Genomic DNA, 57671 nt, shown 5'->3' with positions numbered 1-57671 from the left:
CGAGGTGGTGCATCTGGTCGCCMACCGGCTGACCGATCTGTCAGAGGCGCTGGCAAGCGTGGGTGAGCGCAACCACCCCTTTCCTCTGCCGCATGGGCGCGGCGACGAGTTCCACCACGGTATTCCGCCGGACGATCATCGCAACATCAGGAAACGTCCACCGCCTGCTACCCACTATGGAGATGAGTTGGAGAGGATAAAGGTCATTTCCCGCAATTTCCATTAGAGCATTTCCAGTAAAAGTGCGTAGCGGTTTTACGTCCAGAAAATGCGTAAAAACAAAGAGATAGAGCGCGTCAAAAGTTCCTGTTTAAACCGGACGTGCTCTAAGATGCGCTCTATGCCGCATCTTCCAGACCAGAGGTATCCTTCCTGCGGAACTGGCTGGGCGGCGCGCCGATCACGCGTTTGAAGGCGCGGCTGAAGGATGCCTCGGAATCGTAGCCGAGCTTTTCCGCCGCCAACGTGACACGCATACCCTCGCGCAGCCACAGTCGCGCCTGATGCATGCGTATGCGAACGACATAACGGGCTGGGCTTTCACCCACCACACGGGTGAAGCGTTCTGCAAAACTCGAGCGGGATGCACCCATCAGGGAGGCAAGCTCTTCCACGCTCCAGTCTTTCTCGGGGGTAAGGTGGATCGCTGCAAGCACCCGTCCGAGTTCGGGATTGCGCACGGCGGCAAGCCAGCCGCTGGAATCGCCGCAACCATATTCTACCCATGTGCGGATCAGTGTTGCCGTCAAGACATCGGCAAGCCGCGCCAGAATGCCACCGGCACCAACACGGTTCAGTTCCACTTCGCGCGCCATGGCTTCCAGGAGATGCGGAATGGCCGGATCGCTTTTGGCGAGATCGCTGGTCAGCATCACATCCGGCATCAGTTGCAAAAGCGGATGCAGATTATCCATGTTGAAACGCATCGAGGCGGTAAACGCTACCGTGTCGCCGCCGGCACCGGCACATTCCATGTCGAAAATGCCCTGACATACTTCCTTTTTACCGAACCGGTCGAAGAGGGCAGGTGTTACATCCTCGCCGCTGCCCAGCACATGGGCGTGGCCACGGGGAAGAAGCACTGCATCGCCGCACGTAAGCGTCAGCCATTCTCCGGAAGGTTTGCGTAATTTTGCCTGGCCCACGCCAATAAAATGAAACCGCGCCGCCTCCTGCTCGGGAAAGGCCGTCGCCCAGGGCGTTGCCATGCGGCAGCGGCCATATTCCACGCCGTCAAGCCGCAGACCACGCAGCATTTCCGTCAATGCATCATTCATGGCAACTCACAAATTCGGACGTTTGGTTAAGGAATGCGGATTTTTTAGCATGGAAACGCCGAGCTGTCACGCGTAGCTTACGACCATCGATTTGTGAGGCGACGCACCGGGCTCCCACCGGCTTCATCGTTTTGCCATTCCGTTTCAGGGCTCGTTCCCAGAATGCGCATCAGGAGATTTTCATGAATAACCGAACAATCAACGAACTTGAATATGCGCCACACAGACAAGAGCCGGATGCGAAGTGGGCGGCGGTGGTTTCGCTTTCGCTTGGTGTCTTCGGGCTGGTAACGGCGGAATTCCTGCCGGTCAGCCTTCTGACGCCACTGTCGACCGATCTCTCCATCAGCTCCGGCATTGCCGGCCAATCCATCACCGTCACGGCACTGGTCGCAGCGGTTGCCGGTCCCGGCGTCGTCATCGGCACGCGCAGCATTGATCGCCGGTGGACCCTGCTTGGCCTCACGACGTTGCTGATCATTTCCAGCACATTGGCCGCTTTTGCCAACGGTCTTTTCATGCTGTTTACATCGCGCGTTTTGCTCGGCATCGGCCTCGGCGGCTTTTGGGCCATGTCGGCGGCGCTGGCGCTAAGGCTTGTTCCGCTGGATAAGATGCCGCGCGCCATGGCCATCATCCTAACCGGCGTTTCGGTTGCCACCGTTTGCGCAGCCCCTGTCGGAGCGTGGATCGGCGCGACGCTTGGCTGGCGTGCGGCCTTTGCCGTCGCCGGCGTGCTGGGTGTCATCGCACTTGTCGTGCAGTTGCTCACCGTTCCCTCGCTGCCGCCGGCCGGTGCGCCCGGCCTGTCCACCATGTTCCGGCTATTGCAGCGCCCGCAGGTCAGGATCGGCCTTCTGACGACGCTATTCATCGTCGCGGGTCACTTCGCCGGCTTCACCTATGTTCGCCCCTTCCTCGAAGACGTGCCGCAGCTTGGCGTCGAAGCGATCTCGCTCGTTCTTCTGGCTTACGGCGTGGGCGGTTTTTTCGGTAATCTCTTCGGCGGCTTCCTCGCCGAGAAGAACACGGCATGGGCCGTGACATTTGCCGCCACCCTGATTGCCGCATCCGCTTCCGTGCTGGTGATTGCCGGTGCATCTCCCGTTGTCGCTGGCTTTGCCATTGCCTCCTGGGGTTTCGCCTTCGGTGCGCTTCCTGTCAGCGTGCAGAGCTTCATCACCCGCGTCGCCTCAGACGAGGCCGAAAGTGCGGGCGCGTTGCTGCTCACCACCTTCCAGATCGCCATTTCCAGCGGCGCTGTTCTGGGCGGACTGCTGATCGACCTTCAGGGTGCGACGATGGTCTTCGTTTTCGTCAGCATTGCAGCACTCCTCGGCGCATCGCTCATGGCATCGCGCCGTGGCGTGGTGCCGCAGATTGAAGCGTCGCAGGGGTAAGATAGTTGCCGGAAGAAAAAGGGCCCGCATCCGTGCGGGCCCGAATTTTATGATGAAAAAGCAAACCCCGCCTCCGTCATGCCGGCATCAGGCCCGGGGTGACAGAAGGGATGTCGATAGGCCTTTCGCCTTCAAGGCGTCTTGATTGCCTTTCGCGTCCGGTCCTTGCCGACCTCGATTACATGGCGCATGGCTTTCACGGCGGCGTCCGCATCACGGGCGGCGATGGCGTGCACGATCCGCAGATGGTTTGCGGCGATCTCGGCGATGGTTCCGGGCGACGAGGCCGGGGATGAAAGCTGGAATGAGATCGCAAGGGCGGCCTCGATCAGCCCGCTTGCCGAACGCATGAAGGGATTGCCGGACATGTGCGCCACGGCGAGGTGGAATTCGAGATCGACCTTGGCGATGGTTTCTGGCGTATGCTGTGGATTGTCGAATTTGGCGGCAATCACATAAAGGGAAACGATATCGTCATTCGATGCCTGAAGCGCGGCAGCCGCCGCCGCCGCCGGTTCGAGCGCGAGGCGGATTTCCGCCAGATGTGTAACGAATTCCTGGTCTATCCCGGCTTCGCAGCGCCAGCCCAGCACATCCGGGTCAAAGAAGTTCCAGCTCGAACGGTCGAGGACGCGGGTGCCGACCTTTGCCTTGGGTTCGACCAGCCGCTTGGCCGCCAGCGTCTTCATCGTCTCGCGCAATACGGTGCGCGAGACCCCGAAACGGAGAGACAGTTCGGCATCGTTAGGCAGCAAGGATCCTTCCGCAATCCTGCCCGAGACGATGGCGCTGCCGAGTTCGGAGACCACATGCGCGTGGCTGTTCCGGCGTTTTCGCCCGCTTATCGTCGTTTCGAGCAGCCCCAATAAAGCCTCCGTGTTGGTTATGCCGGATGTGGTCCGGCCAGTCTCCTGTTTGAATACCAGATGATTGCGCGCTGCAACACGATGAAGACAAAAAGCAGCACGCCAATAACGATTTTGGTCCACCAGGATGACAGGGTTCCGTCAAAAACGATGTAGGTCTGGATCAACCCCTGGATCAGCAGTCCGACGAAGGTTCCCGCCACCAGCCCCATTCCACCCGTCAGAAGCGTTCCGCCAATGACAACAGCTGCAATAGCGTCCAGCTCCACGCCCACCGTCGCCAAGGAATAACCCGATGAGGTGTAGAGTGTGTAGACGATGCCGGCGAGGCCGGACAGGAACCCGGAAAGTGCGTAGATGCCGATTGTCGTTGTACCGATCGGCACCCCCATCAGTTCGGCCGATTGCGGGTTACCGCCAAGTGCGTAGACATTGGCGCCGAAGCGGGTGCGGCTGGCAATCAGCATGCCGGCGGCAAAGACGAGAAGCATGACAATAGCAAGTGCTGTCAGCCTGCCGCCGCCGGGAAAGCGGAAATAAAATCCCTGTATCGCATCGATGAAGGGATGCGAGATCGGCACGGATTGCGTCGAGATCAGATAGGCCGCGCCACGCGCCAGGAACATACCCGCCAACGTCACCACGAATGGCGGGATCGACAGGAAGCGTATCATCGCCCCCATCAAGCAGCCGAACAGCGTTGAGATCACGAGCACGATGGCGAAGGCCAGCAGCGGGTGAATATTATAGGTGCCGACCATGACAGCCACGAAAACGCTGGTGAAGGCGATGACGGAGCCGATGGACAGATCGATGCCACCCGACAGGATCACGAAAGTCATGCCAACGGCAGCGATGCCGAGAAAGGCATTGTCGGTCAATAGATTGCCGATCACCCGTGTCGACAGGATCACTGGATATTGCAGCACGCACAGAAGATAGGCGATGAGGAAGATCGTCAGTGTGGTGAGGAACGGAAGATTGCGGCTGTGGATCATCGCGCGGTACCTTCCTTGGTCATTCCGTTAGCCGTGGCCGGTTTTGCGTGTGGCTTTGGCGTTTTGACAAAGCCCAGGACCGCCATGATTGCCGGCGATTGCAGCGTCAGTACCACCATGATGATGCCAGCCTTGATGATGAGGTTGAATTCCGGCGGGAAACCGGAGACCAGAATGCCGGTATTGATGGTCTGGATGATGAGCGCGCCGATCAGCGATGCGGTGATGGAGAAGCGGCCGCCATTCAGCGATGTACCACCGATCACCACCGCCAATATGGCGTCCAGTTCCAGCCACAGCCCGGCATTGTTGGCATCCGCGCCGCGAATGTCGGCGGTCACGATCATCCCGGCGATGGCCGCGCAGAGACCGGAAATGGCGTAGACGAAAAACAGCAGGAACCGTGCCCGCACACCGGCAAGTGCCGCCGCGCGGCGATTGATGCCGGTTGCCTCGATCAGAAAACCGAGCGCGCTCTTGCGCACCAGAAGGCCGATTACCAGCGCCGCCGCCATCCAGATGATGACGGGCAGGGGAATGCCTGCGAAGGAGCCGGAGCCGATGGCGGAAAAGCTGTCGTCGTTGAAGGTGAGAATGACGCCTTCGGTGATGAGCTGGGCGATGCCGCGCCCCGCCACCATCAGGATCAGCGTGGCGATGATCGGCTGGATGTCGAGAAGGGCGACCAGCACCCCGTTCCACAGGCCGCAGGCAATGCCGACAGCAAGCGAGATGGCGATGACGGTTGGGATGGAATGGCCGTTGCTGATGAGTGTTGCCGCCACCGCGCCACAAATGGCGATAACAGCACCGATCGACAGATCGATGCCCTTGGTAGCGATCACCAGCGTCATGCCAATGGTCAGGAGCGCCACGGGTGCGGCACGCACGAGAATATCCATCAGACTGCCGTAAAGCCTGCCGTTTTGGAACGAAACATGCAGGAAGCCCGGCGAAACGATTGTAATCGCTGCCAGAATGACGAAGAGGGCGATCAGTTGGGGAGCAAGCCTTTTCAGGCGCCTTGTCACAGCCACCATCATGCCGCCTCCGTTCTGGCCGCATCCGCAATTGCCCGCATGATGTTGTCGGCCGTCACCTCGCCGCCCTTCAATTCGCTGACATGCCGGCGGTCGGACAGCACGACGACCCGGTGGGCAACGGCGGTCAGTTCTTCCAGTTCGGACGAGATGACGACGAGCGACATGCCCTCGGTGCAGAGTTTTTCGATCATTTTGAGGATTTCCGCATGGGCGCCGATATCGATACCACGGGTCGGCTCATCGAGGATCAGAAGCCGGGGATGGGTTGCAAGCCAGCGCGCCAGAATGGCTTTCTGCTGGTTGCCGCCGGACAGGAATTTTATCGGCCGGTCAGGATCGGCCGGGCGGATGTCCAGCGATTTGATGAAGCTTTCGGCTAGTTCCGCCTTCTGCCGGCGCGAAAGCGGCCGCGCCCACCCCTGGCGGGCCTGGAGAGCCAGAGCAATATTGTCGGTCACGGAAAAGTCGCCGATGATACCGTCAGCCTTGCGCTCCTCCGGGCAAAAACCGAACCCGGCCGTGATTGCGGCCTCAGGCGAAGAAAGAGCGATGGTCTTTCCGTCTATCGTGGCCTTGCCGGTATCGGGCTTGTCGATGCCGAACAGCAGGAAAGCCGTTTCCGTTCGTCCCGACCCCAAAAGACCGGCGACGCCGACGATCTCTCCCGGACGAATGCCGAGGTCGAAGGGGGCGATGCTGCCGCGTTTGCCGTACCCCTCGAAACGGATCGGCGGTTCGCCCTCGGCAACCGTGTCGTCAGTGGCCTGATGCTCGTGGGTGATGTGCTGAAGCTCGCGGCCCAGCATCATGGCGATGAGTTCGGACCTCGGCAGGTTGCCGATGTCGCGCGTGCCAACGAGGCGGCCGTTGCGCAAAACCGTCACCCGGTCTGCGATATCGTAGACCTGGTTTAGGAAGTGGGTGATGATGACGATGCCGATGCCGCGGGCGCGCAATTTTCGCAGCACGCCGAACAGCATCTCGACCTCATGGGCATCGAGGCTGGCGGTCGGCTCGTCCAGCACCAGCACCTTGCCCGAAAGATCGACGGCGCGGGCAATGGCGATGATCTGGCGGATAGCCACGGAATAGCTGGAAAGCAGGGCGTTGACGTCGATCGAAAGCCCGTATTGGGACAGCAGCGCCTGCGATTGTCTCTGCATCGAGGCTCTGTCAATGAGCCCGAAGCGATGCGGTTGGCGGCCGAGAAAGAGGTTTTCGGCAACGGTCAGATTTTCGAGAAGGTTTACTTCCTGATAGACGGTGCCGATACCGAGGGCCTGCGCTTCGCCGACATTGGTGGGCGATATCTCGCTACCTTCCAGAAAGATGGAGCCGCTGTCGCGGTGGTAAACGCCGGTCAGTATCTTGATGAGTGTTGATTTCCCCGCGCCGTTTTCGCCGAGAAGCGCGTGAATTTCACCGCGCCCGAGCGAAAAATCGACGCCGTCCAGCGCCGTTATCCCGAGAAAGGATTTACCGATGGCGCGTGCTTCCAGAAGTGGTGCCGTTTCGGACATTGCGCAGGCCCTGCATGAAAGAAGCTGTGACGGAGCGGCACGCATGACATGCCGCTCCTTCCGAAGATAAGGGGTCTATTAGTAACCCAGACCCTTCTTCGCCTCGTAGACCTTCATCGGGTCGTCAGACGCCGTGTAGAGCTTGGATTCGGTCTGAATCCACTTCGCCGGTGCCTTTTTGTCTTTCAGATAGGCTTCGAGAGCGTCGAAGGCAGGACCGGCCATGTCAGGTGTCAGTTCCACCGTCGCATTGGCTTCACCGGCGGCCATGGCCTTGAAGATGTCAGGCACGGCATCGATGGACACGACCTTGATGTCGGATCCCGGCTTCAGGCCGGCTTCCTTGATCGCCTGGATCGCGCCGACGGCCATGTCGTCATTGTGAGCGTACACGGCACAGATATCCTTGCCGCCGCTTTCGGCCTTGATGAAGCTTTCCATCACTTCCTTGCCCTTGGTACGGGTGAAGTCTCCCGTCTGCGAGCGCACGATCTTGATGTTCTTGTGCGAAGCGATGGCTTCTTCGAAGCCCTTCTTACGGTTGATGGCGGGCGAAGAGCCGGTCGTGCCCTGCAATTCGACAACCTTGCAGTCCTTCGCGCCGACATCCTTGACGAGCCAGTCGCCGGCAACCTTGCCTTCGTGAACCTGATCCGAGGTGACCGCGGTCAGGTAAAGATCATCCGGCGCTTCGATCTGGCGATCGAGCAAGATGACAGGGATTTTTTCTTCCTTTGCTTCCTTCAGCACGGCGTCCCAGCCGGTTGCGACGACAGGTGCGATCAGGATCGCATCGACGCCCTGCGCGATGAAGCCGCGAACGGCCTTGATCTGGTTTTCCTGCTTCTGCTGTGCGTCGGCGAATTTCAGCGTAACGCCGCGCTTTTCGGCCTGCTGCTTGGTGACAGTGGTTTCAGCGGCGCGCCATCCGGATTCGGAGCCGATCTGCGAGAAGCCGACGGTCAGCGATTGTGCGGAAACACTGGATGCAAGGCATGCGGAAACGGCGACAGTGATTGCCGCAAGAGCTTTTCTCATCTTATCCTCCCAGAAATGATGTCAGCGTGACGACGTCACTATGAGCATATAGTAATACTCTTGAAAAGGGGTTTTTTAGCGGATCTCCAATTCGCGTCATGCCGATTTTATGGAGGTGCAGCATTAAATTATTAGAAATCAATGGTATATTGCGTGTGTTCTAATTTCTGCGCCGTGCAAAACTCGCCCGCAATATAGTCTGATCCGGCTTGACAGGCCGCGCCGCTATCTAATAGTAATACAAATAAGCAAGTCAGGTCGTGACGGAATGTGGGGCCTCGGGTCAGTTACAATCCGGCAAGGCAGGGAGGGAAGAGGCCATTGCGCAACGTCGGTATGGTCGTAAACACCGAAAAATATTCGGCTAAAGCTGAAGAACGGCTCCAGGTCACTCGTCTGGCGCTCGTCTGTCGGTTATGCGTGCTTCCGAGAAGCTGATTCCATTTTCCTTGCGCACAACATAAGCTTGTCGCATTTCGTAATATTTTACCGTTGGCCACTTCCGGCTGGAGACCGCATCATGACCAAATCCGACAATCTGCCCGCAACCCAAGGCAAGCTTCGTTCGCGCGCGTGGTTCGATAACCCCGCAAACGCTGATATGACCGCGCTTTATCTCGAGCGTTACATGAACTTCGGTCTCAGCCAGGCCGAGCTTCAGTCCGATCGCCCTATCATCGGCATCGCGCAGACCGGCTCGGACCTTTCGCCCTGCAATCGCCACCATCTGGAGCTGGCGCATCGCCTGCGCGAAGGCATTCGTGAAGCGGGCGGCATTGCCATTGAATTTCCGGTGCATCCGATCCAGGAAACCGGCAAGCGCCCGACGGCGGGTCTCGATCGCAACCTCGCCTATCTCGGCCTCGTGGAAGTGCTTTACGGCTATCCGCTCGACGGCGTTGTTCTGACCATCGGCTGCGACAAGACCACGCCTGCCTGTCTTATGGCGGCGGCCACCGTCAACATTCCGGCCATCGCCCTTTCCGTCGGCCCCATGCTGAACGGCTGGTTCCGTGGCGAGCGCACCGGTTCCGGCACCATCGTCTGGAAAGCGCGTGAACTGCTGGCCAAGGGCGAGATCGATTATCAGGGCTTCGTCAAGCTCGTCGCTTCTTCCGCACCTTCCACCGGCTATTGCAACACCATGGGCACGGCGACGACGATGAACTCGCTTGCCGAAGCACTCGGCATGCAGCTGCCCGGCTCGGCCGCTATTCCGGCGCCTTACCGCGACCGTCAGGAAATCTCCTATCTCACCGGCCTTCGCATCGTCGAAATGGTCAAGGAAGACCTTAAGCCTTCCGACATCATGACCAAGGATGCCTTCATCAACGCCATCCGCGTCAACTCGGCCATCGGTGGCTCCACCAACGCGCCGATCCATCTGAACGGCCTTGCACGCCATGTCGGCGTTGAACTTACGGTCGATGACTGGCAGACCTACGGTGAAGACGTGCCGCTGCTCGTCAACCTGCAGCCGGCCGGTGAATATCTCGGCGAGGATTATTACCATGCCGGCGGCGTTCCGGCTGTCGTCAACCAGCTGATGACCCAGGGGCTCATCATGGAAGACGCCATGACCGTGAATGGCAAAACCATCGGCGACAATTGCCGTGGTGCCATCATCGAAGACGAAAAGGTCATCCGTCCCTATGACCAGCCGCTCAAGGAGCGGGCCGGTTTCCGTGTTCTGCGCGGCAACCTGTTCTCCTCTGCCATCATGAAGACGAGCGTGATCTCGGAAGAATTCCGCAAGCGTTATCTCTCCAACCCGAACGACCCGGAAGCCTTCGAAGGCCGTGCCGTGGTGTTCGACGGTCCGGAAGATTACCATCACCGCATCGACGATCCATCGCTGAAGATCGACGCCAACACCGTTCTCTTTATGCGCGGTGCCGGTCCGATCGGTTATCCGGGTGCGGCAGAAGTGGTGAACATGCGTGCGCCTGACTATCTCTTGAAGGAAGGCGTCAACTCGCTGCCCTGCATCGGTGACGGCCGCCAGTCCGGCACGTCTGGCAGCCCGTCCATCCTCAACGCTTCTCCGGAAGCAGCGGCAGGCGGTGGTCTGGCGATCTTGCAGACGGGTGACCGCGTTCGTATCGATGTGGGTCGTGGCAAGGCCGACATCCTTATTTCCGGCGAGGAACTGGCCAAGCGTTACGAAACGCTCTCCGCCGAGGGCGGCTTCAAGTACCCCGATCACCAGACGCCATGGCAGGAAATCCAGCGCGGCATCGTCAGCCAGATGGAAACCGGCGCGGTTCTGGAACCGGCCGTGAAGTATCAGCGCATTGCCCAGACCAAGGGTCTGCCGCGCGACAACCACTAAGGCAGGGCCGTTTACGGCTCTTTGATGGAAAGGGCTTTGCCCTTTCCATCGTCATGCCCGGGCTTTGTCCAGAGCATCTGCAGATATTTGATTTTTCGAGATTTTGTAAATCCTCGGGTTAAGCCCGAGGATGACGTCGCATATGTTTAAAGTGTACGTCACGGATCGACTGTTTCACCGTGTCTGAGGCTACGCTGAACACATTTCGGCTCAAGGTCGCAGGACGGGAAAACGACGTTTCAACCGCCCCGTCAGCCTGCGCTTAAAAACTTAAATCACAGGATAAAGGGACCAGAAGAACAGTTCGTATTCCTGATCACGGTCGTCATCGTTGGACTGGTCGTCCGGTCTGCGTGGCGTCCTGTCCTGCAAATCCTTCTCGACCCGCTCGTTTATGGCGGGCGTTCTTCGGCCGATGCCAAAGAGGTCAAAGGAGAGCATGTTGAACCCTGCTACCATGGCCATTTCCCTTCTTCACGCGAGTTAACAGTGCGTTAAGTTTCGCGCGTTGCCATGATTTCGTCAAGATTGGCCAAGGAATTTGTCTACCATTTTTAACAACAATGGCGTGACTGACGTTCCGCCAGCACCCGATTTCGCGCAACGAACGTTTATCGGCGCTGTTAGAGACCCTTCGAGGAGGTGCCGGAATAGCTCTTTTCGGCCGCGTCCAGCGCGGAATCGGTATCTGCGGCATGGCCGAGGCTTCTCAGGGCGCTTGAAACAGCGGTTATATTGGCTTGCACCGAATCCGGGTTGGCGCGCCGGCCGGTGTGATTAAGCCTTATCAGCCGTTCCGCACCGGGACCGACACCGCCCGAGACATCCGCACCTTGCTCCCTTGACGCAGCCGCCAGAAATGCGCCGGCATCCACCGTGTCCGGCAAGATCGCTGTCGAAACCAGAGCAGACGCGTCAGTCTCCTCCACCCACGTCGGTATACCAAGGGCCCTGATGCCGTTACGAGTGGCTGTCGCCGCTCGTTCGTGGCGTTCATTGGCGGATGCCAGACCCTCTGCCTCTATCCGGTCGAGCGCCGCCTCCAGCGCATAGAATTCCAGCGGCGCAGGTGTTCCAGGGAGCGCGCCGCGGCCGGTATCGAGCCAGAGTTTCTTCTGGTCGAGAAGTGAAAGCATGGAGTTCTCAGGTGCATTTCCATGTGAAAGAAGTTTCCAGGCACTTTCGCTGACGGAGATGGCGGATAAGCCCGCCGGGCCTGCCAGCGCCTTTTGCGGGCCGATGACCGCAATATCTATGCCGAGCTGGTCAACCTCGAAGGCATGGCCGCCGATGGAAGCGACGGCATCGACGACCGTGACGATGCCTCTGTCTTTGGCGAGCGCGGCAATGGCGGGCAGGGGGTTGAGAATGCCGCTTGCGGATTCCGCGTGCACGATAGCGAGAAGATCAAAACCTGGCCCTTCGTCCAACGCTCTCTCGACCTCGTGAAGTGATATCGGCTTTGCCGGAGCGGTGGTCAGGTTGCGAACCGTTGCGCCGCCACGCTCCAGCCAGCCCCCAAACCACGCGCCATAGGGACTAGTGACGATATTGAGCGCTCTCAGACCAGGCCGCGCGAGGCTGGTGGCCGCAGCTTCAAGCGCAAGCACTGCTTCCGCCTGTACCAGAAGCACATCGTTATTCGTGCCCATCAGCGCCGCCAGCCGGTCGGCGAGAGCGGCGTAACGGTCTGCTGGAAAGGCGGGCGGGTCGAGCAGCAATGCGTAATCCGGGGGGGGCATGTCTTATCCTTGCGTGGTGGTGGTCAGGCGCGGCGCAGCCTCGATCAGGGTTCTGGCGGTCGAGGATTGCGGCGTGGAAACGATGTTTGCTGTCCTGCCGATCTCGACGATCCGACCCGCCTCCATGATGGCGACGCGGTGGCAGACGGCGCGGATGACCGCGAGGTCGTGGGAAACGAAAATACAGGCGACGGCCGTCTCTCGCTGTATTTCGACCAGCAGTTCGAGAATTTGCCTGCGTACGGAGACATCGAGCGCTGAAACGGCCTCGTCCAGAATGAGAAGGGATGGTTTGAGCGCGATGGCTCTGGCAATTGCCACGCGCTGCCGCTGGCCGCCGGAAAGCTCGAACACCGAGCGGTCAGTATAGCTGGCGGGCAGCCCGACTCGCTCGAGAAGGCGGCGGATTTCTGCCGGGCGTTCGCGTCGTTCGACGATGCGATGAATACGCAGCGGTTCGCCTATGGCATCCTCGACGCTGGCGCGCGGGTTGAACGCGCCATGCGTATCCTGAAACACCATCTGCATATGCCGCCGCGCCGCGCGCAGTTCGCCGCCATCAAGCGCCAGCCAGTCGCGAGTTTCAAAACGGACCGTGCCTTCGTCGGCCGGGATCAGCCGCATCAGGATGCGTGCCAGTGTCGATTTTCCGCAACCGGAGGGGCCGGCAAGCCCAAGCGTCTCGCCGGGCTGAAGCGAAAAGGATATATCGGACAGTGCTTCCACCGTGCGTGCGCCGGTCCGGTAGGTTTTCGAGAGGTTTTCGACGCTCAGAAGGGCTTCGTTCATGATGCGGCCTCATTGATCAGAGGCGGTGTCGAAAGGTCGAGATAGTCGGAGAGCAGTGCGCGCGTATAGTCGTGCGCAGGCGCGGCTAACACCCGCCTGGTGGTGCCGTGCTCCACCAGCCGTCCGGCATGCAGAACGGCGATCTCGTCGGCGAGGCCGGAAGCAAGACCAATATCATGGGTGATGAAGACCAGCGTTCTTTCTTCTTCACGCACCAGCCCATCCAGCAGTGCGGCAATGGCGGCCTGGCTTACCGTGTCGAGCGCGCTTGTCGCCTCGTCGGCGATCAGGATTGCGGGGTGCGCGGCAATGGCGGCTGCAATCGCCACACGCTGTCTTTGCCCGCCGGAAAGCTGGTGCGGATAGGCGCCGAGGAGACGGGTGGGATGCGGCAAACGCACCCGTTCCAGAAGGTCGCGGGCAAGATCTCGTGCCTGCTTCCATGAAAGGCCCAGATGCCGCACAGCGCCTTCCGCCACCTGTTCACCGATGGTGAGAACCGGGTTCAGCGTCGCACCGGTATCCTGGAAAATATAGCCGATATCGCGACCCGGCTGCGGCCTGTCTGTGAAAAGACCGCTGTCGCGGCTCCAGGAAATATCGCCGGAAACCCGTGCGCTCACAGGCAGAAGCCCGGCAATTGCCTTGGCGAGCGTCGATTTGCCAGAACCGCTTTCGCCGATGATCGCCAACCTTTGTCCCTGCCGGATCGTCAGCGAAATATCCTGCAGCGCCGGTCCGTCGCCGGCCGCATAGCGGACGCTGAGATCGTCGATCCTGCAGAGTGCATTGCCGCTCATGGCGTTTCTTTCCTCGTCGCCATCGCTTTGTTGATTCCCTCCGCGAGAAGATAAACGCCGAGAACCGTGACCAGAAGACCGATGCCGGGGATGACGGAGAGAAACGCCGCCGAGCGCAGGACGTTGCGTCCTTCCGCGATCATCGAACCCCATGTGACGATATTCGGATCGCCAAGGCCGAGGAAGGACAATGCCGCCTCGGTGAGGATGGCGGCGGCGACGATGATGGCGGCGAGCGCCAGAACCGGCGGCAGCGCATTGGGAAGTATTTGCCGAAACGCGATCTCCAGCGGATGCATCCCGATGGCGCGGGCGGACTGCACGTAATCCCGCTCGCGGATACTCAACACCTGCGCCCGCATCAACCGCGCTGGATCCGCCCAGGCGCCAAGTGCAATCGCAAGGATGACGATGGGCATGGATGGACCGATGGTGCTGACGAAGGCGAGCGCCAGAAGGAAATTCGGCACGATCTGGAAGGCGTCGGTAACACGCATCAGCGCCTCATCCACCAGGCCACCGGCAAATCCGGCAATTGTGCCGACGACGGTGCCGATCATGAGGGCGGCAGCGGCAGCGCCGATGCCGACGAGCAGGGATGCCTGCGCACCGTGGGCAAGTCCCGCCAGTACATCGCGGCCCAACCGGTCGGTGCCGAGGGGGGAGGCGGCGTCGGAGAAGGGCGCGATGAGCGGCTCACCGACGATCGACAGCGGGTCACCGGGAAACAGGAGGGGAGCGGCGAGCGCCGTCACAGCTAGCAGTGTCAGGATGATGGCACCTGCCGCACCTTCGAAACTGCGCAGGAGCCGGAGGGTGAAACTCATGTCTGTTGCTCCCCGCTGCCGATGCGCGGATCGAACACGGCATAGAGAATATCAACGACGAGATTGATCAGGATAACGAAAACGGCGCTTGTCAGAATAATGCCCATCAAGAGCGGTGTGTCGCGGCCGCTGACGGCTTCCTGCGCAAGCCGGCCAAAACCGGGAATGGCAAAAACGCTCTCGATCACCACGCTGCCGCCGAGCATGGTTGCCGCTTGCAGGCCAAGCACGGTGACGAGGGGCAGTGCGGCGTTGCGTGCGACATGGCGCAGCACGATCCGCCGTCTCGAAAGCCCCTTGGCCTTGGCGAAGAGCACGAAATCCAGCGGCCAGACCGCCGCCATGGCAGTACGCATGACGCGCAGGAAAAGCGCCAGATAGATCAGCCCGAGACTGGCGACCGGCAGGACAAGATGGCGGGCAATATCGAGCGCCCGTACAAATCCCTGTTTTCCGGATGCGATGGTTTCGATGCCGGATGTTGGCAGCCACCTCAGTTGCACGGCAAAGACGATGGCGAGCACAAGGCCGAGCCAGAAGCCCGGCGTGGCGTAAAGCGCCAGCGACAGGGCCGAGAGTACCCGGTCGGTCAACCCGCCGGGACGGGCGCCCGCCAGGATGCCGAGCGCGGTGCCGATGATGAAAGCAAGTGCGGTGGCACTACCCATCAGGAGCAGCGTGTTCGGCAGCCGTTCGAGGATTAGCCCCAGCACCGGTCGGTCAAACGCAAGCGACCAGCCGAAATCAAGTCGCAGCACCGAGCTGGCGTAAAGCCAGAAGCGGGCTAACACCGAACCGTTCAGACCATATTGCTCGCGCAGGGCGTCCCGCAGTCCGGCGTCGCCGCCGCCGATGGAGACGAGATAGGCGTCAACCGCGTCACCGGATGCGTTTTCAAGCAGCACGAAGGTGAAGACCAGAACGATCAGCAGCACTGGAATGGCGCTGATCACCCTTCGCCGTAGCAATGTCGCCGCGCGCCTCACGGCGCTTCCTCAGGTGCCGACCACCGTATCCGCCCAGTTGGAAACGGCCCAGCGTGGATTGCTCGCGACGTGTTTGACAGTATCGCGCGCAACCGTGATGAAACCCCATTCGGCGACATTGATCAGCGGCAGATCGGCGGCGACCTGCTTCTGGAAATCCTTGTAGAGTACCGTGCGGGCTGCCGTATCCACGGTTTCCGCCGCCTTGTCGATCAGTGCATCGAGCGCCTTGTTCTCATAGCCTCCCTGATTGGAGAAGCCGACGCCGGCTGGAATGCCGGAGCGCACGAGAATGGTGGTGGAGATCGCCGGATCGCCACGGAAGACCGGCGGCGCGATGGCGAGATCGAAGGCATGGTCGGTATAGACGGCCTTCTGGTGCGCGGCGGCATCATTGTTGACCAGCTCAGCATCGATGCCGATTTCCTGTAGCGCCTGGCGAAGATAGGAACCGAATTGCTTGGTTTCATTGAAGTAAGGCGCCGGCAGAAGCTTCAGTGAAAATCGCGTTCCGTTCGCTCCGCGTGCATAACCCGCCTCGTCCAGCAGGGCGTTCGCCTTGGCGACGTCGAAATCGTATGTTTCAACGTCTCCCGTGTAAAACTGGGGTGCATTTTTCGGTACGGGGCCGGTCGATGCTGTGGCGTAACCGAGGAAGACCTTGTCGATGACGAATTTCTTGTCGATGGCGTGGGCGATCGCCTTCCTGACCTTGAGGTCGGTCAGCTCCTTGCGGCGGTGGTTGATCTCCACGACGAGCTGATAGGTGAGGGCTTCGTAACCCTCCGGGATGACCTTGATGCCCGGCTCCTTCGCGATGCGGGCAAGATCGGCAAGCGGCACGGCGGAAAAGGCTGCGAGGTGGATTTCTTCGGCTTCAAGCGCAGAAGCGGCGCCCGCCCGGTCGGGCAGAACGCGATAGATGATCTCATCGAGTTGCGGCTGGTTCTTGCCCCAGTAATTGGGATTGCGGGTCAGGCGGTAATATTCGCCGGGCTTATATTCCGCAAAAACGAAAGGTCCGGTGCCGACTGGTTTCGTATTGGCCGGATTGGTAGCGATATCGCTGCCTTCATAAAGGTGTTTCGGCACGACGCTGGTGACAACCGGCAAAGCGTTGCGGATGAGCTGGAAGGGTGTCGGCTTGGAGAAGCGGAAAATGGCCGTGTGGTCATCAGGCGTATCCACTTTTTCAAGATTGGCAAAGACCAGCCGCCCAAGGTTTTGCAGCGGCTTCCAAACCGAAAGTGCTGAAAAGGCCACATCTGCGGAGGTGAAGGGTTTGCCGTCATGCCAGGTCACGCCTTCGCGCAGCTTGAACGTGGCACTCAAACCGTCCTCCGATCCATGCCATTCCGTCGCAAGCCTTGGTTCCAGCCCGTCCCTGCCATTGAAGGAGGCTTCCGCCAGCGGCTCAACGATCTTGCTCGAGATATAGAACACGCCGTTGGAGGCAACGATGGCCGGATTGAGGTTCTTCGGCTCCGAATCGGCCGCAACGATCAACCGCCCACCGGGCTTTGACTGCTGCGCGGCGGCAATGCCCGCAAGTCCGGTGGTTGCGGCAAGAAGGAGCGAGGTCTTGAGAAGCGAGCGGCGGGACAGGTGGACAGGCGACATGAGGTTCACTCCGGAATGAGGGCGGGCGGGCCTTTCCGCTGGGCCGCGGCCTGCCCGATCTTAAGACTGCAACCGCAGCAGTGTCCACGTTAATTCACGGGCTTTACAGCAATGATTTTACGTTGCGCGACCGCTTGCGGAAACAATATGCTTCAAGGCACCACTCCCCTTTTCTTAAGCCGCGCCCGTTGCCGTAAAACGGCGATGAAAAACTGATTTAACGCAATAAATATAGAGGCTTGGAGTGCCGATTCCTTGCTGGTGCATGTCACGTCTCACCTGTGCCTAAAGCGAAATTCTGCCTGCGTGACCCGGTTTGGAAAGGGGTAATTAACCTTTATTTTCTATTTCAGGGAGACCGAAATATGTACGTTTATGATGAGTGTGCACGCTGCCATGAGCTTCTCCCGATCCAGATTCCAGAATTCGTCCAATAGCGTAGGGGAGGGGAGCGATAAGGCTCGTCATGCCGGCGGCAAGGCCGTTGCCGGTCAGGAGCAGGCCGCGGCAATGAAGGCGGGTGTTGTGCCCCGGCCGAATGCCGATGTCAGTGCTGCCGACGCCATCGAAGGCCGCGCTGAAATGCCGGGCTGGCAGAATGCTTTCGTGCTTGGCCCGAATGTGCGTTTCACCCGCACGCCGGAAAGCGCCTTTAGCCGGCGCATGCCGGTCGAGACGCCGCATCTTGCGGAAGAGGAGGCACCCGCCGACATCCTGTCTGAAACTGCCGAGCCTGAGATGGTCGTGCAGCCGGAGGCTACTGTACAGGAGCCTGCAATTGCGACGGTGGTAAAGTCGCCGGAGCCGCGCATTCAACCGCCACGCATGCCGTTTCTGCCGCAGCCGCCGGATGCGCGGGGCGCAAGGGCGCTGACCTACAAATTGCGACTGGAGCTTGCGCGCAAACAGGCGGAAGAAGCCGCTGCAGCAGCGCTGATGCCGCCTCAGCCGGTTGATGCAGCCGCCGTCTTCGAAGCGCCGGTACCGGGAACCGATTCACCTGTTCAGCCGCTGCCCGCCGCGTCGGTTGCATCTGTCGAACAAGTTGTAACGCCGCAGGCATCCATTCCCGCCTTTGCCGCCCATCTGCCGGATGAGCTTTTCTGGGAAGTGATGACGCTCGATCTGCCGGGTGACGCCGGCGAAGGCCTTCCCGCATCTGCGCGCACCGTTCTCGCAAACCCGTTGCTGACGGCGGCTGCGATTGCCCCGACGCTGGCATCCGCATCTCCGGTCGCACCGGCAATCCGGCTTTCGGCCGTACCGCCCGTCATCAGGATTCCGGGTGGTTCAGCGATCAGGCTTTACCGCGAAATCGGCGTGCATCATCCTGCAATTCCAGCCCCAACTCAGGTCGTTGAACCAGAGGTCGCTCCGCAGCCGGTCGTGGAGACAGTCGCAGTTGCTGAGCCGCAGAGGCCTGTTGAGCAGGTTCAGCTGGCGGAAAGAATCGTTGCCGAGCCGCGTTTCACGCCCCGCGCGCCCATCCAGGCCTCGCAGCCTATGTTCCGGGAAGCGCCGGTCTTTGCAGACGGCGAATATGAATACCCCTCCATCGATCTTCTGCAGCAGGCTCGCGTCCAGCAGACCACGACCATGACGCCGGAGGCGCTCGAGCAAAGCGCCGGCCTACTGGAAAGCGTGCTGGAGGATTTCGGCATCAAGGGTGAGATCATCGATGTGCGCCCCGGCCCAGTTGTGACGCTTTACGAATTCGAGCCCGCCCCCGGCGTGAAGTCCTCGCGCGTTATCGGCCTGTCGGACGATATCGCCCGCTCGATGTCAGCGCTCTCGGCGCGTGTCGCCGTCGTGCCCGGCCGCAATGTCATCGGTATCGAGCTTCCCAATCCGGTGCGCGAGACGGTCTATCTGCGCGAGCTTATCGAAGCGACCGATTACAGCGAGACCCGCCAGAAGCTGGCCCTTTGCCTTGGCAAGACCATTGGCGGCGAACCTGTCATCGCCGAACTGGCGAAGATGCCGCATCTGCTCGTTGCCGGTACCACCGGTTCGGGCAAGTCGGTCGCCATCAACACCATGATCCTGTCGCTGCTCTACCGGTTGAAGCCGGAGGAATGCCGGCTGATCATGGTCGATCCCAAGATGCTCGAGCTTTCGGTTTATGACGGCATTCCGCATCTTCTGACCCCTGTCGTCACCGATCCGAAGAAGGCGGTCATGGCACTGAAATGGGCCGTACGCGAAATGGAAGACCGCTATCGCAAGATGTCGCGTCTCGGTGTGCGCAATATCGACGGTTACAACGCAAGGGCCGCTGCCGCCCGCGCCAAAGGGGAGACGGTGTTCTGCAACGTGCAGACCGGCTTCGACCGCGCAACCGGCGAAGCTGTCTACGAGCAGGAGGAAATGGACCTCACCGCCATGCCCTATATCGTCGTCATCGTCGACGAGATGGCCGACCTGATGATGGTCGCAGGCAAGGAGATCGAAGGCGCGATCCAGCGTCTTGCGCAGATGGCGCGCGCTGCCGGTATCCATCTCATCATGGCCACCCAACGCCCCTCGGTCGATGTCATCACCGGCACGATCAAGGCCAACTTCCCCACCCGCATTTCCTTCCAGGTGACCTCGAAGATCGACAGCCGCACCATCCTTGGCGAACAGGGTGCCGAACATCTGCTCGGCCAGGGCGACATGCTGCACATGATGGGTGGCGGCCGCATCTCCCGTGTCCATGGTCCGTTCGTGTCGGACGAGGAAGTGGAGAAGGTCGTGGCGCATCTGAAGACCCAAGGTCGGCCTGAATATCTCGGTACCGTTACGGAAGACGCCGACGAGGCTGACGACGAGGCGGAAGAGGAAACGGCGGTCTTCGACAAGACATCGATGGGCGACGACGATAGCGACGATCTCTATGAAAAGGCCGTTAAGGTGGTGATGCGCGACAAGAAATGCTCCACCTCCTATATCCAGCGCCGCCTGTCGATCGGATACAATCGTGCCGCCTCCCTGGTCGAGCGTATGGAGCAGGAAGGCATTGTCGGTCCCGCCAACCATGTCGGCAAGCGCGCCATCATCGCCGGTGAGCGCGACACCTACGAGGCGATTGGCGGCGACGACTGATTGATCCATTCGGGGCGCGATATTCGATTGCAAAAACGCGCCCCGTGACTAGCTTGTGCGGCATGGATTCTGGAATCGGGAGGTTCCCCTGATGTCGCACAGCAATGAAAATATCACTGTCCTCGCAAGGCTGGATGAACTGGAGCGGTTTTGCCGTTCCGTTTTCCTGGCTGTCTGCACCGATGATGAAACCGCCGATGCGGCGACCCGCGCCATGATGCATGGCACACGGCTGGGCGTAGACAGCCACGGCGTTCGGCTTCTTGCTCACTACATCGCAGGACTTGAAGGCGGGCGTCTCAATCCGCGGCCGCAGATCAGCCGCGTGTCCGGCTTCGGCGCAGTGGAGACGATCGATGCCGACCATGCCCATGGCGCCCGCGCTACCTATGCGGCCATGGACAGCGCCATGGCGCTTGCTGGGAAATTCGGCATCGGCGCCGTTGCGATCAGGAATTCCTCGCATTTCGGCCCCGCTGGCGCTTACGTGCTGGAGGCGGCGCGGCAGGGGTATATCGGCATTGCCTTTTGCAACTCCGACAGTTTCGTGCGCCTGCATGACGGCGCGATGCGTTTCCACGGCACCAACCCCATTGCAGTCGGCGTGCCGGCAGCCGATGACATGCCCTGGCTTCTGGACATGGCCACCAGCGCCGTGCCCTATAACCGGGTTCTGCTTTACCGCAGCCTGGAACAGCAATTGCCGGAAGGAGTTGCGTCTGATGGCGACGGTATCGACACGCAGAACCCCAATGCCGTTGAAATGCTGGCTCCGCTGGGCGGTGCCTTTGGTTTCAAGGGAGCGGCGCTTGCGGGAATGGTGGAAATCTTTAGCGCCGTTCTCAGCGGCATGAAGCTCAGTTTCGATATCGCCCCAATGTCGGGGCCAGATTTTTCCAAGCCGCGCGGGCTTGGGGCCTTCGTCCTGGCGTTGAAGCCGGAAGCCTTTCTTGAACGCGAAGTGTTCGACGAGGGCATGAAACGCTATCTCGAGGTACTGCGGGGATCGCCAGCGCGGGAGGACTGCAAGGTCATGGCGCCGGGCGATCGGGAATGGGCGGTAGCGGCAAAGCGGGAGAGGGAGGGCGCACCTGTCGATCCCGTCACGCGTGCTGCGTTTTCGGAACTTGCGGCAAAATTCTCGATCATTCCGCCCGCATATCACTAAGACTGGGCCTGCCGGTGACGGCGCTTGCCGCCGCCGTCGCATCGTCAGGCGGGGCGCTGTAGCATTTTGGGCTGCGGGTAGGGGGTAGTCGCCACGTTCAGCCTTTCGGCGACGACCGGGCGTCCGATATAATAACCCTGCGCATAATCGATCTCGAGCTGGCGCACGAGCCTCAGTTGCTCTTCCGTCTCCACGCCTTCGATCAGGATCTTGTGGCCGCGATTGCGGATGAGACGGATCATGTCCTGCAACATCGCCCGGCCGCGGGGTGTCTTGCTGTCATGCAGGAAGGAGCGGTCAATCTTTACGGTATCAAAATCCGTCATCCGCAGCCAGGAAAGGCCCGCAAATCCGGTTCCGAAATCATCCAGCCATATATTGATGCCGAGCGTCTTCAGATCGTTCAGACAGCGTAATACATCCGAATGCATCTCCATATCCAGACCCTCGGTGATCTCGAAGGCCAGCCTGCCGCCGGCAATCCCAGCCTCAACGAGGATCGCTGCGACCGAAGTGGCAAAACCAGGATTCTTCAGCTGCATCGGCGATACGTTGACGCTGACCACCGATACCTTGTCATCGGCCAGTATCTGCCGGCAGGCGGTCTTTATGGTCCAGAGACCGAGCTCCATTATCGTGCCGGTGCGTTCGGCAATCGGGATAAAGGTGCCGGGCGAAACGGAGCCACCGTCGAGCAGGCGAAGCCGCATCAACGCTTCGGCTCCCGCCGTCTCGTTGGTCGATATGTTGAGGATCGGCTGATAGACGAGAGAAACGAGGTTTTCCGCGACAGCGATTTTCAGAAGTGCGGCGATATTTTCGGTTTCGTCGCTGGTCTGCGGATCGTCCGGATCGAACAGCCTCATGCAATTGCGGCCATTGGCCTTGGCAATATAAAGCGCCCGGTCGGCCTCGTTGATGATCTTTTCGAGCTTGCCATCCGGATTGGGACGGGTGAAAGACGCGCCAATGCTGACGGTGACGATGAAGGTTCCGTCCCGACGCTGATCGTGCGAAAGCGACAGGTCTTCGACGGTGTGGCGGATGGTTTCGGCAAGCTCACCCACCTGCTGTCTGGACTTGAACGGAGCGAGTACGATGAACTCCTCACCGCCATAACGGCCGATGGAGGCGCCATGGTCGATGATCGCGTTCTGCAGGGCGTTGCCCACTGTCACGAGGCACTTGTCGCCTTCCTGGTGGCCGTAGCGATCATTGTATTTCTTGAAGAAATCCACGTCGATCAGAAAGACGGCGAAACCTTCCCCCTTCTTGCTCCAATTGTCCCACAACAGGCGCAGATGCTGGTCTATGGCGCGGCGGTTCTGCAGGCCTGTCAAGGAATCGGTATTTGAAAGCCGCAACAGCGCCTGCCCGCGCTCGTCCGCCGCTTTCTGCTGGGCCTTGGCCTCGAGTGCGTTGAGAAAGACGTGGTAGCGTTCCCGGTTCAGGTTCCAGTTCACGTAAGAGGTGAAGACGAAGCAGGAGATATAGAAGGTGCCGAAAGCGAGCTTGTAGAACGCATCTTCGGGAAACTGCGTCGCCGCCAGAAAGTAGGTGACAAGAATGATGCCCGATGACACGAGCGAAAGATGGAAACGGAAGGTGAAAAACAGATTGGCGCCCATCATGAAGATCGCCCCGAAAACCATGTAATAGGACATGTTTTCGAGATTGTCGGTCAAGAGCGAGGGCACAAGCCAGCCAATATAGCCCATGACGAGCGCAGTGGCGCAGGTGAGGTCAAGTGCGGCGGTGCTCGCGCCCATGCGCAACTGAATTTCGAGCGTCAGCAGGGACGTCAGGACGACGATAACTCTTGCGATTATGGTGTAAAAGGCGACGTCGGGCACCAGAATGATGTCGGTAATGGCAAATAGCAGATAGATGAAAACAGCCGTCCACAGGCCCCGCCTGATCGAACCCCGGCGGCTACGCTCACCTTCCTGCTGGTAAAGGGCAAGAAGTTCATCAGAAAACCGGGCGTCCGGCCGCCGATATTCTTGCTGTCCACTCACCTCGCCTAACGTGTGCTTCATGCACTTTCCCATAGTGTTGCGTATACTTTATCAAGTAACTGCTTATTCGACCTTTGCGTGTACTTTCACGCTAAGCGCGATTTCCTGCCGATTTCTCTCCATGCGGGCGGAAACATGAAAAGCAAGAGCGCATCATACGCTCGCAACATTAAGTTTCACTAAATCGCGTATCCGCTTTCTCCTCCGGTCCACGAGTGTGACCAAAAAAATACGCTAATAAACTAATGTATCCCTACACTGCTCAAAAATCGAAAGCGAGTGGCCTTCCGTCTCCCAGAAACGTATATTTAACAATGTGTTAATACTGGAGGCTGAAGTGAGGCAGGTAAAGAAAAGAAATCTGGACGGGGCAAGTCTGATCACTCCTGATACTGTCGCAAAAGAGATTTTTGCACGGAAAACGGAAGCGTTCGATGAGCATTTCGCAGTTGCGAAAGCAGAGATCGCGATCATTCTCGAATTGGCACAACAGCAGTTCGAAAATGGTGTTTCAGCACATGAGATAATACATCGAACGGCAGGCGCACTGCATGGCCTGCGCGAAAAGCTCCACTCAAGCGTGTGGGCTGAACTGATTCCTCTGGTGCAGAATCACTCCGTGTCGGACTATTTTCTGGAAGATCCCTTCACGCGCTGGTCGTTCGAAAAGCCGCGGGGCTATTCGGGCGATGCGCAGCTTCTCGACTTCATCTACGGTCACGACAGCGTTGCCGATAAGGTGAAGAACGCAACGCCGCTTGGCGCGGCTCTCTACGATTATACGAAGGACGCCAGTTCCTCGGTCGCTGTCCGCGAGCGGCGGGATTTGCTGACCCGGTTTGTTGACGAGGCTGCGGCCCGGCATGGAAGCGAAACGGAAATCCTCACCATTGCATCGGGACATCTGCGCGAGGCGGATGCATCCGTGGCCTTGAAAGAGGGCAAGATCCGGCGCTGGGTGGCGCTTGATCAAGATCCCCTGAGTGTCGGTTCCGTTGCCCGCGATTTCAACGGCAGCTGCATCGAGGCGATTGACGGTTCGGTGCGTGACATCGTCCTGCGTTCGCACGAGCTCGGCAAATTCGATCTGGTATATGCCGCCGGTCTTTACGATTACCTGAACGACAAGGTGGCGATCAAGCTCACGCGGCGCTGCATGGAGATGCTGAAGCCCGGCGGAATGTTCCTCTTCGCCAACTTCTCCGAAGACATTGTGGTCGATGGCTACATGGAGACCTTCATGAACTGGGCGCTGCTGTTGCGTTCGAAGGCGGATATGTGGCGGATCGTCAACGCCAGCGCCGATCCCGCAAGTATCGAGGCGCAGGTATTTTTCGGCGAAAACCACAATATCGTCTATGCCACGATGCGCAAAAAGGCCTGAGCCCAACCTCGTTTCGCATGTCCGCGCGAAATAGGCCGCCCGCATTTTACCATGCGGGCGGCAGGGCCTGTGCACGCCAATAATTATTTGATTAAACGTCGCTACAGGCCTAAGAATTCGCGCGAAATGCGTTGCAGAATGGAATGGCTGAAATGAAGAAATATTATTCGGATATGGGCGGTCTGCCGGGGCAGACGGAACTGCTGTCGAGCAAGGCTGTTTTCAAGACTGCCTATGCGGTCATCCCCAAAACCGTCATGTCCGATATCGTGACGAGCGTGCTCCCGCACTGGACAGGGACCCGGGCCTGGATCATCGCCCGACCGATGACCGGTTTTTCCGAGACTTTTGCGCAATATATCGTTGAAGTGCAGCCTGGCGGCGGCAGTGAGCGGCCGGAGCCGGACGCAAGGGCGCAAGCGGCGATCTTTGTCGTTGATGGTGAAATGACCGTGGAGTTTGAGGGCGTGCAGCATGCATTGCGGACCGGCTCCTTCGCCTTCCTGCCCGCCGGCTCGCGCTGGCAGCTGCGCAATTCCGGCACGGCACCGGTCAAGTTCCACTGGGTCCGCAAGGCGTTTCAGGCGGTGGACGGGCTGGAGCCGCCGCCGGCGATCTTCACGCATGAAGATGAACACGCTCTGTCGGCGATGCCCGATACGGACGGCAAATGGGCGACTACCCGGTTTATCGATCCCGACGACGTGCGTTACGACATGCACCTCAACATCGTCAGCCTGGAGCCGGGCGCTACCATTCCTTTCATGGAAACCCATGTCATGGAGCACGGTCTTTACGTGCTGGAAGGAAAGGCGGTTTACCGGCTGAACGAGGATTGGGTGGAAGTGCAGGCGGGTGATTTCATGTGGCTGCGCGCTTTTTGCCCGCAGGCTTGCTATGCAGGCGGGCCGGGCCGTTTCCGCTACCTGCTCTACAAGGATGTGAACCGCCACGTGAAGCTCTGGTAACGGGCGGAATCTTGGCGAAACCGAGATTTATCGCGCAATCCGTTGGCTTGCGCGATAAAGGCTTGCGTTGGATCGAATATCCCTAATAAATCCAGATATGCGGTCAGTCATCGCTGTCTCGCACGATTTAGGCATTCGGCATCCGCCCTTATTTATCCTGAAGAAGACTGCCCGTATGATTGAAACGATCGATACCAATATCTTCAATCTTGCCCCTGTGGCGATGTGGATCGAGGATTTCAGCGAGGTGAAAAGCCAGTTCGATATCTGGCGGGCGCAGGGCGTCGAGGACATCCGGGCGTTTTTGCTGGAAGATCTGTCGCGGGTGGCGGCGTGCTCGCAGAAAATCCGCGTTGTGCAGGTTAATGCCAAGACACTTGAACTGTTCGAAGCGCGGGACAAGGCGCATCTGATCGATAATCTGCACCGGATTTTCCGCGATGACATGCTTGAAAGCCATGTGAACGAGCTTTCCGAGCTTTGGGCTGGAAAAACCGAATTCATCAGCAACGCCGTCAATTACTCGATTGGCGGAAAGCGGCTGGATATCCAGCTGCGCGGTGCGGTCATACCCGGCTACGAACAGACACTCGGGCGGTTGCTGCTGACCACAGAGGATGTGACGGAACGTGAGGAGGCTCGCCGCAAGGAGCTTTTCAACCGCCGTTATGCTGAAGGCATGTTCCAACATTCGCCCGTTTCCCTCTGGGTGGAGGATTTCAGCCGGGTTCGGCGCCTGATCGAGGAGGTCAGGGAACGCGGCATCATCGACTTCCGGGTGTTCATGGATGTGCATCCCGAATTCGTGCGCCAATGTATGAGCGAAATCCGCGTGATCGACGTCAACCGGGCGACACTGGACCTGTTTTGTGCACCGGACCGTCAGGTTCTGTTGCAGCGGCTTGGCGATATTTTCCGGGGTGAAATGGAAAAGCCCTTCCGCGAACAGCTGATGGAGCTGTGGAACGGCAATCTTAACCATCATCGCGAAGTGGTGAACTACGCGCTGGATGGTTCAGAGCGGCACGTGCTGCTGCATTTCTCCGTTTTTCCGGGCCACGAACGCGACTGGTCACTGGTGCAGGTCGCGCTGACTGATATTACGGCGCGGAAAAAGGCGGAAGCCTATCTCGAATATCTCGGCAAGCACGATGTGCTGACCAAGCTGCACAATCGCGCCTTCTATTCGGACGAAATGAACAGGCTGGAACGCAGCACGATCCGGCCCGTTTCGGCCATCGTCATCGATCTCAATGGCCTCAAGGACGCCAATGACAAGCTCGGGCACGACGCAGGCGACGCGCTGTTGCGGCGCCTTGGCGAAGTCCTGAACGGTGTCGTTACTGCGCCAAACCATGCTGCGCGCATTGGCGGTGATGAATTTGCGATCCTTTTGCCCGGCGCAGACAAGCAGATCGCCGCGGCGATGGTGGATACGATTTACGAACTGCTGAAGATCAACAACCAGTTCTACTCCAATGCGCCGCTTAGTCTTTCGCTGGGCGTGGCAACCAGCGAGGCCGGAGAGACAATGGAATCGCTGGTGCGCCGTGCAGACATGCATATGTACGAGCAGAAAAACGCCTATTACGCCGCGATGCGCAACAGGTCTGCCGACAACAGCGATACAACGAAGGCCTCCCCGCAACCGGAAGCCAGCTCCCTGAAGCGCCTTCTCTAGCCACAGGCATCCCGTGTGTGCCTTGCCTCACTGAGGATTTCCAACGCTCTGCGGGACCATGGCCGCCTATTTTTTAGCCTTTAGGCGCCATCGTCCTGGTCAAATTTGAGTGTATTCTAAAAGACCAGCGAAATTTGCTTTACGTACCTCAAAACGGACGTTAGCTTCTTCCCAAGAGCTTTGGGAGGAGTTCGCGCATGATGATTTCAAGTAAAATCGAGGGGCAAGATCCGTTCATTCGCACCGGGTACCGGTGACGACACATGGCTTTTGCTGAGGAATCTCCAGATCAGGTCCTTATACGGACTGTCGGGTTGTCCAAGTCTTTCGGTCCCGTCCAGGTTCTGAAGGATATAGAGATTGCCGTGCGCGCCGGTGAAGTTCACGCCATCATTGGCGAGAACGGGGCTGGCAAATCGACGTTGATGAAACTGCTTGCGGGCAATGAGAAGCCTTCGAGTGGGGAAATCAGGATCGATGGCGAGGCAGTTACGTTGAGCGGACCTGTCGACGCCGAACATCGCGGCATCGTTCTCGTGCATCAGGAAATATTGCTGGCCCCGGATCTGACGGTGGCTCAGAACATCTATCTGGGCCGCGAATTGTGCAAAGGCCCGATGATGGACGACCGCGCCATGCGTGCCGGCGCCCTGAGGGCTATCGCCGATCTCGGCGGTACGATCGATCCCGATGCCGTCGTCGGCAGCCTGTCGATTGCCCAGCGCCAGCTGGTGCAGATAGCCCGCGTTCTGCTCGTGCCGCATCGCGTCGTCATTTTCGACGAGCCGACCGCAAGCCTCACGCCCATTGAAACCGATGCGCTGTTGAACGTTATCAGGGACATAAGGGCAAAGGGCGTGGCCGTGCTCTATATTTCGCACCGCCTGCCGGAGGTGAAGGAGATTGCCGACCGTGTGACCGTTCTGCGCGATGGCAGGTTGGTCGGCTCCCACCCAATATCGGCGCTTGAGCCCGCCGATATGGCGCGGTTGATGGTGGGACGCGATGTCGCCAAGCTCTATCCGGACAGGAACGCCGGCGGCGAGCACGAGCCTGTCTTACAGGTGGAGCATTTCACCGTTCCCGGCTATGCGCAGGATGCCGGTTTCAGCCTGCGAAAGGGCGAAATCCTCGGTTTTGCTGGTCTCGTCGGCGCGGGCAGAACGGAGCTTATGGAGGGCGTGCTTGGCCTGCGTCCAGGGCGGGGGACGATCCGCCATCTCGGAAAGCCTGTGCATTTTGCAAAGGCGGAAGACAGTCTGAAGGCCGGTATCGTTTATCTGAGCGAGGATCGGAAGGGCAAGGGATTGCTGCTGACGAAGGACTTGCGGGTCAATCTCACACTCGCCTCGCTGAGGAAATTCAGCCGCCTGTTCCAGATCGATATCCGTCGAGAGAAGGAAGCGCTCGATGATGCGGTGCGTGATTTCGATATTCGCACGGGAAGTAAGGACTTGCTCGCGGGCCAGCTGTCCGGCGGTAACCAGCAAAAGCTGCTGCTCGCCAAGATGATGCTGCTCGATCCATCGATCGTCATCATCGACGAGCCAACACGCGGCATCGATATCGGCACCAAGGAACAGATCTACCGTTTCATAGCAAAGCTTGCAGACGAGGGCAGGTCGATCATCGTCGTGTCCTCGGAGATGCCGGAACTGATCGGCATCTGCGACCGCGTCCTTGTAATGCGCTCCGGCAGGATCGTCGGCGAGGTGACGGGGGAACGCATGACCGAAAACGATATCGTGGCACTCGCGACTGGCGTGCACACGCAGGAATTCGCCTGAGGGCTGATGTCCCGGCAGATTGGCCTGAAGAAAAGACAATTGAGGGGAAATATGACTGAGGCCGCACTTGATAACGGCAAAACGCCGAAGACCTCGAAAGACTGGGACCTGCGCGCCGTTGCGCCCTTTGTGGCGCTGGCTTTGCTGCTGGTTCTCGGCACCGTCGCCAATCCGAATTTCATCGGTATCGACAATCTGCTGAACGTGGTTACCCGCAGCGCCTTCATCGCCATCATTGCGCTCGGCGCCACATATGTCATCACATCCGGCGGACTTGATCTCTCCGTCGGCGCGATGGTGGCTTTCGTTGCCAGCCTGATGATCCTGTTCATGAACAGTGGCGTTATTGCCAATCCGCTGGTGATGCTACTGGCCGCCATGGCGCTGGCCATCGCCATCGGCGCCGCTTGCGGGCTTGCAAACGGCCTCATCACCACCATCGGCCGCATCGAGCCCTTCATCGCCACGCTTGGCACCATGGGCATTTATCGTGGGCTGACCACCTGGCTGTCGCAGGGTGGCGCGATCACGCTGCGCAACCCGGAAATCCAGACGCTTTATCGCCCGGTCTATTTCGGCAATGTGATCGGTGTGCCGGTGCCGGTCATCGTCATCTTCGTCACTGCCGCCATCGCCGCTTTCGTGCTTTACCGTACTCGTTACGGCAGGCATCTGACGGCGGTGGGTTCCAGCGAGGATGTGGCGCGTTACTCCGGTATCTCGGTCGCTCGAGTCCGCACGATTGCCTATGTGGTTCAGGGGCTTTGCGTCGCCGTTGCCGTCCTGCTTTACGTGCCGCGTCTTGCCTCCACTTCGGCCACTACAGGCATGTTGTGGGAGTTGCAGGCCATCACCGCCGTCGTCGTCGGCGGCACGGCGCTACGGGGTGGTGTGGGCCGCATATGGGGTACGATTTGCGGCGCCTTCATTCTGGAAATCGTTGGCAACATCATGATCCTGTCGAACTTCGTCAGCGAATATCTGATCGGTGCCATTCAGGGCGCGATCATCATCATCGCCATGCTGGTGCAGCGTTCGCTCAGCCGCAGATAGCCGGACGATCGATGAGACATCTGGCCGCGCAATCTGGGGCATGCGCGGTTTAAACAGGAGGAACGCCCCGGTCTTGGGAGGAAGAGACTATGCGTAGAAAATTTATCGGCGTGGCATTTGTCGCGCTGGCTGCCGTTCTTGCGGGTTCTGCCCATGCGCAGGAGAAGAAGGTAACGATCGGGGTATCCATTCCGGCGGCCGACCACGGCTGGACGGCGGGCGTCGTTTACCATGCCGAACGGGTGGCAAAGCTTCTGATGAAGGAGCATCCGGGTCTGAATGTCATCGTCAAGACCTCGCCGGATGCCGCCAACCAGGCAAACGCGCTTCAGGATCTTGCCGTGCAGGGGCTGGACGCACTGGTCGTGCTGCCGTCTGATCCCGATCCGCTCGTCAACGCCATCAAGGAGATCAAGGACAAGGGCACCTTTGTCGCGCTCGTCGACCGCGCGCCGAGCGTCAACGACAATTCGATCCGCGATCTCTACGTTGCGGGTAACAATCCGGCACTCGGACAAGTGGCAGGCGAATACATCAAGAAAACCACGCCTGATGCGGAAGTGGTGGTCATTCGCGGTCTGCCGATCCCGATCGACCAGCAGCGCCAGGATGGTTTCGACAAGGGAATTGCCGGCTCCAGCGTCAAGGTTCTCGACCGCCAGTACGGCAACTGGAACCGCGACGACGCCTTCCGCGTGATGCAGGACTACCTGACCAAATACAAGAAGATCGACGTGGTCTGGTGTCAGGACGACGACATGGCGGTTGGCGTGCTGGAGGCAATCCAGCAGGCGAAACGCACCGATATCAAGTATATCGTTGCTGGCGCCGGTTCCAAGGACATGATCAAGCGCGTAATGGACGGCGACAAGCTAATTCCGGTCGACGTGCTCTATCCGCCGGCGATGGTGGCGACCGCCATGCAGCTTACGGCTGGTCATTTTTACGATCAGGTGCCGGTTGCTGGCGAGTATATTCTCGACGCTACGCTCATCACCAAGGACAATGCCAAGCAGTTCTACTTCCCGGATTCGCCGTTCTGATAAGCCGTTTCCGGCTAAGCAACGCCCGCTGAAAGGCAGGCGTTGCATCCGCACTCCTGCACCCCGGACCAGATTCGGGGTGCAGCGCGATCAGGTCGTTGATCGCGATAGAGTCCTTCATAGCGCGGGCGCGCCGCGGCTCGATGCCGGATTAAATACGGCATGACGAGGGGAAGGTCGGCGGAAACTATACCGCTCCCCCGCTCTTCATCCATTTTTCCTGAACCACGCCGAGAGATAATCCACGAAGCTGCGCACTTTCGCGGGAAGGTAACGGCGGTGGGGGTAGACGGCGTATATGCCGCGGTCTTTGGAAATATAGTCGTCGAACAGGGTCACAAGCTCGCCGGACTGGATGAAGGGTCTTGCAATGAAGTCCGGCACCATGGCGATGCCAAGCCCTGCGCGGGCGGCCCGGAGTGTCGCCTGCGGGCTGTTCACCTCGATCGGTCCACTGATGGTAACGGAGTTCGAGCCGCCATCCGCTTCAAGATAACGCACGGTGTTGTGGAAGCGGGTGTTGGTGTCGATGATGAAGGGCACGCGGGAAAAGTCCTGCGGACCATTGAGCGGGCCGTGTCTGGCGACAAAATCCGCCGTTGCTACTGCATAGACCCGGAAATCGGAGATCTTGCGGGCGATGAGGCCTGAATCTTCCAGACGCGTTATGCGAATCGCAAGGTCGAACCCTTCCTCGATCAGATCGACGAATCGGTCATCGGCGACGATTTCCAGAGACAGTTCCGGATTTTCCTTGGCGAAATCGATGAGGCTCTGGCCAACATCGGCGTCGATGAAGGTGCGCGGAACGGATATTCTGAGCTTGCCCTTCAGATCGGCATTCTTCTCGCGCACCAGATCGGCGAGGTTGTCGATCTCCTTCAAAATGTCGGAGGCGGTGCGGTAATATGTATGGCCGGCCTCCGTCAGCGAGAATTGCCGGGTGGTGCGGTTGAGAAGCAGTGCACCGAGATCATCTTCCAGTTCCCGGACATATTTGGACAAAAGCGCCTTGGAACGCCCAGTCTTGCGGGCAGCGGCGGAAAAACCCTCCGCTTCGACAACGTCGATAAAGGCGCGGATGCGGGTGAGCGTGTCCATGAAAATCCTCCGGTTCGTTCCATATAATTGAACGCTGAGGCGCGACTGTTCAACCCGTAAAATGGTTGCCGAAAAAATCCGCTATATGGTGAAAAAATCCTCTTGATTATGACGGCGAATATTCTTATCTCCCGTGCTGCCCAAAGTCGCACGTGCCCATGTGTGTCCGCCGAGTCCTCGATGTGGTGAGGAGTTCGGTAAGGTACCTGGAACTAACCCCTCCAGTCGCTATTCCGGCCAACCGGGAAATGCGAGGACATATGAAGCAACGACGGTGCGGGCCTTTCTGGTTCTCTGCCGGCTTTCCATCAGCCGGGGTACTGAAGAGGCACACCATCATTGCCTGAAGTGCGGTCGGGTCATTCCCTCCAATCGATGGCAGACAAAGCCGAATGATGCTCTGGCAGGGCGTCATTCATATTTGCGCCTTGAGCGTATGCTATCGATTCTGCGCCTCCACCGGCTGATTCGTATGCATATCTCGAGCGTCCTTTGTCCTCCGGATTTTCCGGAGCCGGTTTTATAGGGAATATATCGATGACGACTGCACGCATTCTCGATTTCATCAAGACCCGACGTCCCGAAGGCCCTTGCCTCGTCGTCGACCTCGACGTCGTGCGCGACAATTTCAACGCGTTCCGGCATTCCCTGCCGAACAGCGCGATCTACTATGCGGTCAAGGCAAACCCGGCTCCCGAAATCCTGAAGCTGCTTGCTTCGCTCGGCTCGAACTTCGATTGCGCCTCCGTGGCTGAAATCCAGATGGCGCTTGATGCAGGTGCAACGTCCGACCGGATCTCGTTCGGCAACACCATCAAGAAGGAACGCGATGTCGCCCGCGCTTACGCGCTCGGCATCGATCTCTTCGCCGTCGACAGCCATGAGGAAGTCGAGAAGGTTGCCCGTGCCGCTCCCGGCGCACGCGTCTTCTGCCGCGTGCTGACGGACGGTGAAGGTGCCGAATGGCCGCTGTCGCGCAAGTTCGGCTGCGTACCGCAGATGGCTGTTGATGTTCTGGTCTACGCACATCAGCTGGGCCTCGAATCCTACGGCGTTTCCTTCCATGTCGGTTCGCAGATGATGAATCTCGACGCATGGGATGCAGCGCTGGGCGATGCCAAGCGCGTTTTCGCTTCGCTGTCCAAGCAGGGTATTCACCTGCAGATGGTCAATATGGGCGGTGGTTTCCCGACCAAGTACCTGCGCGACGTTCCTGCTGCCGAAGAATACGGCCAGGCTATCGACACGGCGCTGCGCAAGCACTTCGGCAACCAGATCCCGAAGACGATCATCGAGCCGGGCCGTGGCATGGTGGGTAACGCTGGCGTCATCAAGGCGGAAGTTGTTCTCGTGTCGCGCAAGTCCGACAACGACAACCATCGCTGGGTGTTCCTCGACATCGGCAAGTTCGGCGGTCTCGCCGAGACGATGGATGAGGCTATCCGCTACCCGATCCGCACCGAGCGCGATCAGGACGAGATGGAGCCTTGCGTTCTGGCCGGTCCGACCTGCGACAGCGCCGACGTGCTGTACGAAAAGAACATGTACCCGTTGCCGGTCTCTCTGACCATCGGCGACGAGGTTCTGATCGAAGGCGCAGGTGCCTATACGACGACCTATTCGGCGGTTGCCTTCAACGGTTTCGAGCCGCTGAAAGCCTACGTCATCTGATCCGAACGCCGCCCGCTGAGTAAGGCGGCGTCTCGAACAAGCTTCCGTTCCGGCTTTGCCGATTGTGCTGTTGCGCAAATCCCTGCTTGCTGCTCCTCTTCCAGCCGAGGAAAGCGTGTCGGCGGGCCGGAACGGCTCCACCATTTTTGATCAAGGGCCGCGTGTGGGCGGTTGTGTGATGGAGGGCCGAGAGATGGCCGCTCTTCTGAATTCGGTACGTGCATTTTTCACCCCGCAGACATTTCATGTCGATCAGGAAAATCCGGGCGATGTCGTTGCCCGTGAAAACCTGCTCGATCGCGCCATGGGCGCTGGCCGCCGCCGCAAGTCTTCCGAAAAGCTGCGCGCCGGCCGCGTCCCAGCGGAAGGTCTGGCGCTCGTTGCCCGTGACGAGGACGGCCATGTCATCGGCACGGTGCGCCTGTGGAATGTCGAAGCTGGCATTTCGCGCGAAGGCCGCGCTGTCGAAGCGCTGTTGCTTGGCCCGCTTGCGGTTGATGCTGCCCATGAAGGCAAGGGCATCGGTTCGGCGCTGATGCGTGCGGCAATCTCCGAGGCAACCAAACGTGGCCATGGTGGCATTCTTCTGGTGGGCGACGCCGCCTATTATGAGCGCTTCGGCTTTTTTGCCGATAAGGCCCAGCACCTGATCATGCCCGGCCCGTTCGAGCGCAGCCGTTTTCTGGCGCTTGAACTCAAAGCCGGCTGGCTGGAAGGTGCGGCTGGTATGCTGGTTGCAAGCGGCCGCAGGCTCTCTGCCTGAGACGATATCCGTATCTAATGCCCCGGCTGAACGGCCGGGGTTGATCCGGCTGAAATTGGATTGCTGCAAAATGTTCTTTTATGCAAAGCTGCGGGTTCGGACGTGATACCGGTTCGGGCGGCGACAAAGTTGCATTTGGCTTTTTTGGACATTGCATCGGATATGTCTGCACCCGCGTGATTTCAAAAGCGGAGATCAGCTATGCAGGCAGCTTTACTCAGAACGAACCGTGACTACCGTCTTCTGTTTTCCGCGAGCGCCGTATCCAATCTTGCCGATGGCATTTCGATGGTGGCGATACCTTGGCTTGCAACCCTGCTGACCAGCGATCCGCTCTTGATCTCTATGATTGCGGTGGCGCAACGGCTGCCCTGGCTGCTGTTCGCGCTTCCCGTCGGTGTCTGGACGGATCGAAGTGACCGGCGCCTGCTTATGGTGCGGGCCGATGTGGTTCGGCTTGCGCTGATGATCTGCGCGGTCGGCATGATCTCCACCACTGCAAACCTGCCGTCACCGGCAGAATCGGGATCGGCGGCTATTTTTTCACTGGCGGTAATCGCTTTCCTTCTCGGTTGCGCTGAGGTCGTGCGGGACAATGCAGCCCAGACGATATTGCCTTCACTTGTCGCACCGAGCGATCTCGAACATGCTAATGGTCAGATGTGGAGCGCCGAAGAGGTCACTGGCCAATTCATCGGCCCGCCACTGGCAGGCTTGCTGATTGCCGCGGGCATTGCCATTCCCTTTGGTCTGGATGCCAGTTTTTACGCGGTTTCGGCGGCATTGGTTTGGCTTATCGTGCTGCCTCCACGCAAACCGTCCAGCATAGCCTCTTTCTGGCCCGCATTGCGAGAGGGGTTTGGCTGGATGCGGCGCAATACGATGATCCTGCGGCTTGCCATCATGCTGGGGGCAGTCAACGCCGTATTCGTTGGAGGAATGACGGTCCTCGTTCTCTATGCGCAGGAGGTGCTCGATCTTTCCGCGACAGCCTATGGCGTGCTGTTGACGTGCGGCGCGGTTGGCGGTGTTCTTGGCGGGCTGGCTTCGCCGTGGTTCGCCCGTAGACTGGGCGCGAGGACAAGCCTCGTTCTGGCGCTATGCACATTTGCGCTGTTCAATCTGGTGCTCGGCCTTTCGAGTTCCGCGCCACTGGTAGCAGTCGGCCTATTTCTCGAGGCTGCGGCGGGTATGTTGTGGAATGTGGTGACCGTGAGCTACAGGCAACGGCTCATTCCGGACGAGTTGCTTGGACGCGTCAATTCCGTCTATCGGTTTTTCGGTTGGGGTGCGATGTCGTTCGGCGCATTTGCCGCTGGCGTTCTGGTCACCATTGCCGAACCGGCCTTCGGCCGCATCGAGGCGCTGCATATGCCCTATCTGATTGGAGCCGCTGTTTGTGCGGTTCTGGCGGTCTACGGTCTTCTCCGGCTGCGTTTCTGAGGTGCCGCGGCGCTGTAGTCGGTCATTGTCCCTGCATGATCTTATAGTGCCTCTTGCATTTGGCATTTTGCGGGTATATACCCGAAAAATGCCAAACGATAGTTGTCACTGCATCCTGCTGCGCAAAGCATCCCGTAAGGTCTCGTCCTACTACGATGAGGCGCTGGCGCCGCTTGGCGTCAATATCGGCCAGTTCAGCCTGTTGCGGAACATCAACCGCATGGCGCCGGTGTCGCTCACCGATCTCGCCGCGCGGGTGGAACTGGACCGCTCTACCGTTGGCCGCAATACCAAGGTGCTGGCCCGGATGGGGCTGGTGGCCATCGGCCATGGCGAGGATCAGCGCGAAGCGATGCTGACCGTGACGGAGCAGGGGCAGGAGATACTGAAAACAGGCGCGCCCCTCTGGGACGGAGTACAGGACGAAATCGAGGCCAGGCTTGGCCCGGAAAAGACCGCTCAATTGCAGGAACTACTCGCAGCCCTGTAATTTTTTTGATGATAAAACGGGTATCTGCCCGCAATATAGGGTATATACCCGTAAAATTTCGGCCGCTGGCCGCTGGAAAGGGATTTTGAACATGCTCTCCACACGCCTTGCCAGCTGGATGGCCAACAGAAACATACATTATGGCTGGCTTGTTGCCGCAACCACCTTTTTGACGATGCTGGCAACCGCCGGCGCGATGGGATCGGCCGGGGTGATGATCCAGCCGCTGCATCAGGAGTTCGGCTGGGATATTGCCGATATTTCATCTGCCATGGCGGTCAGGCTGGTGCTCTTCGGCCTGCTCGGGCCCTTTGCCGCTGCCTTCATGAACCATTTCGGTATTCGCCAGGTCGTGTCGACGGCCCTTGCGCTGATCATGGGCGGCATCGTCGCCTCGTTCTTCATGACTGAGGTGTGGCAGCTGTTGCTGTTATGGGGCGTGGTGATCGGTGTTGGCACCGGCATGACGGCACTGGTGCTGGGCGCGACCGTGGCATCGCGCTGGTTTTCAAAGCGCCGGGGACTGGTGATCGGCCTGATGACGGCCAGTAACGCCACCGGCCAGCTGGTTTTTCTGCCTTTGCTCGCGGCACTGACGGAGGCCTATGGCTGGCGCACCGCGCTGACGCTATCCGTTGCGGTGATTGCGATCGCCATGATTCTCGTGCTGCTCTTGATGCGTGACCATCCCGCCGATGTCGGCCTGCCAGCCTATGGCGAGACGGTGGTGGTAAAACCGCCGAAACAGGACCACAAGTTTCTTGCAACACTGGCATCCCCGATACTGACGTTGAAGAGCGTGTCCGGAAACCCGGTTTTCTGGGTGCTTTTCGGAACGTTCTTCGTCTGTGGACTTTCCACCAACGGCCTTATCCAGACACACTGGATTTCCATTTGCGGTGATTTCGGTATGGCGGCGGTCACGGCGGCCGGCACGCTGGCGGTGATCGGCATTTTCGATTTCTTCGGCACCATTTTTGCCGGCTGGCTCTCTGACCGTTTCGACAATCGCTTCCTGCTCTTCTGGTTTTACGGTCTGCGCGGGCTGTCCCTGATCTATCTCTCCTTCTCGGGCTTCAGCTTCGTGGAGCTTTCGGTCTTCGCCGTGTTTTACGGGCTGGACTGGGTGGCAACCGTGCCGCCAACGGTGAAGCTTGCCGCTGAGAGTTTCGGCCGCGAAAAAGCGGGCCTGGTTTTCGGCTGGGTGTTTGCGGGGCATCAGTTGGGGGCCGCCACCGCTGCCTTTGGCGCAGGTTTCTTCAAGAGCGACTTCGACACATACATGCCCGCACTGCAGATTGCCGGCGTGATGTGCATGATCGCTGCTGTCTCGGTACTGCTTCTCAAAAAGCCTGGTTCCGCGACTTTGGCACCGCAGGCCGCCTGAGATTGCAAAGGAGAAGGCTTGTGAAACAGGCCAACTTCCGACTGCCGGGCCCGCTATTTTGACCGTTGTCATGGCTATCCGTTGCGTATTTGTCACACCAAGCACCGGCTAGCTGCCCTGGCTTATCGTTCGCCTTTCGGTTTGATCCATCTCAATCCGCTCACCTCTCCCTTGGCGATAGTGGCCGTAGCGGCTGCGGCAAGCGAGGATTCGCGAATGCCCGCCGCCATCAGCCGGTTTCCCGGGCTTGCCCGGCTGCGGCGCGCGATAGGAGAGATGGAATGACGAACAGGAAGAAAAAAACCGCCTTGCTTGCCAGTGTGACGGTGAGCGTCGCGGCGATGCTGATGTCGGCCAACGCGATGGCGGCAGATCTGGCCCCGCCGGCACCAGCCCCCACCGCTGAAGAGGCGATTGCGGCGGCGAGCCCATGGATGCTGCGCGTGCGTGGTCTCGGGGTCATTACCCATGACAGCGGCAGCGTTGACGGTGTGCCGGGTGCAGGTCTCTCCTATTCGGATACGGTCATTCCTGAACTCGACATCAGCTATTTCTTCACCCCGAATATCGCTGCCGAACTCATCCTCGGCACCACATACGCCAAGATCAACGGCGAGGGTGTGCTGGCCGGCACGCCGGTGGGCAAGACATGGTTGCTGCCGCCGACGCTGACCCTGCAATATCACTTTACTGATTTCGGCGCCTTCAAGCCCTATATCGGCGCGGGCGTGAACTATTCGATGTTCTACAACCAGTCCGAAAAACCCGGCTTCAGCAATCTTGATGTCAAGAACAAGTTCGGCGCGGCCGTGCAGGTGGGTTTCGACTATATGCTGGACGAACATTGGGGCGTGAACTTCGACGTGAAGAAGATTTTCCTGAAGACCGACTGGACCGCAGAACTTGGCGGCACGCCAATCAGTGGCAAAGCGAAACTCGATCCCTGGTTGATCGGTGCGGGTATCACCTATCGCTTCTGACCCCTTGGCCTCGCGCCGTCGCTGCCTTTGACGGGCGGCGCTTTCTGAGCTATATGGACGGCCACGGGCAGAAGAGCCCCGGCCGTCCGCAGGCGTTTACGCCCTTGGTGAAGCTCTTTTTGGAATAACGGTCATCCCCATGTTTTGCATGTCGTCGATGGCAACGCGGACCCCTTCGGAAAAATACGGCATGCGCATGTTGGAGAACCGTTATGAACGTGTCCAAACCGCTTCCCGCGCTTGAGGGATTGAAAGAGCAGGCAAAACGGCTGCGCGCCGCCCTTGAAGGGCAGGGGCAGGCAATCACCCATTCAAAGGCGCTTGAACTCATCGCCGCGCAATATGGCTTCCGCGACTGGAACACCCTGCATGCCACGGCGGGAAACCGTCCCGCATTCAATCCCTATCTTCTTGGTTCGCGGGTGGAAGGCCTCTATCTAGGCCAGCCCTTCGTGGCCTCCGTTCTGGGCGTGCAAACGCTAGGCGGCGACCCGGAACGCTACCGGCTGACCCTGCATCTCGACGATCCCGTGGATGTGGTGACCTTCGAAAGCTTCTCGGCTTTCAGGCAGCGTATCCACTGCAATATCGATACGTCCGGACGCACGGTGGAGAAAACCTCCAACGGTAGGCCACAGGTTGAGCTGGTCTGGTAGTCCGAGCACCCGCCGAGAGGCGGGTGTCTCCTTGTCCTTCGTAAGACCCTAAATCCGCTTCCCCGCCGCATCGAACAGATGGAAGTCCTTCGTCTGGGCGGCAATCCGCAGGTTCTCGCCGATACCAAGCTGCGAGCGGCCGGGAACGCGGAAGACGATGGTGGTGCCGTCTGTGAAGGAGCCATGCACGTAGCTTTCCGCGCCCACCAGTTCCACGGCGTCCACCCGCACGGTGCCAGTGAAAGCGGCATCGGGAGCTTCTGTTTCCGCGAGCGTGATGTCTTCCGGACGGATGCCCAGTGTTGCGGTGGTTTGCGGCAGCGCGCCTGATCCATTCACCGACCACCCGGATGCACCGTTAGCCGATGGGGTGCCGTAGGGCAGGAGGTTCATGGAGGGCGAACCGATGAAGGTGGCGACGAAGGTGGTGGCCGGTTTTTCGTAAAGCTCGATCGGAGTGCCGATCTGCTCGATGCGGCCGGCATTCAGCACCACGAGGCGGTCGGCCAGCGTCATGGCTTCCATCTGATCATGGGTTACGTAGACGCTGGTGGTGGCGAGAGAACGTTGCAGGCGGCGGATTTCGACGCGCATCTGCACGCGCAGCTTGGCATCGAGGTTGGACAGCGGCTCATCGAACAGGAATGCGGCGGGCTTGCGCACGATGGCACGGCCCATCGCCACGCGCTGGCGCTGGCCACCCGAGAGCTGGCGCGGCCTGCGCTCCAGATATTGTTCGATTTCCAGCGCCTTGGCTGCCTCGGTGATACGCCGGTCGATCTCGTCCTTCGGCGTGTTGCGGTTCTTGAGGCCATAGGCGAGGTTCTGCCGCACTGTCATATGCGGGTAAAGCGCGTAGTTCTGGAACACCATGGCAATATCTCGGTCTGACGGTTCGAGATCGTTGACGACGCGGTCGCCGATGACGATCTCACCGCCCGATATGCTTTCCAGCCCGGCGATCATGCGCAGCAATGTTGATTTTCCGCAGCCGGAGGGGCCGACCAATACGATCATCTCGCCATCGGCTATATCCATCGATACGCCCTTGATGGCGTCGACATTGCCGCCGTAAACCTTGCGGACGTCTTTCAGCGCAATTTTTGCCATTACTTCTCGGTCTCCACCAAACCTTTGACGAACCAGCGCTGCATCAGCACCACAACGATAATCGGAGGGATGATGGCGAGGATCGCCGTCACCATCACATAATTCCAGGGCGTCGAAGCGTCGGTGAAATCCACCATGCGCTTGAGGCCGATGATGATCGTGTTCATCTTGGCGTCGTTGGTCACGAGCAGCGGCCAGAGATACTGGGTCCAGCCATAGATGAACAGGATCACGAAGAGAGCGGCGATATTGGTTTTCGACAGCGGCAGCAGAATATCGCGCATGAAGCGGAACGGCCCTGCATTGTCGATACGAGCCGCCTCGACCATTTCGCCGGGAATGGTCAGGAAAAACTGCCGGAACAGGAACGTCGCCGTCGCGGACGCCATCAGCGGAAGCGTCAGTCCCGCATAGGTATCGATAAGCCCGAGGTCGACGATGACCTTGTATGTGGGCAGGATGCGCACCTCGACCGGCAGCATGAGCGTGATGAAGATCATCCAGAAGAAGCCCATGCGAAATGGAAAACGGAAAAATACGATTGCGAAAGCCGACAGGAAAGAAATGACGATCTTGCCGATGGCAATGGCGAGCGCCACCACGAAGCTGTTGAACAGCAGCCGTTCAAGGCTGACGCCGACCACTCTTTCGACGCCGCCGACCATGGCATCTGTATAGTTTTCACCAAGATGGTCGCCGGGCAGCAGCGACATCGGTGGGCGAATGATGTCATTCGACGTCATGGATGACGCGATGAAGGTGTAGTAGATCGGGAAGGCCACGATGATGATGCCGAGAACCAGCATCAGATGGGCGATCACGCGGGCGACCGGGCGATTTTCAATCATCAGGAAATCCTCAGCCGTAGTGCACGCGCTTCTCGACGAAGCGGAACTGGAAGGCGGTCAACGCAATGACGATCACCATCAGGATGACGGATTGCGCGGCGGAAGAGCCGAGGTTCAGGTTAACGAAGCCATCATTGTAGACCTTGTAGACCAGTGTTTCTGTCGCCTTGGCAGGGCCGCCGCCAGTAACTGCGTGGATGATGCCGAACGTATCGAAGAAGGCATAGACGGTGTTGACGACCAGCAGGAAGAATGTTGTCGGCGCCAGCAGCGGGAAAACGATGGTCCAGAAGCGCCGCGAACCGCGTGCGCCGTCAATGGAGGCCGCCTCCAGCAATGATTTCGGAATTGCCTGCAAGCCTGCGACAAAAAACAGGAAATTGTAGCTGATCTGCTTCCATGCGGCGGCTGCGACCACGAGCAGCATGGCCTGATTGCCGTTGAGCAGCGGGTCCCACATGATGCCGTTGCGGCGCAGGATATAGGAGAAGGTTCCCATGGCCGGATTGAACATGAACAGCCAGAGCATGCCAGCGACGGCGGGTGCCACAGCATAGGGCATGATCATCATGGTGCGGTAAAAACCCTTGCCGCGCACCACGCGGTCTGCCGCCGTTGCCAGAAGCAATGCCAGCCCCATCGAGACGAGTGCGGTCAGGACGCTGAAAATGACCGTGACGTGCAGCGCGTTCAGATAGCTTTCATCCGAAAGTACGGCGGAAAAATTGGCCAGCCCGACGAAATTGCTGTTCAGCCCGAAGGCATCCTCGCGCATGGTCGACTGGTAGAGCGCCTGACTTGCGGGCCAGAAGAAAAAGATCACCGTCAGGATGATCTGTGGCGCGACCAGCAGATAGGGCAGGATCTTGTTGGGGAATACGACGCTTTGCACGGCGATCTCCTGATGAAATGGGAATACCGCCCGCACCGGGTGAGGATGCGGGCGGGGGCAGGGATCGTTTAGTTGCCGGTTGCCTGCTTGATGGCCGCATCACCGCGCGTGACAATCTTGTCGAGTGCGGATTTCGCGTCCTGCTTGCCGGCCAGCATCGCCTCGAACTCTTCGTTCATGATGTCGCGGACCTGCGGCAGGTTCACGAGGCGCACGCCCTTGGAGTTTTCTGTCGGTGGCTTGCCCATCATCTGCAGAAGTGGCGTTTCGCGGCCGGGATTCTTGTCATAGAAGCCGGATTTCTTGGTTTCCTCATAGGCCGCGATCGTTACCGGCATGTATCCGGAGACCTGATGCAGACGAGACTGGATCTTGGTCTGGGAAAGGAAATGGAAGAACTCGGCCACACCTTTATATTCGGCATCGCTCTTGCCGCCGAAGACCCAGAGGCTCGCGCCACCGGGAATGGTGTTCTGCGGACCATGACCCTCGTAATAGGGAAGCTGGCCGATACCGTAATTCATGCCGGTCTTGATGATATCCCCAAGGCCGCCGGAGGATTCGGTAAGGATGCCGCATTCGCCGGACATGAACAGCTGCTTGGCTTCCGAAGTGCGCCCGCCGTAACGGAAGGTGCCGTCTTTCGCAAGGTCGGCAATGGCCTGGAAGTGTTCGACGAAGAGCGGCGCGTTGACGGCAAGCTTCACATCGGTGCCGCCCAGCCCGTTTTCATTGCTGCCATAGGAGACGTTGTTCCATGCGGCAAAGTTTTCGGTCTGGATCCAGGTCAACCATGTTGAGGTGAATCCGCATTGGGCAGCGCCGCTTGTCTTGATCTTCTTGGCAGCTTCGAAAACCTCCGGCCAGGTCTTCGGCGGATTTGCCGGGTCAAGGCCTGCCTTCTGGAAGGTGTCCTTGTTGTAATACAGGATCGGTGAGGACGAATTATAGGGGAAGGACAGCATGGTGCCGTCAGGCTTGGAATAATAGGCGACGATGCCGGCCAGATATTCGTCCTTGTTGAAGGTGTAGCCGCCCTCCTTCAGTACTTCCGCCACCGGTTTGATTGCGCCGGCAGCACCCATCATCACGCCGGAACCGGCGTCGAAGACCTGAATGATCGCCGGCGGCTGCTTGGCGCGGAAGGCCGCAATGCCGGCATTCAGGGTTTCCGGATAGGTGCCCTTGAAGACGGGCATGATCTTGTAGTTTGTCTGGCTATCGTTGAACTCTTTCGCGAGCGCGTCCACGACCTCGTTATTGGCGCCGGTCATGGCATGCCACCACTGAATTTCCGTCGCGGCGAATGCGTTCGATGTGACAAAAAACGAAAGCGCAGATGCCGCAGCAAGACGGTAGCTGAGTTTTTTCAAGGCGATTCCTCCCATTTTAAAAACAGTAAAAGATACAGCCCCTTATTGCAGCCTATCCTCCTCGATATAGCTGCGGGCGAGCTTTTCTGTATTAGCGGCCTGATTTAAAGCGAACTCTAATGAAAATGCAATAGATGGTGGAACGAAAAAAACGAAAGTGAACGAAACGGTTTTATTATTCCATTTTGGGTCCGCTTTGGTTTTTTCGTGTGCTTGTGGGCATGGCTCGGGACGGGATACCGGAAGCAGTCTGCGGATGCCATGTTCAAGAGCAATTTCTAACAAGAAGTATTGATATGTTATTACATTACGTATTAAATCTCTCCAAGATTTGCTGCTTGAAGGTGCGGATGTGTTCGGAATGAAGCGGAAGAAGGCGGTTGCACCAGAAGACGTCTCGTCCGTCACCCCATCCACCGGAACGGTGCCTGTCACACTGCTTACCGGCTTTCTGGGGGCGGGCAAGACCACGCTTCTGAACGAGCTTCTGAGCGAACCGGAAATGCGTGGTGCCGCCGTCATCGTCAACGAATTCGGTTCGGTGCCCATCGATCACGGCTTGGTCCGCACCGGTTCGGAGCGTTATTTCAGGACCACGACCGGCTGCATCTGCTGCACCGCCACCAGCGATATCCGCACCTCGCTTTACGAGTTGCATCTGGCCTTTCTGGAAGGGTTGGTGCCGGAAATATCGCGTGTCGTCATCGAAACCACTGGCCTTGCCGATCCTGCGCCGATCATCAACAGCCTGATTCCCGGTGGTACGCCTGCCGCCGGCCTGCGCGACCATATCGTCGCCCGCCACTTTCATCTCTCCGGTGTCGTTACTGTTTTCGACATTACCTCCGGCCAGGCGATGCTCGACAGTTTCATCGAGGGCTGGAAACAGCTTGCCTTTGCCGATCACATTGTTTTGACCAAAACCGATCTCACGGACGGGGCGGCGAGGGGCTGTGAGAGCCTCTCCGATCTCAATCCTGCCGCGCGTCTGCATGACCGCAACGCGCGCGACTTCAATCTGATGTCGCTGTTTGCGCCGGCGGATTATTCCTTGCGTAACAAGCCGGAAGACGTAACGGGTTGGCTTGCCGCCGACAGGCTGAGCCTGCATGCGGCGCACGTGCACGATATCAATCGTCATGGTGCGGGGGTCGAGGCGTTCGATTTGACGTTCGAAGGCGCTTTCGATCCGCAGGCGATCGTCACCTTTCTCGAACTCGTCACCAGCAACGTGCATTCCGGCCTGCTGCGGCTCAAGGGAATTTTCGGTGCGACGGATGATCCGGACCGTCCAGTGGTCGCCCATGCCGTGCAGCACCGGCTTTATCCGCTGAGCCGTCTGGAAAGCTGGCCGGATGGCAACCGTGCAACACGTGTTGTCCTCATCGGCATGGATATGCCGCAGCAGCCGATCCGCGATCTTTTTGAGGCATTGGCCTCGCAGGCAGCAAGAAGGGTTTTCCGATGACGGCAAGAGCAAATCCGCTTGCACGCAGCGGCTCTGCGATAGTCTCTAAGGCCCGTCTTGTGAAACACTGGACGCGGGAACTGCTTGCCCTCCGCGAAGACGAGATCGTTTCCGTCAACGAGATTGCCTGCGTACAGCCGGATTGCCCGCCGAAGGAAACGGTAATCCTCGTTTTGTCCGCATCCGGCGAAACCCGGCAATTCTCAGTTCACCAGGCGCTGCTGGATATAGAGCGTGATGATATCGTCAGATCCGTCGCCGCCAATCCGCCGTAAGGCCATCTGTATCGAACGCCGTGGCGCTTGACGACAGGTGCCGTCATCCGGCACTTCAGGAGCAGCGGGATTCGCTAAATGTGAAGGGTACGGAATGGCCGATCTGGCGGTATATGCGGGTTTGTTTCTGACGGCTTTTGTCGCGGCAACCATCCTGCCCATGCAGTCGGAGGCCGCACTTGCCGGCCTGATTATTTTGAAGTCCCAGCCGGTCTGGCTGTTGGTTACTGTTGCCAGTGCCGGCAATGTCGCCGGATCCCTCGCCAACTGGCTGCTCGGCCGTGGCATCGAACGCTTCCGGCATCGGCGGTGGTTTCCTGTGGGGGAAGCCGCGCTGCAACGTGCCCAGAACTGGTACAGGCGTTACGGCAAGTGGTCGCTGCTGCTCAGCTGGGCGCCGCTGATCGGCGATCCGCTGACGGTTGCGGCCGGCATCATGAAGGAGCCGCTGCCGGTTTTTCTTCTGCTTGTTACCATTGCCAAGGTTGGGCGTTATCTCGTGCTGACGCTGGTGACGCTGAATTTTCTTTGAATTGCGTTGCCGATACCTTCTCCCCGACGGGGAGAAGGCGAAAGAGGCATCCACTCGTCAAAAAGGTCGGAGTTGAGAACCAATCAAGCCGCCTGCCGGTCCCAGCTGGCGAAGGGGTCGGGCAGGTGTCGCCATGCGTCCGGGGTGAAGGCATCTGTGTCGATCAGGCACGCATCGAGCTGCGCGCGGATGCGCGCTTCGCTCATGGGATCGGAACCGATGAAGACGATTTCCTGCCGGCGGTCGCCAAAGACCGGGTCGAGATAGGGCTTCATCATGTCGAGGAACTGCTGCTCGCGCGGCCATTGCTCGCTCGGCACGGCGGACCACCAAAGGCCCATCTTGCCGGTGCGCACCAGTGCGCCGGCCTGGCTTATCTCCCCGACATAAGCTGGCCGCGTGGCCAGCCAGAAGAAGCCTTTGGCGCGCACCACACCGGGCCAGGCGCGGTCGATAAAACGTTGGAACAGCACGGGATCGAAAGGCTTCCTGGCGCGGTAAACGAAGGAGCGGATGCCATATTCCTCGGTCTCGGGAATGTGGTCCTTGAAACCGTGCAACTCCTTGAACCACAGCGGGTGTTCTTCGGCCTTGGCGAAATCGAAGCGGCCGGTGCCCAGCACCTCCTTCAGTTCCACCTTGCCGAAATCGGCCTCAATGAGTTTCGCATCCGGGTTCAGCCCGACGATGATCTTGCGGGCGGCGTCCCGCTCATCCGGCGTGGCAGTGCCGATCTTGTTGAGGACGACGACATCGGCAAATTCGATCTGCTCGACCAGGAGGTCTACGATGGTTCGGTTGTCCCCTTCGCCCGCCGTCTCACCACGGTCGGCAAGAAAGTCAGAGGAACCGTAGTCGTTGAGAAGATTGGCGGCATCCACCACCGTCACCATCGTGTCCAGATGCGCGACATCGGAAAGGCTGCGACCGTTTTCATCGCGAAAATCGAAAGTGGCGGCCACTGGCAGCGGCTCGGCAATGCCGGTGGATTCGATCAGCAGATAATCAAACCGGCCCTGCTCGGCGAGCGCGCGTACCTCATTCAGAAGGTCGTCGCGCAGCGTGCAACAGATGCAGCCATTGGTCATTTCCACAAGCTGTTCCTCGGTGCGCGAAAGATTGGCGCCGCCATCTCGCACAAGTGCCGCATCGATATTGATCTCGCTCATGTCGTTAACGATCAACGCGACCCGCAGACCGTCGCGGTTGGCGAGAATATGGTTGAGAAGCGTTGTTTTTCCGGCACCAAGAAAGCCGGAGAGGACAGTGACGGGAAGTTTTTTCGACATGCGGGCCTCGTTTTATTAGCGGTGGTAGCGTGGGAGTCATCGTCGTCACGACTTGCGGTAGAGAACGACGGGGCTAGTGGTCACATCGCTTGTTGCTTGTAACGTAATAACATTACATAAGCGCAGCGTGTCAACTGGCTTTAGAAAAATTGCTTGCCGGATGCTTCCTTCGGCTTGTCCCGGGAATCCAGAACCTGGCACGACCATACCCCCGAGGTGATCCTGGAGGTTTCGTCCAATGTGAGATGGAACCTACCTTTCCGATAGTTAATGTTATTTCATTACATATTCGTTTGACGAATGTAATAACATTACATATGAGGGGGTCATCAAATGACATCATGCCCCGGAGGGATCGATGAACGATCCGTGCCTTGCCTTTAAAAATCTGACACTCGGATATGCCGGCCGCGCGGCGGTGCATCATCTGGATGGCGATATTGCCAAAGGGTCGCTCACGGCGGTGATCGGCGCCAATGGGTCGGGAAAATCGACGCTGATGAAGGGCGTCGCCGGCATTTTGAAGCCACTTGGCGGTGAATGCCGGGTTACTCCAGGCGTTTCCGTCGCCTATCTACCGCAGCAGTCTGAACTCGACCGTTCCTTTCCGGCACAGGTGCGCGATCTGGTCGCGCTTGGTCTCTGGCCCAAACGCGGCCTGCTCGCTCGCCATCGCCAGTCGGACCGGGCGGCCATGGCCCATGTGCTGGAAGCGGTCGGACTTTCTGGCTTTGAAAAACGCAATATCGATTCACTCTCCGGCGGCCAGATGCAACGCGCCCTTTTTGCCCGCGCCATGTTGCAGGATGCGCAACTGATTTTGCTGGATGAGCCCTTCAACGCTGTCGATGAGCGCACCGTCGCCGACCTCATGGTGCTGATCAAAGCATGGGTTGCCGAGGGGCGCACGGTTCTGGCCGTTCTTCATGACTACGAGCTGGTGCGTCAGCATTTTCCACAAACACTTCTGCTTGCCAGACGGTTGGTGGGCTTTGGCCCGACACGGGAGGTTCTAAGGCCCGAAATGATGCAGCAGGCACGACGGTTTCACGAGGCATGGGACGGCGACGCCCCATGGTGCGAACCCGCAGCAGCGACGGTGAACGCCGACCTGGCGGAAAAGCCGCAGGATTTCCCCAAACACCCGCAGGCGCATTCGCATATCCATGTCTGATTTCTTCATCGAGCCATTCATCCAGTATGTCTTCATGCAGCGTGCGCTTGCCGGTGCCTTGATCCTTGCTGTCAGTTGCGGGCCGGTCGGGGTGTTTCTGATGCTGCGCCGCATGAGCCTGACGGGTGATGCCATGTCGCACGCCATTTTGCCGGGGGCGGCGGTGGGCTTTCTGTTTTACGGGTTGGAGATTTTGCCGATGACCATCGGCGGGCTGGTCGTCGGTCTTCTGGTGGCACTGGGTGCCGGTGCGGTTTCGCGCTTCACCATCCAGAAGGAGGACGCCTCGCTTGCAGCCTTTTACCTCATTTCTCTGGCGCTCGGCGTGCTGCTCGTCTCCTGGCGCGGCTCCAGTGTCGATCTCATGCATGTGCTTTTCGGCACGGTGCTGGCACTGAACAATGAAGCGCTCGGCCTCATCGGCGGTATCTGCGTCGTAACGCTGACGGTGATGATGGTTTTCTGGCGCGCGCTGCTGGCGGAATGCCTCGATCCCCTGTTTCTGCGCTCGGTCAGCAACTGGGGGAGCCCCGTGCACTTCCTCTTCCTCGCCATCGTCGTCCTCAATCTGGTCGGCGGGTTTCAGGCGCTCGGAACCCTGCTTTCGGTTGGCCTGATGATGCTGCCCGCTGCCGCCAGCCGCTTCTGGTCCAATCGCGTCGCGCCAATGTGCTTCATCTCGATCGGCATCGGCATGGTCTCGTGTTTTGCAGGCCTGCTTCTGTCCTATCACGCGTCGTTGCCATCAGGTCCGGCGATCATCCTGTCCGCAGGCGTCATCTATGTCCTGTCCATCGTCGTCGGCACACGCGGTGTGCTTCGCGATCTTCTCGGTTCCGGTCGTCACAGAACGGCCTGAAAACAGCGTTTGAAAAAAGGAGAACCCTTCATGTTCCAAACCCTACGTCTTGCTACCTGCGTAAGCCTTCTCTCCCTTTCCCCGGTCCTGATGGCGCAGGCTTCTGCGGCTGAACTCAAGGTCGTGGCCAGCTTCTCGATCATTGCCGACTTCGCGAAGAATGTCGGCGGCAACCGCGTCGAAATCACCACGATCGTCGGACCTGACGGCGACGCGCATGTCTACGAGCCGCGCCCGGCCGACGCCGTTGCTGTCAGCAAGGCGGATGTTGTGCTGGTGAACGGCCTTGCATTCGAAGGCTTCCTGAAGCGGCTGATCGATACCAGCGGCACAAAGGCGCCGGTGGTGGAACTGACCAAGGGCGTGAAACCCCTCAGGATTTCCGACGAGCCAGCCGGTCACGCACATCCGGAAGCCGAGGAAGAGGCGGGTCACGACCACAAGGCAGAGGAAGCGCATGACCATGAGGGACACAATCACGGTGAATTCGATCCGCATGCCTGGCAGTCAATCAAGAATGCGGAAATATACGTGAAGAACATCGCCGGCGCATTTTGCGAGGTCGACAAGGCCGGTTGCGCAACTTACACCGCCAATTCACAGGCCTATATCGCCAAGCTCGCGGCTTTGAACGAGAAGGTGAAGACCGAGATCGCCGCCATTCCGCCGGAAAAACGCAACATCATCACCTCACATGATGCCTTCGGTTATTTCGAGCATGCCTATGGTCTCGAATTCCTGGCGCCGGAAGGTATCTCGACGGATTCCGAAGCGTCTGCCGCCGACGTCGCCAAGCTGGTGGATCAGATCAAGCACGACAACGCCTCGGCGATCTTCGTCGAAAACATCACCGACAAGCGGTTGATGGACCAGATTGCCAAGGAAACCGGCCTGAAAGTTGGCGGAACGCTTTATTCCGACGCGCTCTCGACAGCCGACGGCCCGGCCGCAACCTATATCGATATGGTCAACCACAACATCGATACCATCAAGGCGGCCGTGCTTAGCCAGTAAGAAGACAAAACGGGCGAGGGTGGCACCAGCCACCCTCAGACACCTGACTAACGTATCCCCACACTCGATGTCATCCTCGGGCCCGTTCCGGGGATCCAGTCACGTATCGTAAAATCAATAGCTGGCAGATGCTCGCGATAGGCCCGAGCGCGACGGAGGAGAAGTTTTTTCCTTCTGTCCTAGGCCCCACGGTCGATTGTGCCGTCTCGCAAATTTTGCCCAGCCGGTAAGCCTTCTCCAGCGTTACCAACGCCCAAATCTCTAATTTCCTTCTATTTTTCCCGGAATACGCGGTTCAACAGGGATGTGATCTCCCTGTTTAGGCTGCTTGCGTTCCCCGTTGACAATCGATCAACCGTTTGAAATGGTAAGATGTCAGACCAATTCAAAGGGTAACTCTTGGATAGATCCAGCCGCGAACTAATGCAGCCTATTCCACCCAGCGACCGTGTGCGCCAGGTCGAGGCGGCACTCTCCGATTACGTCGAGAGGGCGGGACTGAAGGCTGGAGATCGGTTGCCGGCCGAGCGAGAGCTGATGGTGGCGCTGGGTGTCGGCCGTTCCACCATTCGCGAGGTCATCCGTAAGTTTCAGGCGCTGGGCGTTATCGACAGCCGCAAGGGCAGCGGCAATTATCTGCTTAAGCCGATTTCCGCCGCAACCGTGCATATGCCTATCTCCATCGATGCCGAAAGCCTGCGCGATGCGTTGTTGATGACGTTGGAAGTCCGGCGTGGCATCGAGGTTGAGGCCTCGATGGCTGCGGCGCGCCGGCGCACGGTGGAGGATATCGCCACGATGGAAGCGCGGCTCGATGAGATGGAGCGGGTGCATCTGGCTGAAGGCACGTCCGGCAAGGCCGACCTTGCCTTCCACCTCTCCATCTATGACGCCACGCATAATTCGCTGTTCAAGCAGCTGCTCGAGCAGATGCGCGAAGGTTTCGAACGTTTCTGGCTGAAGCCTTTCGACCGGCCGGACTTTGCAAGCCGCTCCTTCCCTTTTCACCGCACGCTGTTCAACGCCATCGCCGCCGGCGATGCGGAGACCGCCCGTGAAGAAACACTGAAAATCCTCGCTGTCGTCGAGGAGGATATCAAGGACATGTCGAAATGAACCAAGGCAACGATCTCTTCGATCCCGCCTCTCTGATCGTCGCCCATGACGAGACCCACGCTTTCGAAGCTGTGGTCCCGCCGCTTGTGCAGACTTCGCTTTTCACCTTTTCCAGCTACGACGAAATGGTTTCCACCTATCGCGGCGAAAAGGTGCGGCCGGTCTATACGCGAGGGCTCAACCCGACCGTCAGGATGTTTGAGGAAATGCTGGCAAAGCTTGAGGGCGCGGAAGATGCGCTTGGCTTCGCCAGCGGCATGTCGGCCATTTCCTCCACCGTTCTCTCCTTCGTTTCGCCGGGTGACCGCATCGTCGCGGTGCGCCATGTCTATCCCGATGCGTTTCGCCTGTTTGGCACCTTCATGAAGCGCATGAATGTCGAGGTGGTCTATGTCGACGGCCGCGACGAGGCGGCGGTTGAAAAGGCTATGCCCGGCGCGAAGCTCTTCTACATGGAAAGCCCGACCAGCTGGGTGATGGAGGCCCATGATGTCGGTGCGCTCGCCGCGATCGGCAAGCGCCATGGCGCCGTCACCGTCATCGATAATTCCTGGGCAAGTCCTGTCTTCCAGCAGCCGATCTCGCTCGGTGTCGATCTCGTCGTGCATTCGGCGTCGAAGTATCTCGGCGGGCACAGCGATGTGGTCTCCGGCGTGGTTGCCGGTTCAAAGGCAATGATCGACCGCATTCGTGCAGAGACCTATCCCTATCTCGGTGGCAAGATGTCGCCCTTCGATGCGTGGTTGCTGATCCGCGGCTTGCGCACCCTGCCGCTGCGCATGAGGGCGCATCAGGCATCGGCGTTGGATATTGCCAGCCGCCTGCAGGCGCTCGATGTGGTGGAAAAGGTTTGCCATCCTGGATTGGCGAACCGCCTGCCGCCCGGCCTCAACGGTACGTCTGGCCTGTTTTCCTTCATTTTCAAGGAAGGGGTGGATGTGCGCGCTTTTGCCGACCGCCTCAAACTTTTCAAACTGGGTGTTTCCTGGGGTGGGCATGAAAGCCTGATCGTCCCGGGTGAAGTGGTGCTTGAACAGAAGGCGCAGCCAAACTCCGCCCACACGTTCGGCATCAGCGCGCGTTCCGTGCGCCTGCATGTCGGACTGGAGGGCACAGAAGCGCTCTGGAACGATCTCGAACCCGCGATCAAGGCGGCCTCGGCCGTCTGACGCGTCTCAAAACTGACGACAAAAAGGGGAGAACGACATGAAAAAACTGGTAGCAGCAGCAATCTTTACCGCCCTGATGACCGGAACGGCGCTGGCGGATACGACCTTGAAACTGGTCGAGGTCATTACAAGTCCCGAACGGACGGAAACGCTGAAGGGCATCGTCTCGAAGTTCGAAACTGCCAATCCCGGCACCAAGGTGGAGATCATCTCGCTGCCCTGGAGCGAGGCCTTCCAGAAATTCGCCACGATGGTCTCCGCCGGAGATGTGCCTGATGTCATGGAAATGCCTGACACCTGGCTTTCGCTTTATGCCAATAACGGCATGCTCGAAAGTCTCGAACCCTACCTCGCCAAATGGGAATACACCAAGGGTCTGAGTGAACGCACGCTGGAACTCGGCCGTGATGTGAAGAACACGGCCTATATGCTTCCCTACGGCTTTTATCTCCGGGCCATGTTCTACAACAAGAAACTGCTGGAACAGGCTGGCGTGAAGGAGCCGCCGAAGACGCTCGACGAATTCGCCGATGCCTCCAAGAAGGTCGCAGCACTTCCCGGCAAATACGGTTATTGCCTGCGTGGCGGGCCGGGCGGACTTAACGGCTGGGTCATGTTCGGCGCGTCCATGGCGGGATCGAACGAGTTCTTCACCAAGGACGGCACCTCCACCTTTGACAGCCCTGGCTGGGTGAAGGGCCTGACCTATGTGATCGATCTCTACAAGAACGGGTTGGCGCCGAAAGACAGCGTCAACTGGGGCTTCAACGAGATCGTCGCGGGCTTTTATTCCGGCACCTGCGCCTTCCTCGATCAGGATCCGGACGCCCTTATCGCCATTGCCCAGCGCATGAAGCCGGAAGATTTCGGCGTCATGACCATGCCGAAGGGACCTGAGGGCAAGAGCTTCCCGACCATCGGTTTCGCCGGCTGGTCGATCATGTCGGCATCCGCCAACAAGGACCTCTCCTGGAAACTGGTCGAGACGCTGGAAGGGCCGGAAGGCAATATCGAGTGGAACAAGAAGACGGGTGCGCTGCCGGTGCACAAGTCGGCGGAGAAGGACCCCTTCTACGCCAGCGAGCAGTTCAAGGGCTGGTTCGACGAACTGGCGGACAAGAACGCCGTGCCGACGAAGATGCCGACCTATCTTGAGGAATTCGCATTCTTCAAGGATTCGCTTGTTATCAAGACATCGCAGGAAGCGCTTCTTGGTGATATCTCACCGGAAGACCTCGCCAAGCAATGGGCTGACTATATGACGAAGGCGCAGCAGAAGTTCCTCGCCTCCAAATAAACCACACGGTTGGCCGCGCGAGATTTGAACCCGCGCGGCCGTTCTTGCGGGCTGTCACAAACGGCAGGCCCCATTTCAAAACGTGCGGACCGGCTGGCCAGAAGCGTTAGAAAAACCTGTCCGCCCCGCCGTCCGATCAGGAGCGATCAATCATGTCCTATGCCCATGGCGCCGGACCCGTGGCCGCGCGCAACCGCGCCGGCAAGCCGGCAATGCAGCGTTTTGCCGACTGGGCCGAACCCTGGCTCTATAGTGCGCCGGTTCTCGTGCTCATTGTTGCCGTCATGCTGGTGCCGCTGGTGCTCGGCCTGTCCTATGCGTTTCGTGACGTGCAGCTGCTCAATCCTTTTTCCGGCGGTTTCGTTGGCTTGAAACATCTGGAGGCACTGTCGCAGGATGCGGCCTTTTACCGGGCGCTGAAAAATACGCTGTGGTGGACGGGGGCTTCGGTATTCCTGCAGTTTTTCTTCGGTCTCATTTTGGCGCTGCTGCTGGACAAGCCGTTCGCGGGCAGGGGGCTGGCCCAGGCGCTGGTGTTTCTTCCATGGGCCGTGCCAACCTTTCTTGCCGGTCTCAACTGGGCGTGGCTGTTCAATCCGGTCATAGGACCGCTGCCGCACTGGATGGTCTCGCTCGGGCTTCTCTCCGCGCCCAACAATATTCTTGCCGATCCGCAGCTTGCCATGTGGGGGCCGATCATCGCCAATGTCTGGTGGGGCATTCCTTTCTTCGCCATCACATTGCTTGCCGCACTTCAGGCGATCCCGCGTGATCTTTACGAGGCCGCTTCCATTGACGGGGCAAACCCGTTGCAGCGCTTCACCTCCATCACCCTCCCATTTCTCGCACCCACCATCGCCATCACCGTTTTGCTGCGCACCGTCTGGATCGCCAATTTTGCCGATCTCATCATCGTCATGACCAATGGCGGACCGGCAGACCGCACCCAGATCGTTGCGAGCTACATCTTCACGCAGGCCTTCCGGCGGCTCGATTTCGGTTATGCCTCGGCCATCGCGCTGGTACTTCTGGTGCTGCTTCTGGCCTATTCCATGCTCATCGTGCTCCTGCGCCAACGCCTTATCGAGAAGGACTGACCGATGACATCAAGGATATTCCTCACCCTTGCCCATCGCCTGGCGATCCTCGCCTATATCGTCTTTGCGCTGTTTCCGCTGTTCTGGCTGCTCAAGGTCTCGGTCACGCCGAATGACCTGCTTTATAGCGAAGGCGTGCGAATGTGGCCGTCGCACGCGGCGCTCGATCATTATCGATATGTCATAGAAAACAGTGCCTTCCCGACATTTTTTAAGAACAGCGTCATCGTTGCCGGCTCCACGGCACTTGCCGTTACGGTGCTCTCGTCACTGTCCGGTTATGCGCTGTCGCGGTTCCGCTTCAAGGGCAAATACTGGATCGTGGCGCTGATGCTGATTACCCAGATGTTTCCGCTGGTCATGCTGGTCGCGCCGATCTTCAAGATGCTGTCGCCGCTCGGCCTCACCAATAGCCTGACGGGTCTCGTCATCGTCTACACCGCCTTCAACGTGCCGTTTGCCACTTTCCTAATGCAGTCATTCTTCGACGGTATTCCCAAGGATCTGGAAGAGGCGGCGATGATCGACGGGGCAAGCCGCTTCACGGCATTCCGCCAGATCATCCTGCCGCTGACATTGCCGGGCATCGCTGCGACGCTGGGCTTCGTCTTCACCGCCGCGTGGAGCGAGTTGCTGTTTGCGCTGATGCTGATTTCGGGCAACCAGAGCGCCACATTCCCGGTCGGGCTGTTGACCTTCGTTTCAAAATTTTCCGTCGATTTCGGGCAGATGATGGCGGCGGGTGTTCTGGCGCTCATTCCGGCCTGTCTCTTCTTCCTGCTCATTCAACGTTATCTCGTGCAGGGCCTGACGGCCGGCGCGGTGAAAGGATAATCCCATGGCTTCCATCGAGCTGAAGAATGTCGGCAAGACCTATGGCGACCTTGCGGTCCTGCACGGGGTCGATCTGAAGATCGAGGACGGCGAATTCATCGTCCTCGTCGGCCCATCCGGCTGCGGAAAATCGACACTGCTGCGAATGATTGCCGGTCTGGAGGAGATTTCAGCGGGCGAATTGACCATCGACGGTGAGCGCGTCAACGACCGCAAGCCGAAGGACCGGGATATCGCCATGGTGTTCCAGTCCTATGCGCTTTATCCGCATATGAGCGTCGCCGACAATATGAGCTACAGCCTGCGCCTGCGCCGCAGCACCAAGGAAACAATCGCGGCGGCCGTGGCCGGTGCTTCGGCGAAACTCGGTCTCGATCCCTATCTGGCGCGCCGTCCGAAAGCGCTTTCCGGCGGCCAGCGCCAGCGCGTCGCCATGGGCAGGGCCATCGTGCGCCAGCCTAAGGCTTTTCTGTTCGATGAGCCACTCTCCAACCTCGATGCACGGCTTCGCGAGCAGATGCGGGCCGAAATCAAGCGCATGCATGCTGATCTCGGCGCCACCTCGGTTTATGTCACCCATGACCAGATCGAGGCGATGACGCTAGCATCCCGTATCGTCGCGATGAATGCCGGCCATGTGCAGCAGATCGGCGCACCGCTCGATCTCTACGATCGCCCAGCCAATCTGTTCGTCGCTGGTTTTATCGGTTCGCCGGGCATGAATTTTCTGGAAGGACGGCTCGGGCGTGAGAATGGCGGTAGTTTCGTCGTGCTCGGCGATGGCACACGCCTCGAACTCGGCCGCGACGTGAAGCTTGCCGATGGTGAGCCGGTCACACTCGGTATCCGGCCGGAACATGTCACCGTCTCGCCTGCGGATGGTGCTGTCGAGGCGACCGTCGATCTCGTCGAGCCGACGGGTCTCGGCATCATCCTGCACCTGACCGTGCATGGATTGCCCTTCAAGCTGTTTTCGTCTGATCGGGCGCTGTTGCAGCCGGGCAAGTCCATGCGGGTCGGTTTCCCGCAGGAACGGCTTCATGTTTTTGACCGAAACGGTGTCAGGATCGACGAGGCCTGAACTTAAGGCGTCATATCGCGATGCCCTTGTCATCGAACCTGTGGATTTTGGCATCATCTGGTGTGATGAAGACGGTATCGCCGTGTTTGCATTCGAATTCACCGTCGGTTCTGGCGGTGATGGGGCCGATGCCGGGGACGTCGAGGTGGAGGAAGGTGTCGGAGCCGAGATGTTCGGCGACCGTGACCTTGCCCTGCCACAGGCCGGTTTCTTTCGACAGCGTCAGGTGCTCGGGCCGCACGCCGGCGGTGGTCGCACCCTTTTGCCGGGCGTAGTCGCCGGTCACCAGGTTCATGCGCGGCGAGCCGATGAAGCCGGCGACGAAGAG

General features: G+C 59.1%; 51 protein-coding genes (1 of these 51 running past the window's edge). 30 read left to right on the top strand and 21 right to left on the bottom strand.

The annotated features are described in order from the left end of the window. Positions 1–226, top strand: partial view of an error-prone DNA polymerase gene (locus tag AC1DCP_RS09665; RefSeq protein WP_476774243.1) — the final stretch only. It extends 3050 nt beyond the left edge of the window; only the last 226 of its 3276 coding nucleotides appear in the window; its start codon lies beyond the left edge, outside the window; the stop codon is at positions 224–226. Positions 227–338: 112 nt separating this feature from the next. On the opposite strand, the gene AC1DCP_RS09660 is transcribed toward AC1DCP_RS09665, so the two are convergent. Beyond that, a complete protein-coding gene (locus tag AC1DCP_RS09660; RefSeq protein WP_013761499.1) occupies positions 339–1277 on the bottom strand; it encodes an AraC family transcriptional regulator in 939 nt (312 codons plus the stop codon). Positions 1278–1459: 182 nt separating this feature from the next. On the opposite strand from AC1DCP_RS09660, the gene AC1DCP_RS09655 reads away from it, so the two are divergent. After that, positions 1460–2677 (top strand): MFS transporter, encoded by a 1218-nt coding sequence (locus AC1DCP_RS09655; RefSeq protein WP_003510707.1) that lies wholly within the window; start codon positions 1460–1462, stop codon positions 2675–2677. A 131-nt stretch (positions 2678–2808) separates the two neighbouring features. On the opposite strand, the gene AC1DCP_RS09650 is transcribed toward AC1DCP_RS09655, so the two are convergent. The 5 genes from AC1DCP_RS09650 to ytfQ all read right to left on the bottom strand — a co-directional run bounded on the left by AC1DCP_RS09650 (position 2809) and on the right by ytfQ (position 8142). Then, entirely contained in the window at positions 2809–3543 is a 735-nt protein-coding gene (locus AC1DCP_RS09650; protein WP_013761497.1) for a FadR/GntR family transcriptional regulator, read from the bottom strand. Between the two features lie 17 nt (positions 3544–3560). Beyond that, positions 3561–4541, bottom strand: a complete 981-nt coding sequence (gene yjfF, locus AC1DCP_RS09645) for a galactofuranose ABC transporter, permease protein YjfF (protein WP_421386985.1) — start codon at positions 4539–4541, stop codon at positions 3561–3563. Next, entirely contained in the window at positions 4538–5581 is a 1044-nt protein-coding gene (locus AC1DCP_RS09640; RefSeq protein ID WP_162694307.1) for an ABC transporter permease, read from the bottom strand. The genes yjfF and AC1DCP_RS09640 overlap by 4 nt, the downstream gene beginning before the upstream one ends. Continuing rightward, complete coding sequence (locus AC1DCP_RS09635; protein ID WP_476774242.1) at positions 5581–7104, bottom strand: sugar ABC transporter ATP-binding protein; 1524 nt, start codon at positions 7102–7104, stop codon at positions 5581–5583. Before AC1DCP_RS09635 ends, AC1DCP_RS09640 begins: the two co-directional genes overlap by 1 nt. 78 nt (positions 7105–7182) lie before the next feature. Then, on the bottom strand, positions 7183–8142 hold the full coding sequence (gene ytfQ / locus AC1DCP_RS09630; RefSeq protein ID WP_076845906.1) for a galactofuranose ABC transporter, galactofuranose-binding protein YtfQ: 960 nt from the start codon (positions 8140–8142) through the stop codon (positions 7183–7185). Between the two features lie 520 nt (positions 8143–8662). Here ytfQ and AC1DCP_RS09625 point away from each other — a divergent pair. Beyond that, entirely contained in the window at positions 8663–10474 is a 1812-nt protein-coding gene (locus AC1DCP_RS09625) for an IlvD/Edd family dehydratase (RefSeq protein WP_003510695.1), read from the top strand. A gap of 270 nt (positions 10475–10744) precedes the next feature. On the opposite strand, the gene AC1DCP_RS09620 is transcribed toward AC1DCP_RS09625, so the two are convergent. The 7 genes from AC1DCP_RS09620 to AC1DCP_RS09590 all read right to left on the bottom strand — a co-directional run bounded on the left by AC1DCP_RS09620 (position 10745) and on the right by AC1DCP_RS09590 (position 17238). Continuing rightward, positions 10745–10939: a hypothetical protein gene (locus AC1DCP_RS09620; RefSeq protein WP_013761494.1), complete on the bottom strand. Its 195-nt coding sequence runs from the start codon at positions 10937–10939 to the stop codon at positions 10745–10747. A gap of 158 nt (positions 10940–11097) precedes the next feature. Then, entirely contained in the window at positions 11098–12216 is a 1119-nt protein-coding gene (locus AC1DCP_RS09615) for a pyridoxal-phosphate-dependent aminotransferase family protein (RefSeq protein ID WP_127966220.1), read from the bottom strand. Positions 12217–12219: 3 nt separating this feature from the next. Continuing rightward, positions 12220–13005 carry an ABC transporter ATP-binding protein gene (locus AC1DCP_RS09610; protein WP_127966221.1) on the bottom strand — a complete coding sequence of 262 codons (786 nt, stop codon included), beginning with the start codon at positions 13003–13005 and terminating at the stop codon, positions 12220–12222. Next, positions 13002–13805, bottom strand: a complete 804-nt coding sequence (locus AC1DCP_RS09605; protein ID WP_127966222.1) for an ATP-binding cassette domain-containing protein — start codon at positions 13803–13805, stop codon at positions 13002–13004. Before AC1DCP_RS09605 ends, AC1DCP_RS09610 begins: the two co-directional genes overlap by 4 nt. After that, the gene (locus tag AC1DCP_RS09600) at positions 13802–14632 is read right to left on the bottom strand and encodes an ABC transporter permease (RefSeq protein ID WP_003510685.1); all 831 of its coding nucleotides are present in this window, start codon (positions 14630–14632) and stop codon (positions 13802–13804) included. The genes AC1DCP_RS09605 and AC1DCP_RS09600 overlap by 4 nt, the downstream gene beginning before the upstream one ends. Further along, entirely contained in the window at positions 14629–15618 is a 990-nt protein-coding gene (locus tag AC1DCP_RS09595; protein ID WP_013761489.1) for an ABC transporter permease, read from the bottom strand. The genes AC1DCP_RS09600 and AC1DCP_RS09595 overlap by 4 nt, the downstream gene beginning before the upstream one ends. A gap of 9 nt (positions 15619–15627) precedes the next feature. Further along, positions 15628–17238: an ABC transporter substrate-binding protein gene (locus AC1DCP_RS09590; protein WP_065661658.1), complete on the bottom strand. Its 1611-nt coding sequence runs from the start codon at positions 17236–17238 to the stop codon at positions 15628–15630. Positions 17239–17613: 375 nt separating this feature from the next. Here AC1DCP_RS09590 and AC1DCP_RS09585 point away from each other — a divergent pair, with 375 nt between their 5' ends. Together AC1DCP_RS09585 and AC1DCP_RS09580 are read left to right on the top strand one after the other, a co-directional pair. Then, complete coding sequence (locus AC1DCP_RS09585) at positions 17614–20322, top strand: DNA translocase FtsK (RefSeq protein WP_111788573.1); 2709 nt, start codon at positions 17614–17616, stop codon at positions 20320–20322. Between the two features lie 91 nt (positions 20323–20413). Next, positions 20414–21490, top strand: coding sequence for an Ldh family oxidoreductase (locus AC1DCP_RS09580; RefSeq protein ID WP_476774241.1), 1077 nt, complete (start codon positions 20414–20416; stop codon positions 21488–21490). 44 nt (positions 21491–21534) lie between these two features. On the opposite strand, the gene AC1DCP_RS09575 is transcribed toward AC1DCP_RS09580, so the two are convergent. Next, on the bottom strand, positions 21535–23529 hold the full coding sequence (locus tag AC1DCP_RS09575) for a putative bifunctional diguanylate cyclase/phosphodiesterase (RefSeq protein WP_476774240.1): 1995 nt from the start codon (positions 23527–23529) through the stop codon (positions 21535–21537). A 316-nt stretch (positions 23530–23845) separates the two neighbouring features. Between AC1DCP_RS09575 and AC1DCP_RS09570 the strand changes: the two genes are divergently transcribed. From AC1DCP_RS09570 to AC1DCP_RS09545, 6 genes are all read left to right on the top strand, one after another. Further along, positions 23846–24892 carry a class I SAM-dependent methyltransferase gene (locus tag AC1DCP_RS09570; RefSeq protein WP_076845913.1) on the top strand — a complete coding sequence of 349 codons (1047 nt, stop codon included), beginning with the start codon at positions 23846–23848 and terminating at the stop codon, positions 24890–24892. 143 nt (positions 24893–25035) lie between these two features. Then, positions 25036–25860 (top strand): bifunctional allantoicase/(S)-ureidoglycine aminohydrolase, encoded by an 825-nt coding sequence (locus tag AC1DCP_RS09565; protein ID WP_019564590.1) that lies wholly within the window; start codon positions 25036–25038, stop codon positions 25858–25860. Between the two features lie 175 nt (positions 25861–26035). Next, a complete protein-coding gene (locus AC1DCP_RS09560; protein ID WP_003510668.1) occupies positions 26036–27541 on the top strand; it encodes a sensor domain-containing diguanylate cyclase in 1506 nt (501 codons plus the stop codon). 263 nt (positions 27542–27804) lie between these two features. Continuing rightward, positions 27805–29328, top strand: coding sequence for a sugar ABC transporter ATP-binding protein (locus AC1DCP_RS09555; RefSeq protein ID WP_476774239.1), 1524 nt, complete (start codon positions 27805–27807; stop codon positions 29326–29328). A gap of 51 nt (positions 29329–29379) precedes the next feature. Continuing rightward, positions 29380–30381: an ABC transporter permease gene (locus AC1DCP_RS09550; protein ID WP_035199370.1), complete on the top strand. Its 1002-nt coding sequence runs from the start codon at positions 29380–29382 to the stop codon at positions 30379–30381. A gap of 89 nt (positions 30382–30470) precedes the next feature. Next, the gene (locus AC1DCP_RS09545) at positions 30471–31424 is read left to right on the top strand and encodes a substrate-binding domain-containing protein (protein ID WP_003510665.1); all 954 of its coding nucleotides are present in this window, start codon (positions 30471–30473) and stop codon (positions 31422–31424) included. A gap of 207 nt (positions 31425–31631) precedes the next feature. On the opposite strand, the gene AC1DCP_RS09540 is transcribed toward AC1DCP_RS09545, so the two are convergent. After that, on the bottom strand, positions 31632–32525 hold the full coding sequence (locus AC1DCP_RS09540; protein ID WP_003510664.1) for a LysR family transcriptional regulator: 894 nt from the start codon (positions 32523–32525) through the stop codon (positions 31632–31634). Between the two features lie 537 nt (positions 32526–33062). Between AC1DCP_RS09540 and odc2 the strand changes: the two genes are divergently transcribed. From odc2 to AC1DCP_RS09505, 7 genes are all read left to right on the top strand, one after another. Further along, positions 33063–34196, top strand: coding sequence for an ornithine/lysine decarboxylase (odc2, locus tag AC1DCP_RS09535; RefSeq protein WP_003510663.1), 1134 nt, complete (start codon positions 33063–33065; stop codon positions 34194–34196). A 193-nt stretch (positions 34197–34389) separates the two neighbouring features. Beyond that, positions 34390–34959 (top strand): GNAT family N-acetyltransferase, encoded by a 570-nt coding sequence (locus AC1DCP_RS09530; RefSeq protein ID WP_013761478.1) that lies wholly within the window; start codon positions 34390–34392, stop codon positions 34957–34959. A 201-nt stretch (positions 34960–35160) separates the two neighbouring features. After that, positions 35161–36402: an MFS transporter gene (locus AC1DCP_RS09525; protein ID WP_111828847.1), complete on the top strand. Its 1242-nt coding sequence runs from the start codon at positions 35161–35163 to the stop codon at positions 36400–36402. 88 nt (positions 36403–36490) lie between these two features. Then, on the top strand, positions 36491–36892 hold the full coding sequence (locus AC1DCP_RS09520; RefSeq protein ID WP_003510658.1) for a MarR family winged helix-turn-helix transcriptional regulator: 402 nt from the start codon (positions 36491–36493) through the stop codon (positions 36890–36892). Between the two features lie 91 nt (positions 36893–36983). Continuing rightward, positions 36984–38279, top strand: coding sequence for an MFS transporter (locus AC1DCP_RS09515; RefSeq protein WP_111788571.1), 1296 nt, complete (start codon positions 36984–36986; stop codon positions 38277–38279). Positions 38280–38560: 281 nt separating this feature from the next. Next, positions 38561–39259 (top strand): OmpW/AlkL family protein, encoded by a 699-nt coding sequence (locus AC1DCP_RS09510; RefSeq protein WP_019564584.1) that lies wholly within the window; start codon positions 38561–38563, stop codon positions 39257–39259. A 212-nt stretch (positions 39260–39471) separates the two neighbouring features. Continuing rightward, on the top strand, positions 39472–39915 hold the full coding sequence (locus AC1DCP_RS09505; RefSeq protein WP_003510652.1) for a glyoxalase superfamily protein: 444 nt from the start codon (positions 39472–39474) through the stop codon (positions 39913–39915). A 48-nt stretch (positions 39916–39963) separates the two neighbouring features. Here the strand turns inward: AC1DCP_RS09505 and AC1DCP_RS09500 are convergent, their stop codons facing one another. The 4 genes from AC1DCP_RS09500 to ugpB all read right to left on the bottom strand — a co-directional run bounded on the left by AC1DCP_RS09500 (position 39964) and on the right by ugpB (position 44144). Next, the gene (locus AC1DCP_RS09500) at positions 39964–41025 is read right to left on the bottom strand and encodes a sn-glycerol-3-phosphate import ATP-binding protein UgpC (protein WP_013761452.1); all 1062 of its coding nucleotides are present in this window, start codon (positions 41023–41025) and stop codon (positions 39964–39966) included. Continuing rightward, positions 41025–41873, bottom strand: a complete 849-nt coding sequence (ugpE, locus tag AC1DCP_RS09495) for a sn-glycerol-3-phosphate ABC transporter permease UgpE (RefSeq protein WP_003510648.1) — start codon at positions 41871–41873, stop codon at positions 41025–41027. The genes AC1DCP_RS09500 and ugpE overlap by 1 nt, the downstream gene beginning before the upstream one ends. Before the next feature lie 10 nt (positions 41874–41883). Beyond that, positions 41884–42765 (bottom strand): sn-glycerol-3-phosphate ABC transporter permease UgpA, encoded by an 882-nt coding sequence (gene ugpA / locus AC1DCP_RS09490; RefSeq protein ID WP_003510646.1) that lies wholly within the window; start codon positions 42763–42765, stop codon positions 41884–41886. Between the two features lie 68 nt (positions 42766–42833). Then, on the bottom strand, positions 42834–44144 hold the full coding sequence (ugpB, locus tag AC1DCP_RS09485) for a sn-glycerol-3-phosphate ABC transporter substrate-binding protein UgpB (RefSeq protein ID WP_025595901.1): 1311 nt from the start codon (positions 44142–44144) through the stop codon (positions 42834–42836). A 355-nt stretch (positions 44145–44499) separates the two neighbouring features. On the opposite strand from ugpB, the gene AC1DCP_RS09480 reads away from it, so the two are divergent. From AC1DCP_RS09480 to AC1DCP_RS09470, 3 genes are all read left to right on the top strand, one after another. Continuing rightward, the gene (locus AC1DCP_RS09480) at positions 44500–45606 is read left to right on the top strand and encodes a CobW family GTP-binding protein (protein WP_149915987.1); all 1107 of its coding nucleotides are present in this window, start codon (positions 44500–44502) and stop codon (positions 45604–45606) included. After that, positions 45603–45881, top strand: a complete 279-nt coding sequence (locus AC1DCP_RS09475; protein ID WP_076845917.1) for a hypothetical protein — start codon at positions 45603–45605, stop codon at positions 45879–45881. Before AC1DCP_RS09480 ends, AC1DCP_RS09475 begins: the two co-directional genes overlap by 4 nt. A 94-nt stretch (positions 45882–45975) precedes the next feature. Next, a complete protein-coding gene (locus tag AC1DCP_RS09470) occupies positions 45976–46413 on the top strand; it encodes a YqaA family protein (protein ID WP_076845918.1) in 438 nt (145 codons plus the stop codon). Positions 46414–46496: 83 nt separating this feature from the next. Here the strand turns inward: AC1DCP_RS09470 and zigA are convergent, their stop codons facing one another. After that, on the bottom strand, positions 46497–47702 hold the full coding sequence (zigA, locus tag AC1DCP_RS09465) for a zinc metallochaperone GTPase ZigA (protein WP_003510636.1): 1206 nt from the start codon (positions 47700–47702) through the stop codon (positions 46497–46499). Between the two features lie 358 nt (positions 47703–48060). On the opposite strand from zigA, the gene aztA reads away from it, so the two are divergent. The 9 genes from aztA (at position 48061) to AC1DCP_RS09420 (ending at position 57343) form a co-directional block, all read left to right on the top strand. Continuing rightward, complete coding sequence (gene aztA / locus AC1DCP_RS09460) at positions 48061–48876, top strand: zinc ABC transporter ATP-binding protein AztA (RefSeq protein WP_076845920.1); 816 nt, start codon at positions 48061–48063, stop codon at positions 48874–48876. Further along, entirely contained in the window at positions 48869–49735 is an 867-nt protein-coding gene (gene aztB / locus AC1DCP_RS09455; RefSeq protein WP_003510628.1) for a zinc ABC transporter permease AztB, read from the top strand. Before aztA ends, aztB begins: the two co-directional genes overlap by 8 nt. A 30-nt stretch (positions 49736–49765) precedes the next feature. Next, positions 49766–50749: a zinc ABC transporter substrate-binding protein AztC gene (gene aztC, locus AC1DCP_RS09450; protein WP_065661668.1), complete on the top strand. Its 984-nt coding sequence runs from the start codon at positions 49766–49768 to the stop codon at positions 50747–50749. Between the two features lie 423 nt (positions 50750–51172). After that, complete coding sequence (locus tag AC1DCP_RS09445) at positions 51173–51865, top strand: FadR/GntR family transcriptional regulator (RefSeq protein WP_003510624.1); 693 nt, start codon at positions 51173–51175, stop codon at positions 51863–51865. Next, complete coding sequence (locus AC1DCP_RS09440) at positions 51862–53034, top strand: PLP-dependent transferase (protein ID WP_003510623.1); 1173 nt, start codon at positions 51862–51864, stop codon at positions 53032–53034. The genes AC1DCP_RS09445 and AC1DCP_RS09440 overlap by 4 nt, the downstream gene beginning before the upstream one ends. A 37-nt stretch (positions 53035–53071) precedes the next feature. After that, a complete protein-coding gene (locus tag AC1DCP_RS09435; RefSeq protein ID WP_476774238.1) occupies positions 53072–54331 on the top strand; it encodes an ABC transporter substrate-binding protein in 1260 nt (419 codons plus the stop codon). A gap of 152 nt (positions 54332–54483) precedes the next feature. Further along, positions 54484–55428, top strand: coding sequence for a carbohydrate ABC transporter permease (locus tag AC1DCP_RS09430; RefSeq protein WP_003510618.1), 945 nt, complete (start codon positions 54484–54486; stop codon positions 55426–55428). Between the two features lie 3 nt (positions 55429–55431). Then, entirely contained in the window at positions 55432–56262 is an 831-nt protein-coding gene (locus tag AC1DCP_RS09425; RefSeq protein WP_476774237.1) for a carbohydrate ABC transporter permease, read from the top strand. Between the two features lie 4 nt (positions 56263–56266). Continuing rightward, positions 56267–57343, top strand: coding sequence for an ABC transporter ATP-binding protein (locus AC1DCP_RS09420; RefSeq protein ID WP_025595914.1), 1077 nt, complete (start codon positions 56267–56269; stop codon positions 57341–57343). A 10-nt stretch (positions 57344–57353) separates the two neighbouring features. Here AC1DCP_RS09420 and AC1DCP_RS09415 read toward each other — a convergent pair. Next, on the bottom strand, positions 57354–57671 hold a 318-nt coding region (locus AC1DCP_RS09415), incomplete at its 5' end, for a TOBE domain-containing protein (RefSeq protein ID WP_476774236.1).

This window comes from Agrobacterium sp. 10T429 (assembly GCF_056393925.1).
The sequence above is the reverse complement of the archived record's forward strand: the minus strand, read 5'-3'. Positions and strand labels throughout refer to the sequence as shown.

What these genes read in the sequence shown, in the direction of transcription:
- AC1DCP_RS09660 (WP_013761499.1), bottom strand. Translation starts at nt 1,277, where the DNA reads ATGAATGATGCATTGACGGAAATGCTGCGTGGTCTGCGGCTTGACGGC.
- AC1DCP_RS09655 (WP_003510707.1), top strand. Translation starts at nt 1,460, where the DNA reads ATGAATAACCGAACAATCAACGAACTTGAATATGCGCCACACAGACAA.
- yjfF (WP_421386985.1), bottom strand. Translation starts at nt 4,541, where the DNA reads ATGATCCACAGCCGCAATCTTCCGTTCCTCACCACACTGACGATCTTC.
- AC1DCP_RS09640 (WP_162694307.1), bottom strand. Translation starts at nt 5,581, where the DNA reads ATGGTGGCTGTGACAAGGCGCCTGAAAAGGCTTGCTCCCCAACTGATC.
- AC1DCP_RS09635 (WP_476774242.1), bottom strand. Translation starts at nt 7,104, where the DNA reads ATGTCCGAAACGGCACCACTTCTGGAAGCACGCGCCATCGGTAAATCC.
- ytfQ (WP_076845906.1), bottom strand. Translation starts at nt 8,142, where the DNA reads ATGAGAAAAGCTCTTGCGGCAATCACTGTCGCCGTTTCCGCATGCCTT.
- AC1DCP_RS09625 (WP_003510695.1), top strand. Translation starts at nt 8,663, where the DNA reads ATGACCAAATCCGACAATCTGCCCGCAACCCAAGGCAAGCTTCGTTCG.
- AC1DCP_RS09620 (WP_013761494.1), bottom strand. Translation starts at nt 10,939, where the DNA reads ATGGCCATGGTAGCAGGGTTCAACATGCTCTCCTTTGACCTCTTTGGC.
- AC1DCP_RS09615 (WP_127966220.1), bottom strand. Translation starts at nt 12,216, where the DNA reads ATGCCCCCCCCGGATTACGCATTGCTGCTCGACCCGCCCGCCTTTCCA.
- AC1DCP_RS09610 (WP_127966221.1), bottom strand. Translation starts at nt 13,005, where the DNA reads ATGAACGAAGCCCTTCTGAGCGTCGAAAACCTCTCGAAAACCTACCGG.
- AC1DCP_RS09605 (WP_127966222.1), bottom strand. Translation starts at nt 13,805, where the DNA reads ATGAGCGGCAATGCACTCTGCAGGATCGACGATCTCAGCGTCCGCTAT.
- AC1DCP_RS09600 (WP_003510685.1), bottom strand. Translation starts at nt 14,632, where the DNA reads ATGAGTTTCACCCTCCGGCTCCTGCGCAGTTTCGAAGGTGCGGCAGGT.
- AC1DCP_RS09590 (WP_065661658.1), bottom strand. Translation starts at nt 17,238, where the DNA reads ATGTCGCCTGTCCACCTGTCCCGCCGCTCGCTTCTCAAGACCTCGCTC.
- AC1DCP_RS09585 (WP_111788573.1), top strand. Translation starts at nt 17,614, where the DNA reads ATGATGAGTGTGCACGCTGCCATGAGCTTCTCCCGATCCAGATTCCAG.
- AC1DCP_RS09580 (WP_476774241.1), top strand. Translation starts at nt 20,414, where the DNA reads ATGTCGCACAGCAATGAAAATATCACTGTCCTCGCAAGGCTGGATGAA.
- AC1DCP_RS09575 (WP_476774240.1), bottom strand. Translation starts at nt 23,529, where the DNA reads ATGAAGCACACGTTAGGCGAGGTGAGTGGACAGCAAGAATATCGGCGG.
- AC1DCP_RS09565 (WP_019564590.1), top strand. Translation starts at nt 25,036, where the DNA reads ATGGCTGAAATGAAGAAATATTATTCGGATATGGGCGGTCTGCCGGGG.
- AC1DCP_RS09560 (WP_003510668.1), top strand. Translation starts at nt 26,036, where the DNA reads ATGATTGAAACGATCGATACCAATATCTTCAATCTTGCCCCTGTGGCG.
- AC1DCP_RS09555 (WP_476774239.1), top strand. Translation starts at nt 27,805, where the DNA reads ATGGCTTTTGCTGAGGAATCTCCAGATCAGGTCCTTATACGGACTGTC.
- AC1DCP_RS09550 (WP_035199370.1), top strand. Translation starts at nt 29,380, where the DNA reads ATGACTGAGGCCGCACTTGATAACGGCAAAACGCCGAAGACCTCGAAA.
- AC1DCP_RS09545 (WP_003510665.1), top strand. Translation starts at nt 30,471, where the DNA reads ATGCGTAGAAAATTTATCGGCGTGGCATTTGTCGCGCTGGCTGCCGTT.
- AC1DCP_RS09540 (WP_003510664.1), bottom strand. Translation starts at nt 32,525, where the DNA reads ATGGACACGCTCACCCGCATCCGCGCCTTTATCGACGTTGTCGAAGCG.
- odc2 (WP_003510663.1), top strand. Translation starts at nt 33,063, where the DNA reads ATGACGACTGCACGCATTCTCGATTTCATCAAGACCCGACGTCCCGAA.
- AC1DCP_RS09530 (WP_013761478.1), top strand. Translation starts at nt 34,390, where the DNA reads ATGGCCGCTCTTCTGAATTCGGTACGTGCATTTTTCACCCCGCAGACA.
- AC1DCP_RS09525 (WP_111828847.1), top strand. Translation starts at nt 35,161, where the DNA reads ATGCAGGCAGCTTTACTCAGAACGAACCGTGACTACCGTCTTCTGTTT.
- AC1DCP_RS09520 (WP_003510658.1), top strand. Translation starts at nt 36,491, where the DNA reads ATGCCAAACGATAGTTGTCACTGCATCCTGCTGCGCAAAGCATCCCGT.
- AC1DCP_RS09515 (WP_111788571.1), top strand. Translation starts at nt 36,984, where the DNA reads ATGCTCTCCACACGCCTTGCCAGCTGGATGGCCAACAGAAACATACAT.
- AC1DCP_RS09510 (WP_019564584.1), top strand. Translation starts at nt 38,561, where the DNA reads ATGACGAACAGGAAGAAAAAAACCGCCTTGCTTGCCAGTGTGACGGTG.
- AC1DCP_RS09505 (WP_003510652.1), top strand. Translation starts at nt 39,472, where the DNA reads ATGAACGTGTCCAAACCGCTTCCCGCGCTTGAGGGATTGAAAGAGCAG.
- AC1DCP_RS09500 (WP_013761452.1), bottom strand. Translation starts at nt 41,025, where the DNA reads ATGGCAAAAATTGCGCTGAAAGACGTCCGCAAGGTTTACGGCGGCAAT.
- ugpE (WP_003510648.1), bottom strand. Translation starts at nt 41,873, where the DNA reads ATGATTGAAAATCGCCCGGTCGCCCGCGTGATCGCCCATCTGATGCTG.
- AC1DCP_RS09480 (WP_149915987.1), top strand. Translation starts at nt 44,500, where the DNA reads ATGAAGCGGAAGAAGGCGGTTGCACCAGAAGACGTCTCGTCCGTCACC.
- AC1DCP_RS09475 (WP_076845917.1), top strand. Translation starts at nt 45,603, where the DNA reads ATGACGGCAAGAGCAAATCCGCTTGCACGCAGCGGCTCTGCGATAGTC.
- AC1DCP_RS09470 (WP_076845918.1), top strand. Translation starts at nt 45,976, where the DNA reads ATGGCCGATCTGGCGGTATATGCGGGTTTGTTTCTGACGGCTTTTGTC.
- zigA (WP_003510636.1), bottom strand. Translation starts at nt 47,702, where the DNA reads ATGTCGAAAAAACTTCCCGTCACTGTCCTCTCCGGCTTTCTTGGTGCC.
- aztA (WP_076845920.1), top strand. Translation starts at nt 48,061, where the DNA reads ATGAACGATCCGTGCCTTGCCTTTAAAAATCTGACACTCGGATATGCC.
- aztB (WP_003510628.1), top strand. Translation starts at nt 48,869, where the DNA reads ATGTCTGATTTCTTCATCGAGCCATTCATCCAGTATGTCTTCATGCAG.
- aztC (WP_065661668.1), top strand. Translation starts at nt 49,766, where the DNA reads ATGTTCCAAACCCTACGTCTTGCTACCTGCGTAAGCCTTCTCTCCCTT.
- AC1DCP_RS09445 (WP_003510624.1), top strand. Translation starts at nt 51,173, where the DNA reads ATGCAGCCTATTCCACCCAGCGACCGTGTGCGCCAGGTCGAGGCGGCA.
- AC1DCP_RS09440 (WP_003510623.1), top strand. Translation starts at nt 51,862, where the DNA reads ATGAACCAAGGCAACGATCTCTTCGATCCCGCCTCTCTGATCGTCGCC.
- AC1DCP_RS09435 (WP_476774238.1), top strand. Translation starts at nt 53,072, where the DNA reads ATGAAAAAACTGGTAGCAGCAGCAATCTTTACCGCCCTGATGACCGGA.
- AC1DCP_RS09430 (WP_003510618.1), top strand. Translation starts at nt 54,484, where the DNA reads ATGTCCTATGCCCATGGCGCCGGACCCGTGGCCGCGCGCAACCGCGCC.
- AC1DCP_RS09425 (WP_476774237.1), top strand. Translation starts at nt 55,432, where the DNA reads ATGACATCAAGGATATTCCTCACCCTTGCCCATCGCCTGGCGATCCTC.
- AC1DCP_RS09420 (WP_025595914.1), top strand. Translation starts at nt 56,267, where the DNA reads ATGGCTTCCATCGAGCTGAAGAATGTCGGCAAGACCTATGGCGACCTT.